Origin of the sequence: Prosthecobacter sp. (assembly GCF_029946185.1) — a bacterium.
Classification (GTDB): domain Bacteria; phylum Verrucomicrobiota; class Verrucomicrobiia; order Verrucomicrobiales; family Verrucomicrobiaceae; genus Prosthecobacter.
The window spans coordinates 59,554-103,563 of record NZ_JAQSEA010000294.1; the positions used below are offsets into that span (position 1 = coordinate 59,554).

General features: G+C 58.4%; 34 protein-coding genes, 1 tRNA gene, 1 other RNA gene and 1 pseudogene. 13 read left to right on the forward strand and 24 right to left on the reverse strand.

Annotated features, from left to right (window positions below):
• The 5 genes and pseudogenes from PSV43_RS24060 to PSV43_RS24080 all read left to right on the forward strand — a co-directional run.
• Positions 1-317: pseudogene (locus PSV43_RS24060) on the forward strand (hypothetical protein); the annotation flags it as partial.
• Between the two features lie 1,082 nt (positions 318-1,399).
• Positions 1,400-1,474: transfer RNA gene (locus PSV43_RS24065), tRNA-Glu, on the forward strand.
• A gap of 189 nt (positions 1,475-1,663) precedes the next feature.
• Complete coding sequence (locus PSV43_RS24070) at positions 1,664-2,608, forward strand: GDP-L-fucose synthase (protein ID WP_300203717.1); 945 nt, start codon at positions 1,664-1,666, stop codon at positions 2,606-2,608.
• Between the two features lie 54 nt (positions 2,609-2,662).
• Complete coding sequence (locus PSV43_RS24075; protein ID WP_300203719.1) at positions 2,663-3,946, forward strand: class I SAM-dependent methyltransferase; 1,284 nt, start codon at positions 2,663-2,665, stop codon at positions 3,944-3,946.
• 320 nt (positions 3,947-4,266) lie between these two features.
• Complete coding sequence (locus PSV43_RS24080; RefSeq protein WP_300203721.1) at positions 4,267-6,018, forward strand: ABC transporter ATP-binding protein; 1,752 nt, start codon at positions 4,267-4,269, stop codon at positions 6,016-6,018.
• Between the two features lie 158 nt (positions 6,019-6,176).
• On the opposite strand, the gene PSV43_RS24085 is transcribed toward PSV43_RS24080, so the two are convergent.
• The 4 genes from PSV43_RS24085 to cysS form a co-directional block, all read right to left on the reverse strand.
• Positions 6,177-6,746 carry an elongation factor P gene (locus PSV43_RS24085; RefSeq protein ID WP_300203723.1) on the reverse strand — a complete coding sequence of 190 codons (570 nt, stop codon included), beginning with the start codon at positions 6,744-6,746 and terminating at the stop codon, positions 6,177-6,179.
• A gap of 111 nt (positions 6,747-6,857) precedes the next feature.
• Positions 6,858-8,174, reverse strand: a complete 1,317-nt coding sequence (locus tag PSV43_RS24090) for a DUF1552 domain-containing protein (protein ID WP_300203725.1) — start codon at positions 8,172-8,174, stop codon at positions 6,858-6,860.
• A 57-nt stretch (positions 8,175-8,231) separates the two neighbouring features.
• The gene (locus tag PSV43_RS24095; protein ID WP_300203727.1) at positions 8,232-8,837 is read right to left on the reverse strand and encodes a DUF1080 domain-containing protein; all 606 of its coding nucleotides are present in this window, start codon (positions 8,835-8,837) and stop codon (positions 8,232-8,234) included.
• Between the two features lie 350 nt (positions 8,838-9,187).
• Entirely contained in the window at positions 9,188-10,594 is a 1,407-nt protein-coding gene (cysS, locus tag PSV43_RS24100; protein WP_300203729.1) for a cysteine--tRNA ligase, read from the reverse strand.
• Between the two features lie 377 nt (positions 10,595-10,971).
• Between cysS and ssrA the strand changes: the two genes are divergently transcribed.
• Positions 10,972-11,324: a transfer-messenger RNA gene (gene ssrA / locus PSV43_RS24105) on the forward strand.
• 321 nt (positions 11,325-11,645) lie between these two features.
• Here the strand turns inward: ssrA and PSV43_RS24110 are convergent.
• Both PSV43_RS24110 and PSV43_RS24115 read right to left on the reverse strand, forming a co-directional pair.
• A complete protein-coding gene (locus PSV43_RS24110; protein WP_300203731.1) occupies positions 11,646-12,524 on the reverse strand; it encodes a hypothetical protein in 879 nt (292 codons plus the stop codon).
• Between the two features lie 85 nt (positions 12,525-12,609).
• A complete protein-coding gene (locus tag PSV43_RS24115; protein WP_300203733.1) occupies positions 12,610-13,851 on the reverse strand; it encodes a L,D-transpeptidase in 1,242 nt (413 codons plus the stop codon).
• Between the two features lie 543 nt (positions 13,852-14,394).
• Between PSV43_RS24115 and PSV43_RS24120 the strand changes: the two genes are divergently transcribed.
• Positions 14,395-15,651, forward strand: a complete 1,257-nt coding sequence (locus PSV43_RS24120; RefSeq protein WP_300203735.1) for a tryptophan 7-halogenase — start codon at positions 14,395-14,397, stop codon at positions 15,649-15,651.
• 381 nt (positions 15,652-16,032) lie between these two features.
• Here the strand turns inward: PSV43_RS24120 and PSV43_RS24125 are convergent, their stop codons facing one another.
• The 3 genes from PSV43_RS24125 to PSV43_RS24135 form a co-directional block, all read right to left on the reverse strand.
• The gene (locus tag PSV43_RS24125) at positions 16,033-17,454 is read right to left on the reverse strand and encodes a FecR domain-containing protein (protein WP_300203737.1); all 1,422 of its coding nucleotides are present in this window, start codon (positions 17,452-17,454) and stop codon (positions 16,033-16,035) included.
• Positions 17,451-17,981: a sigma-70 family RNA polymerase sigma factor gene (locus tag PSV43_RS24130; protein WP_300203739.1), complete on the reverse strand. Its 531-nt coding sequence runs from the start codon at positions 17,979-17,981 to the stop codon at positions 17,451-17,453. The genes PSV43_RS24125 and PSV43_RS24130 overlap by 4 nt, the downstream gene beginning before the upstream one ends.
• Before the next feature lie 149 nt (positions 17,982-18,130).
• Entirely contained in the window at positions 18,131-19,075 is a 945-nt protein-coding gene (locus PSV43_RS24135) for a TlpA disulfide reductase family protein (RefSeq protein WP_300203742.1), read from the reverse strand.
• Positions 19,076-19,186: 111 nt separating this feature from the next.
• On the opposite strand from PSV43_RS24135, the gene PSV43_RS24140 reads away from it, so the two are divergent.
• Positions 19,187-20,632, forward strand: coding sequence for a DUF1080 domain-containing protein (locus PSV43_RS24140; RefSeq protein WP_300203744.1), 1,446 nt, complete (start codon positions 19,187-19,189; stop codon positions 20,630-20,632).
• Between the two features lie 213 nt (positions 20,633-20,845).
• Here the strand turns inward: PSV43_RS24140 and PSV43_RS24145 are convergent, their stop codons facing one another.
• The 6 genes from PSV43_RS24145 to PSV43_RS24170 form a co-directional block, all read right to left on the reverse strand.
• Complete coding sequence (locus tag PSV43_RS24145) at positions 20,846-21,544, reverse strand: hypothetical protein (RefSeq protein ID WP_300203746.1); 699 nt, start codon at positions 21,542-21,544, stop codon at positions 20,846-20,848.
• A gap of 198 nt (positions 21,545-21,742) precedes the next feature.
• Positions 21,743-23,692, reverse strand: a complete 1,950-nt coding sequence (locus PSV43_RS24150) for a DNA topoisomerase IV subunit B (protein ID WP_300203748.1) — start codon at positions 23,690-23,692, stop codon at positions 21,743-21,745.
• A gap of 251 nt (positions 23,693-23,943) precedes the next feature.
• Complete coding sequence (locus tag PSV43_RS24155) at positions 23,944-24,831, reverse strand: sugar phosphate isomerase/epimerase family protein (RefSeq protein WP_300203750.1); 888 nt, start codon at positions 24,829-24,831, stop codon at positions 23,944-23,946.
• Positions 24,832-24,893: 62 nt separating this feature from the next.
• Complete coding sequence (locus PSV43_RS24160; RefSeq protein WP_300203752.1) at positions 24,894-26,213, reverse strand: hypothetical protein; 1,320 nt, start codon at positions 26,211-26,213, stop codon at positions 24,894-24,896.
• A 169-nt stretch (positions 26,214-26,382) separates the two neighbouring features.
• A complete protein-coding gene (locus PSV43_RS24165) occupies positions 26,383-28,224 on the reverse strand; it encodes a GreA/GreB family elongation factor (protein ID WP_300203754.1) in 1,842 nt (613 codons plus the stop codon).
• A gap of 138 nt (positions 28,225-28,362) precedes the next feature.
• Complete coding sequence (locus PSV43_RS24170) at positions 28,363-29,604, reverse strand: class I SAM-dependent rRNA methyltransferase (protein WP_300203756.1); 1,242 nt, start codon at positions 29,602-29,604, stop codon at positions 28,363-28,365.
• Between the two features lie 198 nt (positions 29,605-29,802).
• Between PSV43_RS24170 and PSV43_RS24175 the strand changes: the two genes are divergently transcribed.
• Together PSV43_RS24175 and PSV43_RS24180 are read left to right on the forward strand one after the other, a co-directional pair.
• Complete coding sequence (locus tag PSV43_RS24175; RefSeq protein WP_300203758.1) at positions 29,803-31,989, forward strand: AMP-binding protein; 2,187 nt, start codon at positions 29,803-29,805, stop codon at positions 31,987-31,989.
• Positions 31,990-32,024: 35 nt separating this feature from the next.
• Positions 32,025-32,408: a hypothetical protein gene (locus PSV43_RS24180; protein WP_300203760.1), complete on the forward strand. Its 384-nt coding sequence runs from the start codon at positions 32,025-32,027 to the stop codon at positions 32,406-32,408.
• Positions 32,409-32,424: 16 nt separating this feature from the next.
• On the opposite strand, the gene queA is transcribed toward PSV43_RS24180, so the two are convergent.
• Positions 32,425-33,405, reverse strand: coding sequence for a tRNA preQ1(34) S-adenosylmethionine ribosyltransferase-isomerase QueA (queA, locus tag PSV43_RS24185; RefSeq protein ID WP_300203762.1), 981 nt, complete (start codon positions 33,403-33,405; stop codon positions 32,425-32,427).
• A 138-nt stretch (positions 33,406-33,543) separates the two neighbouring features.
• Between queA and PSV43_RS24190 the strand changes: the two genes are divergently transcribed.
• Positions 33,544-34,671, forward strand: a complete 1,128-nt coding sequence (locus PSV43_RS24190) for a Gfo/Idh/MocA family oxidoreductase (protein ID WP_300203764.1) — start codon at positions 33,544-33,546, stop codon at positions 34,669-34,671.
• A gap of 141 nt (positions 34,672-34,812) precedes the next feature.
• Positions 34,813-35,496, forward strand: a complete 684-nt coding sequence (locus PSV43_RS24195) for an SDR family oxidoreductase (RefSeq protein ID WP_300203766.1) — start codon at positions 34,813-34,815, stop codon at positions 35,494-35,496.
• Positions 35,497-35,663: 167 nt separating this feature from the next.
• On the opposite strand, the gene PSV43_RS24200 is transcribed toward PSV43_RS24195, so the two are convergent.
• Positions 35,664-36,401 (reverse strand): RNA pseudouridine synthase, encoded by a 738-nt coding sequence (locus PSV43_RS24200; RefSeq protein WP_300203768.1) that lies wholly within the window; start codon positions 36,399-36,401, stop codon positions 35,664-35,666.
• Complete coding sequence (locus PSV43_RS24205) at positions 36,398-37,129, reverse strand: M15 family metallopeptidase (RefSeq protein ID WP_300203770.1); 732 nt, start codon at positions 37,127-37,129, stop codon at positions 36,398-36,400. Before PSV43_RS24205 ends, PSV43_RS24200 begins: the two co-directional genes overlap by 4 nt.
• A gap of 62 nt (positions 37,130-37,191) precedes the next feature.
• Between PSV43_RS24205 and PSV43_RS24210 the strand changes: the two genes are divergently transcribed.
• Positions 37,192-38,355, forward strand: coding sequence for an A24 family peptidase (locus PSV43_RS24210; protein ID WP_300203772.1), 1,164 nt, complete (start codon positions 37,192-37,194; stop codon positions 38,353-38,355).
• 25 nt (positions 38,356-38,380) lie between these two features.
• Here PSV43_RS24210 and PSV43_RS24215 read toward each other — a convergent pair whose 3' ends face one another.
• The 6 genes from PSV43_RS24215 to rsfS all read right to left on the reverse strand — a co-directional run bounded on the left by PSV43_RS24215 (position 38,381) and on the right by rsfS (position 43,864).
• The gene (locus tag PSV43_RS24215) at positions 38,381-38,722 is read right to left on the reverse strand and encodes a hypothetical protein (protein WP_300203774.1); all 342 of its coding nucleotides are present in this window, start codon (positions 38,720-38,722) and stop codon (positions 38,381-38,383) included.
• 3 nt (positions 38,723-38,725) lie between these two features.
• Positions 38,726-38,902, reverse strand: a complete 177-nt coding sequence (locus tag PSV43_RS24220; RefSeq protein WP_300203776.1) for a hypothetical protein — start codon at positions 38,900-38,902, stop codon at positions 38,726-38,728.
• 71 nt (positions 38,903-38,973) lie between these two features.
• Complete coding sequence (locus PSV43_RS24225) at positions 38,974-40,566, reverse strand: sulfatase (RefSeq protein ID WP_300203778.1); 1,593 nt, start codon at positions 40,564-40,566, stop codon at positions 38,974-38,976.
• A gap of 55 nt (positions 40,567-40,621) precedes the next feature.
• Positions 40,622-42,133: a sugar ABC transporter ATP-binding protein gene (locus PSV43_RS24230; protein WP_300203780.1), complete on the reverse strand. Its 1,512-nt coding sequence runs from the start codon at positions 42,131-42,133 to the stop codon at positions 40,622-40,624.
• Positions 42,130-43,179, reverse strand: coding sequence for a substrate-binding domain-containing protein (locus PSV43_RS24235; protein WP_300203782.1), 1,050 nt, complete (start codon positions 43,177-43,179; stop codon positions 42,130-42,132). Before PSV43_RS24235 ends, PSV43_RS24230 begins: the two co-directional genes overlap by 4 nt.
• A 205-nt stretch (positions 43,180-43,384) precedes the next feature.
• Positions 43,385-43,864: a ribosome silencing factor gene (gene rsfS / locus PSV43_RS24240; RefSeq protein WP_300203784.1), complete on the reverse strand. Its 480-nt coding sequence runs from the start codon at positions 43,862-43,864 to the stop codon at positions 43,385-43,387.
• Positions 43,865-44,010: the final 146 nt, after the last annotated feature.

Sequence of the window (44,010 nt, forward strand, 5' to 3'; positions counted from 1 at the left end):
CAGGCGAAGATGCGGGAGCAACTGCTGCGGGCTGCTGTGGCATGCTACCGAAGGGAGCGCCGTTGGAATTCGCGCCCAAAGAGAAAGGCGACGCAGGGGAAGAGGTGGGAGCAGCTGCTGCGGGCTGCTGTAGCATGCTGCCGAAGGGAGAGCCGTTGGAATTCGCGCCCAAAGAGAAAGGCGACGCAGGGGAAGAGGTGGGAGCAGCTGCTGCTGGCTGCTGTGGCATGCTGCCGAAGGGAGAGCCGTTGGAATTCGCGCCCAAGGAGAAAGGCGACGCGGGTGGCTGCTGTACCGCAGGCGCTGCGGCCGGTTGAGTCATTTGGAACGGGGAGCCGGCGGCTGAGTGAGACGCAGGCGTTGCAGGCTGGGCGAACGAAAAAGGTGATGGCGATTGTGACGCACCATGTCCTTCGCGGGCCTGAGCGATCAACCCCGGAAGCTTCGCCGCTGGTAGTGCAACAAGACGTGGATCCTGAGGTGAAATAGGAACTTGGAAAAGCGCCGGGCAGACACGATACAGCTCAAACAACGGCAATGCAGCCTGACCGCTGCGCAAAGCGTTTTCCAGCAGAGCGGGTGGCAGGGAAAGCGGCTGTTGCGCTGGCAGTGCTCCCATTCGCACGACTTCGGCGGGCAGTTGATTGATTACATCTCCTACTGTAAGGGGCGAATTCGTGGCGGGTGCTCCAGTGACGTTGAACGGCGACATTCCTGTGGATGAATTGATCGGCGGTGCCGCAATCGACTCGTTGCCAGCCGTTTTGAAAAGTGGATTGCCCCCGATTTGAAAGGGGGAAGCACCAGCTGGAAACTGTAAAGGAGTAGACGCTTGCATGGATGAGAGGCTGTTTGTGCCCGAGCCAGCCACCCTCTGAAGAGGAGTTCCCGCCAAGCTTTGATGAGCATCTTTCACCGGTTCGTTAGAACCGGCTCCACGCTGGAACAAACCTCGGAACGAAAAACTCATCGGCGGATAAAGCTGCCCGACTTAGCAAAGTAGCAAGCCTGTGTGAAAAATCTAGTAATTATAAACAAATACCTCGGCATTTGCCTTATTTAACCGAGGTTAAATATTTTGCCACTTAGTTCAAGATTTTTCATCGTTTTTCGACTGGCTGAATATTTTGCACCTGACTTGGGCCCGCAACACTCTTGTTTGCCGAGACTGGCAAGTCGCCTCGGCGGTGAAATGGGTTTTGTGCAGAGAGTTGCTTCTGCAGGTGTTACGCAGCGCCTTCTTCTACAGGTGGTGAAATCTGTATTTTATGGGTGCCGGTGAAGGGGGGGATGGGGCATTTGACGACTTGTGGAAAAATGAATTTCATCATTGATGAATTTTCCCTTGCGCAATCATAGTTTGAAAGCAATATCCCGGCCCGCTCAAACCGAGCAAAACGACCCCTTCGTCTAGCGGTTAGGACACATCCCTTTCACGGATGCGACACGAGTTCGATTCTCGTAGGGGTCGCCACTCTCTTTTAGAGAGTGGTGACCAGAGGTGGAATCCTCTCAAACCAAGTCCAAACCTCACTGAAAGCATCAAGCATGCTGCTACAACGAGATGTGGTAAATATGTCGCAGGCTAATTTTTAACCTGTAACTCACTCTTCGCCGTGAAGCTGTGCTGGACACCGCATCCGCATCCGCTAGGCATGCATGCATGTCTTCATCTGGCGGCAAAATTTTCATCACCGGTCATCAAGGGCTCGTCGGACGCGCACTGCTGCGCCACTACGCAAACAAACCCGAATGGCAGGTCATTACTCGCACCAAGGCAGAGCTCGATCTGCGTGATCAGCAGGCGACCAATGCCTTCTTCGCAGCGGAGAAGCCGGATCAGGTGATCCTGGCTGCGGCGACTGTAGGTGGCATCAAGGCCAGCTACACTCAGCCTGTCGATTTCCTGCTCAATAATCTGCAGATTCAAAACAGCGTGCTGTCTGCAGCACACCAGTATGAGACGAAGAAGCTGCTCTTCCTGGGTAGTACCTGCATTTATCCCAAGGCGGTGGAAATGCCCATCCGTGAAGACAGCCTCATGACCGGGCCGATGGAGGAGACCAATGCTCCGTATGGGATCGCCAAGATCGCGGGGATCAAGCTCTGCCAGGGCTACCGGCATCAGCATGGGCGTGATTTCATCTGCGGCATGCCGGCCAATCTGTACGGTTCCTTTGACAACTTTGATCCGGAACATTCCCATGTGCTGCCTTCGCTGATCCGCCGCTTTCACGAGGCCAAACTGCACAACAAGCATTCCGTCACGCTCTGGGGCAGTGGTAACCCCACGCGCGAGTTCCTATTCGTGGATGATCTGGCTTCCGCCTGCGCCTTCCTGCTCGAAAACTACAGCAGCCCCGACATCATCAACATCGGCACCGGCGCGGAGATCAGCATCCGCGATGCCGCAGAGGCGATCAAAACGATCATCGGCTACGAGGGCGAAATCCTCTGGGACACCACGCAGCCAGATGGGAATCCGCGCCGCCTGCTGGACGTCAGTCGCATGGAAAAACTCGGCTGGAAGGCCAGCACCGACTTCCGTGAAGGCGTTGCCCGAACCTACCAGTGGTTTCTCGACAACCGGGCCACCGCCCGCGTGTGATCTTGCGCATGAAGTCTAGCTGGACACGCCAGCACAACAATGCCAATTGAGCCAATGGCCATCCAAGCTTTCCGCCCCGTCCTCATCACCCGCAACACCTGCCGTATTTGCGGCTCACGCAGCCTCACCCCTGTCGTCAGCCTTGGGGATCAATTCATTGGCGGCGTGCTCGCGAGTGCCGATGGCAGTGCGCTCATCAAGCGCAAAGTCCCTCTCGATCTCGTCCGCTGCGACCCCTCCCAGGATGAAAACGCCTGCGGTCTGGTGCAGATGCGCCACTCGGTGCCACCGAAGGTGCTCTACCACCGCTACTACTACGAGTCCGGCATCAATCAGTCCATGATCGACAACCTCGCGGGCATTACTCAGCTCGTCGAGCAAACCGTCACTCTCAAGGCCAAGGACATCGTGCTCGACATCGGTTGCAACGACGGCACGCTGCTCTCCAGCTATCAGACCCAAGGGCTCCGCCACATCGGCATTGATCCTTCAGACGTGGCCCTGAAAGCCCGTGCCAAAGGCTTTGAAGTCGTGAACGACTTCTTCTCCGCCCGCGCCTTCAAGAGCGTGCACGCCACAGAGAAAGCCCGCGTCGTCACCAGCATCTCCATGTTCTATGACTTGGAAAATCCGCATGCCTTCGTGCAGGACATCGCTGATGTGCTCGCCAACGACGGCATCTGGATTTTGGAGCAGAGCTATCTGCCTGCGATGCTCGACATCAACAGCTTCGACACCATCTGCCATGAGCACTTGGAGTACTACTCTCTCGCAGTGCTTGAGCGCCTCTTCGGTGATCACGGCCTCGAAGTCATCGACGTGCATCTCAACGACGTGAACGGCGGCAGCTTCCGCCTCGTGGTGGCCAATGCCGGTCAGGTCAAGCCTTCCGCTGAAGCACTTGTCCGCGTGCAGGACCTCCGCATCCGCGAATTCGAAATGGCGATCGATTCCGATGCTCCCTACGCCATCTTCCGCGACAACATCGAGCGCATCCGCACGGACCTCACCGCCTTCCTGCAGAAGGCCAAGGCCGAAGGCAAAGTGGTGCACGGCTACGGTGCCTCCACCAAGGGCAGCACCACACTGCAGTTCTGCAATGTTACCAATGACCTCGTGACCGCCATTGCCGACCGCAATCCGATCAAGTGGGGCAGCTACACCATCGGTACACAGATCAAGATCATCTCCGAAGAGGAATCCCGCGCCGCGAAGCCCGACTACTATCTTGTGCTTCCCTGGCACTTCATGCCTGAGTTCCTCAAGCGTGAGACAGAATTCCTGGCCCGTGGCGGCAAGTTCGTCGTCCCGATGCCACAGGTGCATCTGGTGGGCTGATCGTAGCGAAGGTGTTCGCTTAAGGTGCAAGAGCCTCCGAAATACTCGGAGGCTGATTGGATTGCACTCGTGGAGTGTGGGCTAAATCGAGCCACTGCTTTGCGGAACGTAGGTTGGGTGTGTTTGGCGGATGCCGCCTCCTCAAACTCACGGACACCTCTCCGCCAAACCGCCCGACTGCGAGGACGCTCCTACGCCAGAGTGCTTGCGATGCGCTCGAAGACGGGCGGGCTGTCGCCACACCCATCCTACGACCATACGCTGCCATTTCACATTCGGTTTGAATGTCGCGCCTTGCTCGCTCGTCTAGCCACTCACCCATGGACGACAAGCCCGAGCCGATGACCAACAGCAGCGCGCTGCGCCGACTGCTCGCGTTTGCACGCGGCCACTGGCGCATCGCAGCGTGGCAGTTCACCCTGGCTGTCGCAGGGACCTCGCTCATCTTCGTTTTCCCCGGAGTGGTGCGCTGGTTCATGGATGAAATCATCCCGCAGAAGCGCAGCGATCTGATCTGGCGCGCGGGCGGTCTGGCGCTGCTGGCGTTCGCGTTGCGAGAGGGTTTGTTCTACTTCCGTACCCGGGTGAACTGCACCTTTGAGCAGCGCATGATCACCGATCTGCGCAGCCAGTTGCATCGCAAAATCGAGCTTCTCCCTCTACGCTGGTTTGACCATCAGAGCACCGGGGACATTCTCACCAAGCTGGCCGATGACGTGCCTGCTACGCAGCGGGTCATCCTCGAAAGCATCGAGCAGGGGAGCACCGCTGTGCTGCAGATCATCGTCACCGCCATCGTCATGCTGGTGGCAGATGCGAAGCTCGCGCTCATCGTCCTGGCCCCGACGCCGCTCATTGCCGCCGGTGGCTGGATCTACTCACGCTGGGTCTCCCCTCGCGCCACAGCAGCACGTGAGGCCACCAGCGCGCTCAACGCCACCCTGCACGACACCATCACGGGTATCCGCCAAATTAAGAGCTTCACCGCTGAGGAGATGCGGCAGTGGAAATTTCTCGCCGCCAGCCATCGCCTCAAAGAAAAACAGACCAACCTCATGGCGGCCTGGGCTTTCTACTCACCCTCCATGACCTTGCTCGGTAACGGCGGGCTTGTCCTGCTGCTTATGGCCGGTTCCTGGTGGTGTGTGCAAGGCAGCATGACCACTGGTCAGTTGATGGAATTTTTGCTCCTCGTTGGCTTCCTCTACGAACCCATCGCCCGTCTTCACGGCGTCAATCAAACCCTGCTCAACGGCCTCTCCGCAGCCAAGCGCGTCTTCGCCATCCTCGACAACGAAACCGAGGAGGAACTCGATGCCGGCCAGTCGCTTCCAGCCATCCGTGGCGAGATCGCATTCAATGCCGTCACTTTCAGCTACCGTGCCGACAAGCCGGTGCTGCATGACATCTCGCTCAAGGCAGCTCGTCACCAAACCATCGCCATCGTCGGTGCCACCGGTTCCGGCAAGAGCACGCTGTTTCAGCTTCTCACCCGCTTCTACGATCCGCAAAGCGGAAGCATCACACTCGATGGCGTGCCATTGCAGGACCTCAGCAAACGCTTCCTGCGCCAGTCCCTCGCCTATGTCACGCAGGAGGCCTTTCTCTTTGCCGGAACGGTGCGCGATAACCTCCTGCTCGGCCAAGCGTCTGCCACGGATGAAGAGCTCTGGACCGCCTTGCGCGACGCCTGCGCCGAAGACTTCGTGCAGCGCCAGCCCGAAGGCCTCGATGCTGAAGTGGGCGAACGCGGCGTACTTCTGAGCGGTGGCGAGCGCCAGCGCCTTGCTCTTGCCCGTGCTTTTCTCAAAGACGCCCCCATCCTCCTGCTCGATGAAGCCACCTCCGCCGTCGATGTGAAGTCCGAGCACCTCATTCAAACGGCGCTGGCCAAACTCCGCGCCAACCGCACCAGCCTCATCATCGCCCATCGTCTCAGCACCATCGTAGAGGCAGATGTGATCTACGTGCTACATCAGGGCCACATCCTCGCGAGTGGGACGCATGAGGAGCTGTTGCAGACATCCCCATATTATCGCGAGATGGCTGCACTGGCGTTTGATGGGGGATAGACCTCCGGCCTGTCGATGGACTGGGGCTTCCAGCCTTAGATCAGAAACGAAGGCGGGACGCCTCGATCCGGTGACAGGCCGGAGGTCTATCCTCCCAACAAAAACGCCTGACCGTTTTCACGATCAGGCGTTCGTTGATTCAATGATCTCAGCTCAGCTTAGTTCGAGCGGCCAAGATAGGTATTGTCTTCGGTTTTGATGCTAACCTTGTCACCGTTGTTGATGAACAGCGGCACCTGCACGCGCATACCAGATTCGGTGATGGCTTCCTTATAAACGTTGTTCGCGGAGTCACCCTTCACGCCAGCAGGGCTGTCGGTGATCGTCATGACGATGTTGGCTGGCAGTTCGATGCCGGCGACGACGTCATCCGCGAAGACGACGAGGTACTTCTGACCTTCGATGAGGTAGCCACGGGTCTTGGCGTCCAGCTTGTCTTCACCGATGAGCACGTCTTCAAACGTTTCCGGGTGGATGAAGTGGTAGCCGTCGCCGTCTTTGTAGCTGAACTCGTGGTTGTCGCGGACAAGGTTCACGGATTCGAGCGACTCATTGGAAGTCATGCGCAAATTGTACATCTTGCCGATGGTGATGCTGCGGACGGACATCTGCACGAACGAGGCCATGCGCGGTGGCGTCTTGAGTTCGGTGTCGGTAACGACGCAAACGTCGTTGTTGTGGCGGACGGCATGTCCTTTGCGGAGATTGATAACTGGTGTGGCTGGCATAAGAGCGTGTTTCCTTGGCGAGTTTGGCGTGCATTGCAAGCGCCGGTTCGAGGCCCCCCGCGCTTCAGGCGGACGGCGGAGGATTGATTTCGGAGTTTATTGGCAGGCTGTTTAAGACAGATTCAGGGCACCGCCTTCGCAGAGCTCCTTCTTGCCGAAGGTCTGCAGGTCGTGCCCCATGCCCTGTGCCACGGACATCCAGAGGCGGTTGTGAGCGGCTTTGTCGAATTTCAGGCTGCGACCCATTTTGAAACCGCAGCCGCCGCCGATCATGATGTAGGGGATGTTGTCGAGCGTGTGGCTGTTGCCCTTGCCGAGTTCATTGGTCCAAACGAGGAGCGTGTTGTCCAGCATGCTGCCACCTCCGGTGGCTTCGGGCGTTTCACTCAGACGCTTCGCCAGATAGGCAAACTCACCGGCAAACCAAGTGTTGATCTTCATCAGCTTTTCGTAGCTGTCCTTCTTGTCATCCGGATCGTGCGAGAGGGAGTGGTGCCCCTCCTGGATGCCCAGCCAGCGCATCTGTGCCATGCCGACGGAGCGCATGTACTGCAGCGTGCCCACGCGCGCCATGTCATTGGCCAATGAGTTCACCAGCAGGTCGATCTGAATGCGGCTGATCTGCGGGGTGTTGTCGTTCACGAGTTCGATGCTCGGGTCCACCTGCGGTACGGCGTGTGCCAGCTTGCCCTGTTTGTCGGCATCGGCCAAATCCTGCTCCATGCTGCGCACCAGGGTCATGTGCTGGTCCAGCAGCGCCTTATCCCGGGCGCTGAGTTTGGCAGATACACGTTTCAGATCATCGCGCACATCGTCCAAAATGCTGACGAGGCTGTCCTTGTCTTTCATGCGACCATAGACTTTTTTCAGAATCTGATGCGGATCATCAATGGGAGCGACGGGTTGATTGCCACCGGCATAACTCATGCGCGTCCACGGGTCAGCACGCTCTGGCACCGCCACGCCAAACTCCAGAGAGCCAAAGCGGGTCTTGGTCTCCGCGCGGCTTTGCAGGAAGTTCTTCAATTCCTGATCGATGGAGATGTTGCTGGCCCAGCCCGCCGGATTGCCACCGCCACCCATGATGTTTCCCTTGAGCAGTTCATCGCAGGTGAGCAGACAGCTCATGCCACGCATGTGGCTGTCGCCATCGCCCTTCACTTTGTTGGCGATGCCGTGCAGGATGAGCATCTGCTTTTTGAACGGCTCCAGCGGCTTGAGGATTGATTTGAAACTGAAATCCGCGCCTTCCTGATCCGGCCAGAACTCATTCGGCAGCGTGCCGTTCGGCGAGAACATGATGATCAGCCGCTGCTTCCTCTGCGGGGCAGGGGCACCTGTGATGCTCGGCAGCCCGGCAAGAAAGGGCAGGGCACCGGCAGAGATGCCGAGATCACGCAGGAATTGGCGGCGGTGAAGGTGTTTCATGGGGGTATAAAAGCTACGCAGAAGATACGCACATCTTGCGCTCCCGCGTAGGCGAAATCACTTCAGCTCCTTGAGCTGGATATGCCGGTACTCCATCACGCCGCGATCACCCTCAAGGCCGATGGGCCCAGTCGGGGGCATGGGCATCACGGCGGGGAGGACTTCGCCATTGCAGGTGCAGACTGTGACGCCGTCTTTCACGGTGACTTCGATCTGGTTCCACTCCTGCGGCTTGTAGGCTTTCAGGTCGGTGAAGGGACCGGCGACGAGGTAATCGCGGCATTGGAGCTGGGGCTTGCGCACAAAGATGCCGCTGTCGGCATTCACTCCGGCGCGGAATTCGAGCTTGAGCACGAAGTTCGTCGGAAACTCGGCCACCGTGTAGATCTGCCCGGTGAGCTTGTCCATCTCGGTGGGGAAGTTCACGGTGAAGATGCCGTCCTTCACGAAGTACTGGCCTGCATCCTTCGCCTCGGTCTTGCCATCGTGCTTCGCGGTGATGGTGCCCGGGTTCGGATCGTCCTTCTTCGTCTTTTCACGGAAGCACCAGCCGGTGAGGTCCTTGCCATTGAAGAGCGAAGTGAAGCCGCCCTCCGGCTTCCAGTCTTCAGCATGCAGTGAGGTGGCGGCGAGGGCGAGGAGGAGGGCGGCGGTGCGTTTCATGGTTGGGAGGTGGGAAAGCCGGAAATGGGCAGGCAGTTAACGCTGCGTTTTCTGCGGAGCTGACGAAAAAAGCAAAACAAAAGCGTGGGGAGCTCTGGGCGGTTTGGAAGGAGCGGGACCATCTTGGTCCCGGCTTGGGAAGAGCGCTGGGTGAACTCGGAGCGTTGAGGGATCAGGATGATCCCTCTCCTGCCTGAGGCTCTGGGCGGATTGGAAGGAGAGGGACCATCCTGGTCCCTCACGCTCCGCACACACCCTCCATTCCGCGCTAACAAAACGCGGCTTGCTTTTCGCTGACGCCGCCGCTTTCGCCAGCGCATGGAGGGATCAGGATAATCCTTCTCCTCCAGTTACTTTGCCACCACGGTGAAGCCTTCCTTGTTGTCCTTGATCAGCCAGCCTGCGGCTTCGAGCTGCTTTCTCAAAGTGTCGGCGGCGGCCCAATCTTTCGCCTGTTTCGCATCCCAGCGCTGTTGCGCCAGCGCCTGGATGTCGGCGGGCACGTCGGTGGCGGCTTCATCGGCGAGGGCGGGCAGGGTGAGGCCGAGGGCCTTCAGCATGAAATGCAGGCCGTTGCGTGCGGCGGTAGCTTCTTCGACGGAGAGCGTGGTGGGCTTGAGCTTGTTCAGCACGCCGAAGATAGCACCGGTGGCACCGGGGACGTTCAGGTCGTTCAGCAGCGTTTCCCAAGCTTCGGCAAACGGGCCTGCCGCTTTCCCGTCGGGCAGGGAAGGGGAGATGGTCGAAAGCGCCTTGTCAGCCTTCGCGAGCTTTTGCAGCGCCTGACGTGCGGAGTCGAGGCTATGCATGGTGAAATTCAGCGGCGCACGGTAGTGGCCGGAGATCAGCACATAGCGCACCTCCACGGCGCTGTAGCCGCGTTTGGCCAAGTCTTCGAGCGTGTAAAGATTGCCGATGCTCTTGCTCATCTTGCCGCCATCGACCATGAGATGCGCTACGTGCATCCAGTGATGGGCGAAGTGCCCGTGAGTGCTGCAGCAGCTCTGGGCGATCTCGTTTTCGTGATGCGGGAAGATCAGATCCACGCCGCCGCTGTGCAGGTCAAAATCCTCGCCGAGGTATTCGAGAATCATCGCGCTGCATTCCAGATGCCAGCCGGGCCGTCCTTCGCCCCAGGGGCTGGGCCAGAAGTTCTCGCCGTCCTCCGGCTTGCGTGCTTTCCAGAGCGCGAAGTCGGTGAGGGAGTCCTTGGTGTACTCATCGCTGTCTGTCGCGCTGGCCGCCACGCTGGCACCGAGGCGCAGTTCGCGATCTTCCAGGTGGCTGAGCTTGCCGTAGTCTTTGTAGGAAGAGACGCGGAAATAAACGCTGCCATCTGCGGCGGCATACGCATGATCACCGGCGATGAGTTTTTCAATCATCGTCACCTGCTGGGGGATGTGCGCGACAGCAGACGGTTCGATGTGCGGCGGCAGCAGATTCAGCGCGGCGCAGTCGGTGTGAAATTTCTGCGTCCAGCCCTGGGTGAAGTCGAGCAGGCTCTGCCCCGCTTTCTGCGAATCGCGGATCGTTTTGTCATCCACATCCGTGATGTTGCGCACATGCAGCGTTGGCGTGCCGGAAGCTTCGACCACACGGCGCATGACATCCTGCGCCACAAAGGTGCGGAAGTTGCCGATGTGGGCCGGGCCATAGACCGTGGGGCCGCAGCAGTAGAAACGCAGCGTCTTGCCATCGAGAGGCGTGGTTTCGCGGTCGGTGCGGGTCAGGGTGTCGTGGAGCTTCAGGGCGGGCATGGGGGCGGAGAAAATGAATGACGAATGACGAATGTCGAATGCGGAATGACGGGCGGAGGTCAAGGCGTCAAGGGGTGGTCAAGAGGTCAAGACGGTGCGCCGAAGCCAAATCGTCCTCGTTCTCGTTCACGTGCCGCTCTCGAAAGCTCTGCTGCCACGCGGGATCATCCCGCAAACGCCTCAATTGCCGCTCCTCCGGCTTCCGGGGATTGCTTTCGGATCATCCGATCCGCCAGCGGAAGCTTCTTGATCGAGCAGGAGGACGAGGTCGAATTACAAAACCTCCGCACTCCAACACCCCGGCCTCTCTCTACCCGCCTCTTCCGAAGCCCCTTGACCCCGCCCCATCATGGCGTATCTTGGTTCCTCTCCAAAACGGGGGCGTACTGGTTTCGACGGGTAGCCTTAGTTCGGAGCTGCATGCCGAGGATGATTCGTTGGCCTCGTTAAACACCGGATCAAAAAACATAAATGCAAACTCTAACGAGCTAGCACTCGCAGCTTAAGCCCTGCGACATCCTTCAGGCAATGTCTGGTAGCCTGAACGATGCCACTACCAGGCTGGTTTGTTGATCGGGCGACCGGGTCACAAACGAGATACAACAGGACGCTGGGTGAAGAGTAGGCCGTCTCAAGCCGCCTCCCACCGAGACCAAACATGAGACTGAGCATGGAGACGCTACGGATGATGGTTATTCGGACAGGGGTTCAACTCCCCTCGCCTCCACTTCTTTATTAACGGGTTAAATCACTGATAATGAAGGGGTGGAGTGGGTTTTAAGGAATGGTGTCAAAAGGCTGAAAATGGCTCTTTATGGCCTTTGCTGGCTCTGTTTGATGTTTAAAAATGGGTGAATTAAGGTCGCCAAACTGCCGCTGAATAGATCCAATATGGTGGACTAGATCGATGAGGAAGGCAGATCCGTGCCCCAGCGTGCATGAAGGACGGGGCAGTGGGGGCATGCAAGGCCAAGGCGCGGTCGACGGAACAAGCAAAGGCCGAAAAAGCAAGGTGGGCAAAATGGAGAGAAGAACGGGAGAGCAAATCTGATTAATAGTGTTCCCTGCCAAATCCAACTTCGCGAGCTCTGTGGATGATCTCCGCACCAAGCCATGTCGGTTTGAGAACACGGATAGTGCAGTCGTTTCTCATCCAATATACCAGCAAAGTGCCCCAGTATAATGCGGTCGTAACCCATGTGAAAGGCTTCACAAATGCAATACCCGGAGAGGATGCCATGGTTATATTGATTTCAGGAAGCATGATACTCGCTGCGAGACTTGCAGTGAGAAGCGCAATCCCCATTACGAAAAATAAAGGGTATTGTCGGCCAACAACTCCGCTGGCAAGATTTTTCTCCAAGAGCCATTTTTCAGATAAGCGGTCGCGAGGTGCATTTCTGGCTGGTCGGAAACGGTCATCTTCAATCGAAAGTAGTTCCTTTAACTCGACAGATTTCATACCTCGAAGAGTTTCAATGACGAGATCGTCGACGTCTTCATTATTTAAAAGGTCAGCAAGTATGCGTTGCCAGATGGGTGCCGATTCCTCATCGGGGTCCACTTCTCGTGCAGCTTCAGTCCATTTTTCGATGGCTTTTATAGCCTTCACACTGGGTTCCTCGGGTTCTACGGGATGATCTTGGGCCTGCTCTGGCGGGGAGATCTTTTTAGTGCGTTTCCTTGTCTTTCTTTTGGGACGCGTAACCGCCATTTTCTGGGCCTCATCAATATGATGATGTAGGTTTGCTCTCTTTTTTTCTTCGATCCACTCTTTGACTTGGATTCCCAACTCGTTTCCAATCACTTTGGCTGCTGGGTTCAAAAGGAGTCCCATGAATGCTGCTCCGCCTTTCAAGGCGCTTTTACCCACTGCTAGGGCCGCTGTTGTTCCTACTACTACCGCAGCCGTTGTTGGTACATCACTCATTCATCAAACAAGGAGCACCCATAAACGAGGTCAACTGCGAATTCTGAGCGCCATGCCTTCGGTGGCATGAGTCTTGAGCCACACCTCAATGAATCGACACCACCACGCCCGCTCTCACATGCGTGGCCAGGCGGGCGATGTCCCAGTTCGCCAGGCGCACGCAGCCGTGGCTGGCGCTGCGGCCGATGGTGTCGGGATCGCTCGTGCCATGCAGGCCGATGCCGGGCTTGTTCAGCGCAACCCAGATCACTCCCACGGGATCGTTGGGGCCGGGCGCGAGCAGATAAGTTTCATCGCCGCGCTCGCCGGTCTTCAGGAAAGACAGGTCATAGCGAAAGTCAGGCAGGCGGGCGATTCCCTTTACCTTCCACTCGCCCAAGGGGGACACCGTCTGCGCTGAGCCGATGGTCACGGGATAAGCGGCGACGAGTTTTTCGTTCTCAAACAAACGCAGCATGTTGTCCTTCGTGTCCACCTTGATGGCGATTTGGTCAGCCGTCAGCAGGCCTTCCTTGGGAGCCGGTTTCTCTTCGGCAGCCTCGGCTTCCTTCGTGGTCTTGGCGTCCTTGGCCTTATGGGTGACTTTGCCCTTCGCTTCGGTGCTCTTCTTGCCAGCCTCGTCCTTCGGCTTCTGCTGGCCCTTTTCTTTCTTGTGGGCCGCCGCCGTGGCTGCTTCCTTCGCGGCGATTAGATCCAGCAGCGGCAGCGTTTTCACGCCGCCTATTTCAAAAGGTTCCACATTCGGCACCTTCAGCGTGTCCCCGGCTTTGAGGGTGTCCAGCTTGCCCGGGTTCAGCTGCTTGAGGTAATCGACGTCCACGTGGAATTTCTCGCCCACCGCCTCCGTCAAGTTCGCATACGGCAGCCATTTCAGCTTGGCCATTTCCGGTACTTCCTTCGGCAGCTTGCCGGTGGCTTTGACGTCGGCCTCCGTCACCACATAGTCGATGAAGACGTCCTTTACGCTGGTCAGGTCCATGTCGGAGATATCCGGCAGGGGCATGGTTTTCTCGGGCTGGCCTTCCACCTTCACAGGAGCGGGTGCAGCAGGCAGGGGAGGGAGGCTGTGAGCCTCCCGATACAAGCCCAACGCCTTCTCTGAAAAACCGCCGAAACGTCCGTCGATCTTCCCCGGCCCGAAGTTTGCGCGGTCGAGAAACACCTGCAGCCGCGTCGCTGCCTCATGATCGGCGGGCATGGAGGGGGGGGCTTTTTCGCCTTCAGCGGTGGCAGCGGGTTGGTCCGCAGCCTTCGCCGCTTTTTTGTCAGCAGCCGCAGAGGATAGAGAAAGCCCGCAAAGCAGGCTGAAGGTGAAGAGAAGGGGCAAGCGAAGCACTGGGGGATTCATACCCTGACTTCGCCCGTGCCGCGACAAACGGCTGTGCGCGATTCCGCAAGCGTATGCGAGGACGGCCTTGGCGGCGTGGATTTCGTGTCCTTTTTTTTCAAAACCACCGAGCCGCGATGCCCCTATATGGAGTGCGGTCACAGGGCTGCGAATATGAACCGCTGCGTGCGGCGCGTTCCGCCAAGCCGCAATCCGCCGGCAAACCCACACGGCAGCGGTCCTCGCCAAGGTCAGCATCGTCAGCCTGAGGTTGCTCCCGCGCTCTTCAGAGCGCCGCCTTGGGCGGAAAGGGGGATGATCGTGCCTGACCCAGGGCTTTGCTGCGCTGCGCCTTGGGCTGAATCCTGCGGGCCTGCGGCTCACGGCTGGCACCTTGTCGGAGGGCATGCCTCCGCAGGAGGTTGGCCGGATGGCACGGCGCCAGCGTGATTCGAGGCCACGCAGCCTGTGAAAATATCTGCGTTATTGACGCGGCCATTCCTTGCGCCTGCTCGTTAATCCAGCCATGCATCCCGCTAACACATGAGCCAACAAACTTGGGATGTCATTGTCATCGGCGGCGGGCCTGCGGGCGCGACTGCTGCGGCCACTTTGCGGCAGGCTGGGCGCTCCGTGCTGGTGCTGGAAAAGGCCAAATTTCCACGCTTTCACATCGGTGAGTCGCTGCTGCCTTACAATCGCGAGATATTTGATGAACTGGGAGTCTGGTCCAAGATTCAGGCTGCGGGATTCATGGTGAAGCGCGGCGCGCAGTTCTGGATGGGCGATGGCTCGATGCACACGCGGATGGATTTTTCGCAGGGCTCGTTCACCGAGTTTTCGGAGTCGCTGCAGGTGGAGCGCGCGAAGTTTGACGACATCCTGCTGCGCCATGCGGAGGAGTTGGGCGCGGACGTGCGGGAGGAGGCGCTGGTGACGGAGTACCTCGTGCAAAAGGAGCGTGTCACGGTTAAGTTTCGCGTGAAGGGCGGGGAGGTGCAGGAGGCGCATGCGGCCTTCCTGATGGATGCGAGCGGCCTGGGCAATTTCACCGCGAACAAGGAAAACCTGCGGGACTACTACCCGGGGCATAAAAAGATTTCCATCTTCGGCCATTACAGCGGGGTGCAGATGACGACGGGGAATGAGAAGGGCGATATCCTGATCATTCGCCGTGAAAATTCATGGTTCTGGATGATCCCTCTGGCAGACGACAAGGTGAGCGTGGGGCTGGTGCTGGATCAGGCGCAGTTCAAGGCGCTGAAGATGGAGCCGCAGCAGGTGTTTGACGAAGCGGTGCTCAAAACGCGGGCGGTGAGGGAACGCATGATTAACGCCAAGGCGATTTCACAGGGGCATGTGCTCACCGATTTTTCCTACACGAATCGCAAGCTGGTGTCTGAACGGTTGGTGCGTGTGGGGGATGCGGCTGGGTTCATCGATCCGGTTTTCTCCAGTGGTGTGATGCTGGCGATGATCACCGGCCGGCAGGGTGCCAAGGTGGTGCATGCCGCTATCGCCGCTGGCAAGGCGTGGACCTTTGCCATGAAGCGCTATGAGTGGGCGACGCGCCGGAAGGTGGGCCGCTTCTGGCAGTTCATTGAGAGGTTTTACACCAAGCACTTTGCGCAGATTTTCTTCCAGCCGACCAACAAGTTCCGCCTGCTCTGCGCAATCAACTGCGCGCTGGCAGGCCGCACCCGAATGACGTTTGGCGCGAAGTGGCGGCTGCGGCTTTTCTTCACGCTGGTGTGGATCCAGAAGTACCACCCGATTGCGAAGCCGATACGGATTCGGTGAGGGGGGAGTGCCTTTGCGCACGGGCGTTTTGAGTTGGCGCTGGGTGGCCGGAACCGGCTGAAGCCGGGACTGCAGTACGTGCCTTGGGTGGCCGGGACGGGAGCGCGGCAGGGATGTAATTTTATACCACGATCAGTTTAAAAAGGTCTTAAATTCCTCATTGCTGGGAACCTCCGAATTGGGTGCCCTATAGGAATGGGGATTTCATTTCAAAGCGGCGCAAGAAGACAGGATTCACATGATGACAGAATAAGGCAGGATTCCCCAAGCAGAGAATTTTGTGAATTCTGTCATCCTGTGAATCCTGTCCCAATCGGCGTCACTCGTCCGAAGCCACCTCTATGAGAGCTGTACAGACGTCTTTTTAACGATCGATGTTATTTAGCGCAGCTTCACGCGCAGCATCGGGGCGGAGCGGGTGCCGTTCTCCTTGGTGGCAAAGGCGTGCACGAGGCCGCTGTCTTGGGTCTCGTTGGTCTCGCGGCAGATCATGAGCGTGGCGATCTGATTGGTGTCGGCATTGAGGAAATCGGCGAGGTCTTTGCCGCGCAGCTTGCGGGTGCCGCGGTTGATGCCCTGGGCGATCTCGAACTTGCCGAGCAGCTTCACCTTGCTGGCGGCGGGGAGGTGGCGCTCGGCCTGCTCAGGATCATGCGCGGGGGCGTGCTGCCAGCTCAGGCCGGTTTCCTCCCACGCGTCTTCGACTTCATCGAGCACGCCATACACGGCGAAGGTGCTGTCCGGGACGAAGCTGGCAAAGCCGAGCTCGCTGGGCTCGATGGTGAGGACGAGTTCGGCGTCTTCGATGGGGCGGCCGCTGAACTTGCTCAGGTCAAAGGCAATGTAGCCTTTGCGGTTGAGGTCGGGTTTGATGTCCCGGCTGCGCTTGACGCGGAAAAAGGGGTGCGTGCCGAAGTCGTTTGGCTTCTTTTCGGAGGACTGGATGTAGCTGTCCTTGCCACGGCCAAAGGCGGTGGTGACGGCCTGCCAGCCGTCGCCGGTGTCCAGCACGATGGAGGGCTGCCAGAGGCTGGGTTCTGCGTCGTCGCCGCCGGGCGGGTGCATCTGGCTGCGGGACCAGCCGTGGTCCACGCGCTGGCCTTTTTCGAGCATCTTGGTGGAGGCGCCGGATTTATCGTCCACCTCCACGAGGCCTTCGAGCACCTGCACCATGTACTTGCCATCTTCACCGGCGCTGAGCCCGAACTTGGTGCCCCAGTCGATGACTTTGGCGTCCTTGGTGTCGATGCTGAATCCTTTCGCCTGGGGCGGGACTTCGGCGACGAGGGTGCCACGGCGGAGCTTGCAGTTCATGCCGTCGATGACTTCCACGGTGGCGGGGGCTTCGAGCACGAGTTCCGCGCCGCTGTCAAAGCGCAGTACGGCGAGGCCTTCGATGAGATCCAGCATGCCGGGCTTCAGGCGTGCGCCTTCCACCGTGGGCAGGCTGCTGCCGGCCCACTGGCACTGCTGCGCACGGATGAGGGTGGCCACGGTGCCGTCGCGGGTGCTTTGCAGCCAGACGAGGCCAAAGGTCACGCAGGCGGCTGCCGCTGCGGTGAGGGCATGACGCCACCAGACGGGCTTGGAGGCGGCGGCAGGGGCTGCTGAGGCGGCCTGGGTGTGCCAGCAGTCGTCAAAGCTCAGCTCGGCACGTTGATGCAGGGCCTTGGCAAAGAAGGCGCGGGCGTCGGCGGAGGCCTTGAGTTCGGCCTCCAGCGCGGCCACTTCTGCGGCGCTAAGTTTTTCATCGGCGTAGCGTTCGGAGAGTTCGAGCAGTCGAAATTGATCCGCTGGTTTCATGATTCGGCTCCTTCCAGTTGCAGTTCTTTTTCCACGCAGGTCATGAGGTTCATGCGGATGCGGCTCAGGGCGCGATACACCGCGCCCACGGTGCTGAGGATGCGCTCGGCCACGCCATCGATCTCCAGGTCTTCGTAGTAGCGCAGGGTCACCAGCTGACGGTGTGCGGCGGGCAGCTTGGCCACACAGGCACGCAGGGCATCGCCTCGGCGGTCGCCGCTGTCGCTGAGCTTGGAGACTTCATCGTGCAGGAGTTCCAGCATCTCGTCGCTGAGGGGCGCGGCCTCGCGCTTTTTCTGGCGGCGATGCGTGAGCACCTGATGAAAGGCTGTCTTGCGCGCCCAAGCCAGGAAGTTGGTGCCGCTTTCAAACTGATCAAAGCAGCGCCATAGGATCATCTTCGTCTGCTGCAGGATGTCATCCGCGTCATGCGGTGCCGGGACCAGGCTGTAAACGTACACGCCCAGCGCGCGATCATGCCGCGTGAGCAGTTCGAGAAATTCCTGGGTGCGGTCGGGGGAGGACATGGCGCTAGTAGTACCTTAAGGCTGCGGGGGCGGGGATTTGGACAGAGAATTTGGGGAGAGGGCTGTCAAGAGGTCAAGGAATGGTCAAGGAACGCTCAGGTGTCGAGCCTTGACCCTGTTGACTGCTTCTTGACCTCCGCCCAATCTCCTCAATGTCCCGGCGCTTCAATCGTCGGATCCACCTTCTTCAGCGCGACCCACAATGCCGGGTCTTCCGGGTGCCCATTGAAGAGCACCTTGCCTTCAGGCGAGAGCAGGACCATGCGTGGAATGGTGGCGATTTCGAGCGCCTTGGTGTACGGGCGTTCCGCTGGCTCCACGAGCCATGGCAGGGTGGCATTCTGCTCCTGGCGGATGCGTTCGGCCGTGGCCTCTGCCGTGGCCTCGGCGCTGCCGTCGTCCTTGTTCATCGCGGCAACGACGATGCCGTGCGAAGGGAGCATCTTGGCCTTCTCTTTGAGCGCAGGCATGAGGGCCATGCAGGGGCCGCACCAGGAGGCCCAGAAGTCCAGCAGCAGAGCCTTCCCGCTGCCGAGCTGGTCGCTCAGCGTGGTGGCCTCTCCCATTGAGGTGGTCAGCGGAATTTTCAAATCAATGACGAGTGCTGCCATCTTCGCTTCGAGATGAAACTTCTCGATGGCCTGGATGAAGACCTGGGCCTGTTGTGGATTGAGCCAGATGGCTTCGAGGATGTTTTGTTTAAAACCAGCGGCATCCTGCGCCTCACCTGCCTTCAACGCTTTGATGTAGGCAATGAAGGCTTTCACCGCTGCGACATTGGGCAGTGCGGCGGCGCTGGCCGGATCAAAACTGTTGGCGAGGATTTCCACTTCTGGCAGGATTTTGAGGAGGAATGGCGTGCTTTGATGCCGCAGGCCCCAGACGAGCTTGGCTTCGATGATCTGCTGGCGCGGCACCCCTATCTTGTTGGCCTCTTTGGCGAGGCTCTGCAGATCTTCCTCGGTCGTGTCTTGAGCAAAAAGCCGCTGCATCAGTGCCTGAACACCTGCCTTGGCCTCGTCAGTCGCAGGGGCTTGGGCATGCAGAGAGAACTGGCCGCAGCAGAGGAGGAAAGCACAGATAAAAGGTTTCATGGCGGGAGAACGGTCCCGATTTTTGTGACCAATGTCGAGCAGAAAGTGACCTTCCTTAGGCTGAATGAAAGATGCCTTCCATGGGGTGCGACTCCTGTGCCTAATATTCTCATGAAACAAACACTGACACTGACTCTCATCCTCGCAGCGGCCACGCTCTGCAGCGCTGCGGACAACACCCCGCCCGAAGGCTTTACGCCACTCTTCAATGGCAAGGACCTCTCCGGCTGGTACGGCTGGGGCACCCAGGACCCGACCGACTTGGCCAAAATGACGCCGGAAGAACAGGCCGTTTATAAGAAGAAGTCCCTCGATGGCGGCCTCGTGGATGCCAAAGGCAATGAGAAGGGCGACAACGTCAATGCGCATTGGAGTGTTCAAAACGGTGAACTTGTCAATGACGGCAAAGGTTTGTACCTCACCACCGACAAGGACTACGGCGACTTCGAGCTGATGGTCGATTACAAGATGCTCCCCCTTGGCGACAGCGGCATCTACCTGCGCGGCATTCCCCAGGTGCAGATCTGGGACTTCACGGAGAAGGACGAAAAAGCCGTGGCGCTGGGCAAGCCCTTCGGTTCCGGTGGTCTTTGGAACAATAAGAATCCAGAGGGTAAGAATCCCCTGAAGCTCATGGACAAGCCCCTGGGCGAATGGAACACCTTCCTCATCCGCATGATCGGCGAGCGCGTGACAGTGACCTTCAACGGTGAAGTCGTCGTGAAGAACGAGGTGCTGGAAAATTTCTTTGCCAACCGCAAAGCCGGCTACCTCGCCTATGGCAAAAAGGACGCCAAGGCCAAGGATGCACCTGCTGAGAAAATGCCCAACGGCTGGTTCCCAGATCCGGCTTTTGCCAAAGGCCCGATCCAGCTCCAAACCCACGGCAGCGAAATCCGCTGGAAGAATGTGTACATCCGCGAGATCCCTGCTGAAGAAGCCAACAAGGAACTCGAAGGCAACTGGGCCGAAGACGGCTTCAAGGAATACGTCAACGGCAAGGACCTCAGCGACTGGCAGGGTGCGGTGGACAGCTACGAAGTCGTGGACGGTGCCATCACCTGCAAGCCCGGCAAAGGCGGCGATCTGCTGACCAAGGACGAATTTGAAAACGGCACCATCCGCGTCGAGTTCAAGCTCCCCCCCGCTGGCAACAACGGCATCGCCCTGCGCACCCCGCTGGGTGGTCACTCCGCCTCCGACGGTCTTGAGCTTCAGGTCATCGACAGCGACGGCTACAACGCCAAGCAAGCTGCTGCCGGCAAGAAAGGCCTTGAGCCCTATCAGTACCACGGTTCCCTCTATCACACCGCAGCTGCCAAACACGGCTACCTCCGCCCCGTGGGCGAGTGGAACGTCGAAGAGATCCAGATCGATGGCCAGAAAATCAAAGTCATCCTCAACGGCACCAAGATCCTCGACGTGGACATCGACAAACTCGACCGCAGCCAGATCGCCCATCCGCCAAAGGGACTGGACCACACGAAGGGCTTCATCGGCTTCGCCGGGCATAGCGATCCCGTGGTGTTCCGCAGCTTCAAGGTGAAGCAGAAGTAAGGGCTGCGCTGATTGTTTGATTCCATCACCCGTCAGGCCGCAAGGTCTGGCGGGTTTTTTTCTTTGAGTAGTGCGGGCAATCCTGCCCGCTAACGACGTGCTCTACACGGGCAGGATTGCCCGTGCTACTTCGGCGTGTCACACACCTCCGGCGGGAGCGGGATCATCCTGATCCCTTCTGGAAAAGGGTGCGGGATGCTTCCAGCCTGTTTTCTACTTTTTACCCTGCAATAATCTGCGGCACCAACTGAACAGTCCAGGCTTGGCCGCCTTAAGTTGCGCCTCGATCTTATGGACCAGCTCCTTCGCTTCTTCGTATGGCAGAACATCAGCCGAACCCACCACGTAAAGTCCGCCTTCCAGCAGTGAAGCACTTGTGACAACAGGGGCCAAGGCAGCCACGGCTGCTTCGGGTGTGATTTTGTATTTTTTAAGGAGCACCCAGTCGGCCATGAAAAAGATAGGATAAAGTTCGCACCCAGAGGCACGTGGGCCGCCCACTTTGATCATTCCTTCACTGCTGATCACTGGATCCTCAAACCTTTGATCACCCATCGTAAGCATGTAGGGATTCATGCCTCTGATTAAAGCAGGGATAAAATCCTCGATGATATCTTTGTAAAACTCGCTGTCTGCTTTGAACTTAAGGAATGCGGAGTCGCCACCGTGCGGTGCTCCGGCATCAGGCCTGTACACATAGCTGAAGTAACCTTTCATGCCAGAGGGGAGGAATTTAGCGGGATCGCAGATCGCGAGGCTGTCCCCCCCTTTGATTTTAGGAGCTACGGGAATGATTCTTCCCCGGCACATTTTTGAGTGAGAACTCAAGTGCTGAAAGATGCGATCATGCACATGGGCAATGGCCTCGTCGGGTTCTACAAGAGCATAGGCATCAAGGCAGTATTTCACCATGGGTTGGAAAATGTCAGGCGCTAGTGAGCCTGCAACTCCCGATAATGCTCCGGGCGGTTCCAAAAAAAGGCAACCTAAGTTCCACAACACGGCACCGAGGTCTGTGAGCTCGTTTCCCGGCTTCAGCGCCTGACGGTGAACATAGAACTGGGAAAAATGCGCTACGCGAGTTTGGTTGGTTCAGTAGGATCGCTACTCTCACGCCGCCACCGCCAGCGCCTCAGGCTTCGCCGTGTCCTTGAACTCCAGCTCTTCTTCCACCCGCAGATTTTCCACGATGTAGGTCTGGCGCTCGGGGGTGTTCTTGCCCATGTAAAACGAGAGCATCTCCTTCACGCTGCGGTGCTCGGAGGGGATGGCCTTGCCTTCGGCATCCACTTCGTGCTCACGGATTTTGACGGGCTCCAGACGGATGTTCGGTCCGATGAAATGCTTGAACTCATCCGGGCTGATTTCACCGAGGCCTTTGAAGCGGGTGATCTCGGCGGTCTTGCCGCAGCGGTGGATTGCGCGCTGGCGCTCTTCGTCGCTATAACAGTAGTAGGTCTCCTTCTTGTTGCGCACGCGGAAGAGCGGCGTCTGCAAAATGTACAGGTGGCCTTTGCGCACGAGCTCGGGGAAGAACTGCAGGAAGTATGTGATCATCAGCAGGCGGATGTGCATGCCGTCCACATCGGCATCGGTGGCGAGCACGACGCGGTTGAATCGAAGTTCTTCGAGGTCCTCTTCAATCTGCAAGGCGTTGGCGAGGAGATAAAACTCCTCGTTTTCATACACGATCTTGCGGCTGAGGCCGAAGCAGTTGAGCGGCTTGCCGCGCAGGCTGAAGACGGCCTGCGTTTCCACATCGCGGCTCTTGGTGATGCTGCCTGAGGCGCTGTCACCTTCGGTGATGAAGAGGGTGCTGTCCTCGCGGCGCTTGTCCTTGGTGTCGAAGTGCACACGGCAGTCGCGCAGCTTCTTGTTGTGGACCTTGGCCTTACGGGCGTTTTCACGGGCGGCCTTCTGGATGCCGCTGATTTCTTTGCGCTCCTTCTCGTTGGAGTTGATCTTGTCCTGCAACGACTTGGCGATGTCCGCGTGCTTGTGCAGAAAGTTGTCGAGCTGCGCGGTGATGACACTAGTGATGTGCCCGCGCAGATTGCGCCCGGCCGGCTCCATGTGCGTGGAGCCGAGCTTTGTCTTGGTCTGCGACTCGAAGATGGGCTCCTGCACCTTGACGCTGACGGCGGCGATGAGGCTGCCGCGCACGTCGGCGGGATCGAACTGCTTTTTGTAAAACTCGCGGCACTCCTGTACGATGGCCTCGCGGAAGGCAGCGAGGTGTGTGCCGCCCTGCGTGGTGTGCTGGCCGTTGACGAAGCTGTAGTACTCTTCGCCGTAGCCGCTGCCGTGCGTGAAGGCGACTTCCACGTCCTTGCCGACAAGGTGGATGATGGGGTACTGCGGTTCTTCAGAGAGCTTGGCGCGGATGAGGTCCATCAGGCCGTCCTTGGACTTGAACTTCTCTTCGCCGGACGAAGTGCGCAGCAGCATCGTAAGGCCAGGATTGAGCCAGGCGTAGAAGCGCAGCATCTCGCGCACAAAGTCGATGCGGTAATGGGTGTCTTCCGCGAAGCTCTCGGCATCGGCACGGAAGGCGATGCGGGTGCCGTTCGGCTCGGTGCAGGGCGTGGGCTTGCCCATGTCATAAACGACGATGCCCTGGCTGAACTCGATGGAGCGCGTCTGATTTTCGCGGATGGCCTGGATCTCGAAGAACTCGGACAGGGCGTTCACCGCCTTGATGCCGACACCGTTCAGACCGACGGAGCGCTTGAAGACTTCGCTGTCGTATTTCGCTCCGGTGTTGATCTGCGCGGCGCACTCCAGAAGTTTGCCCAGCGGGATGCCACGACCGAAGTCGCGCACGTTGACGGTTTGATCATCGGCGATGTTGATCTCGATGGAATTCCCGTAGCCCATGACGTGCTCGTCGATGCAGTTGTCCAGCACCTCCTTGAGCAGCACGTAGATACCATCCTCAGGCAGGGCGCCGTCTCCCAGCTTGCCAATGTACATCCCCGGGCGCAGGCGGATGTGCTCGCGCCAGTCGAGGGATTTGATGGAGTCTTCAGTGTAACCGTGTGCAGGGGCGGGGGTGGCCATGAGAGGAAAAGGACGAATGACGAAATCTGAATGACGAATGAGGGCACCGAGCCAAGCGGCTCGGCGACTCAAGGTCGATTGTAACCCTTTGAAATGGCAGAGAGGGGAGGGGGAGTCAAGGGCATGTGCCGATGACGCCGACAGCGATACGATCTGCAGCAGGTTAAAGCTGAGGTGAAATGGGGAGGTGAAGGTTCAATCCTTGTCAAACGGGTCAATAGTCAAGCCTTGCCCCCGCTTGACGACTCCGCTCAGTCTTTGATTGCCTTGCGCGCCTCGGTCACGAGGTTCATGAACAGCTCCCGTTGCTCGGCAAGTGCGGCGACGCGGTCTCCCGCAGGCAGCTTGTGCGCTTCCAGGAGCACATGGCCTTCATAGTCGGCTTCCACTAGCAGTTTGACCAGTTGGTCGAGCGGGTAGTCGCTCTGATTGACCCCGCGAAAGTGGGACGTGTGCCCCAGGCGGTCTTTGACGAGGGCAAAGTTGGCCGCGAGACCTGCGCCGGTGAGATCGGCGTCATTGGAGTTCCAGCAGACGCGTACGTTGTCACGGTCGGCTGCGTCCATGATGGTTTTGATGTGCGGCAGTTCACAGGTTTCCTTGCCATGGACTTCGAGCCGGATTTCCTGGCCAAAACCGAGCGCATAGTCCCCCAACTCCGCCAGCGACTTGCCGATCTGTGCGAGGGTTTTCTCCACAGGCACATCCTTGGGCAGTGCGTTGGGCTTCACTTTGACGCCGCTGGCGCCGAGATCATGAGCGAGCTTGATGTACTTCTTGGCTCCATCAATGTTCTTCTTCAGTTCGTCTTCCTTGGGAGAGTGAAATTCAAAATTGGTGCCCATGCCCAGGAGGGCCACCGAGGAGTCTTCAAACTGCTTCCGCACTGCTGCTCGTTCCTCGGGGGTGAGATCAGTGCTGACCTTGTGAGCGTGGTCGATTCGCAGTTCAACTCCGCGGACCTTGGCCGTCTCGCAGTTTTTGATCAGCGTGGGCAGATCCCAGTCTGCCGCCCACATGTAGGTGACGAGTCCGAACTGGATGTTCTCCCCTTTGTAGGTGAGCTTTGAATCAGCGGCGAAGGCTGCGGCGGCACTGGTGCCGAGGACGGTATGGAGAAAGTGGCGGCGGGAGGACATGGTGGTGGGTGTAAACGCCTGCCAGCCTTGCCTCATTGCACCAGCCTGTCAAAACCAACAGCCTAGGGCGAATCTTCCGCTGCTTTTTTCTCAGCGGCGATGTCCTTGCGGCGAAATCCCTGCACCCGCCCGTCGCCCTTGTAGAGGTAGATTTTTCTGACATCTTCCAACCTCATGATCACCCAGGGGGACAGGATGTTTCGTCCGTTCTTGGTATAGACAATGTTGTCCGCCAGGTGCACGCAAGAGTGAAAGGCGTCGCCGGTGGTGTTGTCGAGAAAGAAGAGGATGTCGGCGAACTGGTAAGGGGGCTCCACAGGGGTGAACTGTTCCAGCACTTGACTGGTCGCCAGTCGGGCATCCAGCAGATACTCATGTGGCTCGTAGTTGAAAAAATTGAGCGAAGTCCAGTGGCAGTCCGGCATGACGCCGTGCTTTGCCATGTCGAGGCCAGGATAGGTGTAGAGCAGCTTGCGCGCGAGAGCGGGCAGAATGTGCGAAATGCCAAGATCATCGACACCGTCGAGTTCAATGACCGAACGAACCAAGGGTTCCAAGTCCTTGCGGCGGATGCCTGTGCCAAAACTCCAGTATTTGATGACTTCGTCGGCGTTGGAGTTTTTGTCCAGCATGAGACGGATCATCAGCGTGCGCGTCCGGGTGCAGGCCTTGAAGATGGTCCGGGCTTCGGAATCCGACTGAGCATAATTCAACAAGACTGGAATGTCGCTGAAAGCAATGGCTTCACCGCGTGTGTAGCTGAGCTGTTTGATTTTACTGATAATTTCAGGCCGCAGCTTGCTGCCCTTGTACCATTCTTCAACCGTGGTACCAATGATGAGAACCGGATCAGCTTGATATTCATTCTCAGGGTACTTCGCCAGTTCTGAGTAAATCACCGCCCGCGTCTCCGGAGTAATGCCTTCCAACTCAGCCAAGGGCGGGAGCAAATGCACAAACGCACCTTCTTTGACCAGATGTTTTGGGTCGAGGATGGTTGTGACCAAAGACTCTGACAGACCTGCTTTGGCAAAAAAAGCGGGCAAACTGAAAAGTGAAGACGCAGGGAAGGTCCAGCGTGAAATCGGACTGGGTAGCGGGAACTCTTCAATCAGGCTGGCGGGGGCCTCCAAATAAACATAGGCACACTTCATCTGCCCCCAAGGCCCAGGATTGGTGTCGAAAACGGACGAGTTGGATTCCGTGACTGCAGTTGGCTGGGGCTGAGCGAGCCCTGAGCCGCTGAGGATGAGGCTGAGATTTTCAGCACGGTTAATTTGGGCATCAGCGCCAGCAGGGAGCAACACGCCAAAAACGATTACAGCCAGCAATGGAAAGCTCACTTTGCGAGCAATGAAAATGTTTTCTCGAAGGCTAGGCATGGGTTTGAGGCGTGCATGAAAGCATGTGCTGATTGCACATGGTGTGGGTAATCCCATGGTTGGGGGGATTCTAAATATAAACGTGCAGTAGAACTGGAAAGATTCACGCTGAATCAGCAGGCAAAAAAATCTCCGCCGACAGCGGAGATTTTTATCGAGAGGCCGTTGGTTACGGTTTGAAAGCTTGAATCGCGGTGATTTTCACCTTGCGGGTGACGTTCAGATTGTCGGTGGGCAGTTCCAGTTCCTCACCGACTCCCTTGCCGATCAAAGCTTTGGCGGATTCAGAGAGGTAGCTGATGATGTTCTTGTCCAGGTCACCATCCCAAGCTCCCAAAATCGTGAAGGTTTCCTTTTCTCCTGAAGGAATGTCCTCGACGGCCACTGCCGTGCCGATGCCGACTTTATCCGTGGGCACGTTCGCGAAGTCAGTGCCACGGGCATTGCGCAGTTCGCGTTCGAGTTTGCCCTGCATGCGCAGGAGGACGGACTGCTGATCGCGGGCGGCCTTGTAACCACCGTTTTCGCGCAAGTCACCTTCATCACGAGCGATCTGGATCTCCTTTTTGTTGTCCGGGATCTTGACGTTGACGAGGTCTTCCAGTTCCAGCTTCTTCTTCTCCAAGCTTTCCCAGGAGACGATGAGGGAGTCATCTTTGTGGGAGCCGGCGTTTTCGTCCATCATGGCTTCCATTTCAGGGCGCACCTTGATGATGCGGGCCATGAGGGAACGGCGGGTCAGTTCATCAAAAAGGGAGCCATTGATCAGGCGCTTGGCCAGCAGGCGCACATCTTCGTCTTCGGCTTCGGCCACCATTTCGCCCAGCAGGGTCTTGTCATCCGAGAGCAGGTCTTGGAGACGGCCGGTGCGTTTAGGGCCACCTTCCATGTGGTCACTTTCAATGACGCCGAGGATGGCATGACCGAGATCGATGTCGAAAACGGATTCCGCCAGGCCTTTGCGCTCGCGGGCCATCCAGATCAGCAGATCAGCGGAGAGCATGCGGTTGCGCAGGGATTTCTTCAAAGCTTCAGCCAGCACATCGAGTTCGTCGTTGGCATCCAGCACCGTGGCGATTTCAGCGACGGCGCGGCCACCCGTTTTGGTAAGATGGTGCAGGATTTCAGGAACCCAGCCGCGATTCGGGAAGGCTTCCGGGAACGCACGGTAGATGCGGCCCAGCAAGCTGGCGGAAAGGCCCTTGATCGAATCCGCGAGCACTTCCTTCGTCTCGGTGATCAGATCGGAAATTTTCATGGAGCCCATCGGCGCAGCGGCGCTGAGGCTTTCGAGAAGTTCGTCCCGGGCGAGCAGGAGTTGCAGGCACTCCTTGAGGTTGAGCTTCACGCTTTTGCGGGCGGAGTCGGAGATGTCTTGGAAGACGGGGATCAACTCGGTCTTCGGCTCGCCGAAGAGGTCAATGTCCTTCTGGATGCTGGCCAGGGTGGCGAGCTTGGTCTTCAAGTCGCGGGCAGCGAGGAAGGACTTCACCATCTGGGTGCCAGCGTTTTCCGCCTGATCACGCAGCACCAGCTTTTCAGAGCGCTTGGCAGGGACGACGACGTGGCGGTGCGTTTTGAGCGCACGCTTGGCGCCTTCCCACCACTTTTTGTAGTCGGCGTCGGAAACGATGCGGCCTTTGAGCAGTTTTTCGAGATCGTCCAAGTGCAGCGTATTGCCGCTGCTCTTCAGGGCGAGCTCCACCAGCGCCGGGGCATCCTTCGTCGCCATTTCCTTGAGCGAGTCGAGATCTCCCAGACGACGGGCGAGAATATGATCAGGTGAAATGATTTCCAACGAACTGATAGCAAAGGTGAGCTTCAGCGGATGCGCGGGCTTGCCTTCGAAATCGATCAGCAGGCGGTCACCCAGCAGGTCCCATTCGGCGATTTTGCCGACGCCCCAGCTTTTGTGGAGACAAAAAGTTTCGGGTTCAAGTTTGGAAAGTTTTTCGCCGTCAGCAGCAGGGAGCTTACCTGCGGCCACAATGTTTTGCACCTCTGGATTCATGGGACGCTAAGAGTAAGCAGTCAGAATAAGGTAGCAAAGGAAACCTGTAACGGATTCGAGGGTGGGGTGGGGGCAGACAATCAGACAGACGGGCATGCTCCCCATCTGATTGTCTCATTGTCTGACAGACTTCCCTCGTCACCAAGCAATGCACCACAGCACCTTCAAATACCGGCTCTCAGGGCAGTTTGACATCACCGGGTGGTCAGCACCGGCTCCGGTGCGGTCGATGATCTGCAGGCGGCGTTTGTTGCGGTGCGCAGCACGCATGACAATTTCCTCAAACTCAGCGACATCCAGCAGGCCGGAGCAGGAGCAGGTGACGAACAGGCCGCCGCGCTTCAGCAGGCCAAGGGCCACGGCGTTCATGTCGTAGTATTTGTTGCGGCCGAGCTGGCCTTCCTCGGGGTCGCGGGAGAAAACGAGTTTCGGCGGATCAAGCACTACGGCTTCCCAGAGCGCGCCGTTTTGCTGCATCTGGCGGCCCCAGGTGAAGGTGTCGGCATGCACCCAGTCGATGCGGACCTGATTCAAGTCTGCGTTCTTTTTCGCCTGAGCGATGGCTTTTTCATCGAGATCGACGGCCGTGACATCCTCGCAGCCGCCGTGGATGCGTGCGCTGAGCGCAAAGCCCCCCGTGTAGCTGCACAGGTCCAGCACACGCCGCCCACGGGCCAGGTGGCCGAATTTTAGGCGGTTGTCACGCTGATCGCAGAAGAAGCCGGTCTTGTGCCCGTCTTCGAATCCGACCTGATAGCGCACACCATTCTCACGGATGCGCACTCCGCGTGGGGCGTCCGCTTCCGCTTCCGGTACCTCAGAATAGCGCATGCCTTCGATGCGGGCGATGTCGGGATCGACATCGATAAGGTGCTGCTTGGTGCCCAGTGCGGCGTGCAGTTTCGGCAGCCAGCGGCTCAGTCGGCGCCAGACGCCCAGCGTGGTGACTTCGATGGAAAGCACATCGGCATAGCGATCGACCGTCAAGCCGCTGAGGCCATCCCCGTCTGAAGAGATCACACGCCAGGCATCGGTGGTGTCATTGAGCTTGAGTGTCTTCAGCCGCAGATCCAGCGCGGCATCCACCCGGGCATCCAGGGCTTCTTCCGTGAGCACGTCTTCGCCATGCTGGAGCACCCGCAACGGTACCTTGGCATTCGGATTGAAGAAGCCGCTGCCAAAAAGCTGCCCTTCTTTGTCATAAACGTTCACCAGATCTCCCGCGCCAGCGTCCGGGGACACGGCGCGAAGCATGTTCGGATACACTGCAGGGTGAAACGAAAAGTACTTCATCTGCGCCCAAGGTCTCAACCAGTCGGCACTCCCTGGAGGGGGCGGAGCGGGAGAATCACGGCGGGGATAGCGCGGGGGAGGGGGCATGGCGGAAAGGTGAAGTTTACAGTGTTTGACGGTGGCTGAAGGCCCGCTGCGCGAGCGTTGACAGTGGTTTGGCTCTTTCTTTCCACCGTCAACCATCGTCAACAACTGTAAACTACTGTCAACTTCCCTCTGCTTTCCCGCTGGCATGCGCGTTGCTCCCCGCTTAGTTACCCTACATCTGCATTCTGCTCATTTACCATGGCCTCTGAAAAGCCCGTCACCCTCAAAGACCTCACAATCCTCGGCAAAGAGAATCTTCCCTCAGGGGGGGGGTACATGATCCTGCCCAGCCAGTTGGGTTATTTTGATCTTTTGCGACTGGAACTCCTCCTAGAAGGCCGGGAGGTGATCTATGTGGTGAAAAAGAGCGCGGCCCTGCACCCATTGCTGCGGGCGCATCTGGAGCGCGAAAGCGTTCATGCCATGGAGTTCACGCCGGGTGAAACGGAGATTTCAGCCTACCGCAGCGCCATCGCGGATGCTGCTAAAAGCGGAGCCGTCATCATCTACCTGCCTGCCGAGGCTGCGACGATGGTCTCGCCCATGACCACCGTGCCCGGCACGAAGCTCGAATTTTTGCTCAAAGCCGAAATTCCGGTGCTGCCGCTGCATGTGCACCGCCGTCAGGACACCGCACTGCCGATTGAGCGGCGCTACAGCGATGCCGAGGTGATCTTCAATTTCGGCAAATTGCTCCAAGGTTCCGAGACCAATCTCCCCAATTATCAGGAGTGCCTGCTGCTGCTCTCAGAGCAGAGCATCAACGAATGTGCGGCACTTGATCTCAGTCTCGGCTACGCCCTGATTCTGGGCTTTAAAAAGCATGGCACTCGCAACAGCGTAGTGGATGGCAAGGACGAGAAGGTCCTGCGCTTCGACAAAGTTTTTGCCACCGCTCTGGCCCTGTCAGAGGTCATTAAGCGGGAGACCAAAAAGGCACGCGTCGGCATCATCCTGCCGCCCGGTTTGGGTGGTCTCATCTGCAATGTGGCCGTCGTCATGGCCGGGAAAATTCCGGTGAATCTCAACTTCACCGCCGGACGCTCCGCCATTGAAAGCGCCATCCGCCGTGGCGAAATCGACCGCTTCCTCACCGCTGACATCTTTGTGCGCAAGATGCAGAGTTTCCCATGGCCGCCGAGCAAGCAGCTCATTCTCATCGAGCGCATTCTGCCAAAAATGAAGGTTACCATCGCCAAATGGCTGGTGCTCAGCAAGGTGCTTCCCGCCGCCATTTTGGCCGCGATGCTTGGCATCTCTAAAAAAGGCGGGCGCAAGGAAGCACTGCTGCTCTTCACCAGCGGAAGCTCCGGCGAGCCCAAAGGCGTCGCGCTCACACATCGTAATCTGGTCGCCAACGTCCTGCAGTTTGGCAGCCGTCTCGGCATGCAGAGCAACGACAGCATTCTTGGCTGTCTGCCGCTCTTCCACAGTTTCGGTTGCACTGTCACGCTGTGGTTTCCCATCATCTACGGGTTGCACCTCGTCACCTACCCATCACCGCTGGAGGTGAAGAAGCTCGCGCAGCTCATCGAGAAGTATCGCATCACGCTCATGATCTCCACGCCGACCTTCCTGCGCAGCTACCTGCGCGGCGTGAATCGTGAGTCGCTGGCCTCCATCAAGTACTGTGTCACCGGTGCGGAAAAACTCCCCAGCAGTGTGGCGGACGCGTTTGAAACCCGTTTTGGCAAAACCGTGCTCGAAGGCTACGGCCTCACCGAAACCTCCCCGGCTTCGAACTTGAACCTGCCCAACCCAGAATCACTCGGCGACGAGAGCAGCGGCTACGCCTGGCTGCCCAGCCATCGGCAGGGCTCCGTCGGTCACGTCGTGCCGGGCATGGCGGTCCGCATCACCAATCCTGAGACTGACGCGCCCCTCTCGCTGCATCAGAGCGGCATGATCTGGTTTAAGGGAGCTAACGTCTTTGAAGGCTATCTCAACGATCCGAAGCGCAGCGCCGAGGTGCTGAAGGACGGCTGGTTCCGCACCGGGGACATCGGTCGCGTCGATCTCGACGGCTTCCTCTACATCGAAGGCCGCCTCAGCCGCTTCTCCAAGATCGCCGGTGAGATGGTACCGCACGAAACCGTCGAAGAAGCCCTGGTAAAAGCCATGGGCCTCGAAAACGAAACCGTGCGCAAGATTGCCGTCGTCGGCGTCCCCGATATCGACAAAGGTGAGGCCCTCATCCTCCTCACCAGCATGCCCGGCGGTCCCGAGCATCAGGAGATCCTCGACCTCCGCTACCGCCTCCTCGATAAAGGCATGCCACCACTCTGGATTCCGAAAAAGATGATCCGCGTCAGCGACATCCCCGTCCTCGCCTCCGGCAAACTCGATGTGCAGAACTGCGAGAAGATCGCGAAATCGGGGGCTTGAACAGCGCCTGCGAACGCGCAGTTTGATAGAAGGTCATGTCGAAACCGCTGATCACCTACTCCATTGAACCGGACGATGAGTTCATCATCGAGACGTGGTCGGGGCAAATCACCGGTGACGATCTGGCCGCCCATTGGAAGGTGTATCTGGCGGACCCCGCAGTGATGCAGATTCGCCGTACACTCGTTGACATGCGCGATGCTGAGATCCTGTTTTACGGACCCGAGCTTAGCGACCTCATCCAAACCATCGTGGCGCCTAGGCTGGGAGCGTTGGATTGGAAAACCGCCATCATCGTGCGTGATGCCGTCCAGTTTGGAGTCAGCCGTCAGTATCAAACTTTTGCCAAGTGGTACAGCATGGATTCCATCTTTGATAACTTCGCTGCCGCCAAGGCATGGCTCCTCGCTCAGAAGTGACGTGGGCACCCTTAATTCACACAATCAGCATGCAGTCTCCATAGCTGAAAAAGCGATACCGCTCGCGAATCGCTTCCTCGTACGCCTGCATCACCAGCTCTTTGCCTGCAAAGGCGCTTACCAGCATGATGAGCGTGGACTTAGGCAGGTGGAAATTCGTCAGCAGTCCGCCCGCCACTTTAAACTCAAAGCCCGGGTGGATGAAAATATCCGTGCTGCCGTGGGCGGGGATGACTTTTCCGTGATCGCGCGCCACCGTCTCCAAGGTGCGCAGCGCCGTGGTGCCGACTGGGATGACACGCTTGGCGGATTGCACCGCCTGTGCCGTGGCCGCCGGGACCTCATACATCTCGGAGTGCATCTTGTGATCGGCGATGTTCTCCACCTTCACCGGCTGAAACGTGCCGACTCCAACATGCAGCGTCACAAACGTGCGGGGCAGGGGACTCAGCACCTCCGGCGTGAAATGCAGCCCCGCCGTCGGCGCTGCAATAGAACCTTCGCTGCGCGCAAAAACCGTCTGGTAGCGCTCGCGGTCCGCAGGCTGATCATCACGGCCCATGTAGTGCGGTAGCGCCAGATGCCCGTGCTTCGATTCATCCACGACGCGGTCGAACTCGATGATGCGATCGCCATTGTCCTCCAAGATATCCACCACAGTCCCCGTGGCTTCGCCAATCGACACGGTATGACCGAGGCGGAATTTCTTGCCCGGCTTCACCATGCAGCGCCAGCGCGTGGGTGTCTGCGGTTCCAGGCGCAGCACTTCGTAGCCTTGATTCGTGAAGTAGCGGGCCGGAACTACGCGCGTGTCATTCAGCACCAGCATGTCCCCGGCTTCACGAGAGATGAACTCACCGATCTCCCGAAACATCCTGTGCTCAATCCTCCCCGCATCCCGGTGCAGCACCATCATCCGCGACGCTGAGCGTTCCGTCAGCGGTTCACTGGCGATGAGTTCGGGCGGCAGGTGGTAGTCGAAGTCGGAAGTCAGCATGGATTGCTGGTTCACTAACTTGAAACTTCAAACCTGAAACCTGAAACTTCATCTTCCCCGTCCGATTCCCCCCAAACTTTGTCCTTCCCATGTCGCACCGTTCCCGCCTATAAGAGCCGCGTCATCCTTCCAATCATCATGTCAGACAAAAAGCTCAACATCGCCGTCGTTGGCCTCGGTTTCGGGGCGGAATTCATCCCCATCTGGCAGCGCCATCCGCTGACCACCTGCTACGCGATCTGCCAGCGCGATGAAAAGAAGCTCAAGACCATCGGCGATGCCTTCGGCGTGGACGTGCGTTACACGGATTTCAAGACGATGCTCAAGGACCCGAACATCGACGCCGTCCACATCAACTCACCCATTCCCGACCACGGCTGGATGAGCATTGAAGCCCTCAAGGCGGGCAAGCATGTCGCCTGCACCGTGCCGATGGCCACCAGCATCGAAGACTGCAAAAAGATCTGCGACCTCGTCAAGAAGACCGGCCTCAAGTACATGATGATGGAGACCGTCGTCTATGCCCGCGAGTATCTCTTCATGAAGGAGCAGCTCGATCAGGGCAAGCTGGGCAAGCTGCAATTCGTGCAGGCCTCCCACCAGCAGGACATGGACGGCTGGCCGAACTACTGGCCCGGCCTGCCGCCGATGTGGTACGCCACGCACTGCGTCGGTCCCGTAGCAGGAATGATCGGCAAGCCTGCCGAATACGTGAGCTGCTTCGGCTCTGGCACCGTGCGCAAAGAACTGCAAAAGTGCTACGGCTCGCCCTTCGCCGTCGAGACCGCTCACATCAAATTCAAAGGCACTGATGTCAGCGCCCGCATCATTCGCAGCTTGTTTGACACCGCCCGGCAGTATCGTGAAAGCATCGACGTTTATGGCGACAAAGCCTCCATCGAATGGCCGCTCATCGAGCATGAGCCGCTCATCATGCACCGCGCCAAACTGCCCGAGCACAAGATCCCGAAACTGATCAAGACCCCCGATTTCGCCAAACGCTTGCCGAAGCCAATCCAGCGCTTCACCACCAAGGGCGTCTACGATCTCGGCAAGAAAACACATCTCAGCTTCACCCAAGGCAGCGGCCACGGCGGCAGCCACCCGCATCTCGCCAACGAGTTTGCCAATGCCCTCGCCGAAAAGCGCCAGCCCTTCCCGAACGCCGCCCAATCCGCCAACTGGACCTGCGTAGGCCTCTGCGCCCACCAGTCAGCCCTCGCCGGCGGCAAGATCGTGAAGCTGCCAGCATTCACGCTGGGTTGAGAAAGTAGTCCAGAGCTTCAGCTCGTTCTGGGAAGCCCCGCGCCACCCAGAGCGAGCGCACCACTGCGAAGGGATTTTCACCCTTAAAATCTGGCATTCAGGTGTATTGCCTGCGGTTCAATTCTTGACCCATTGCCCCTCATGTCCTCACCGCCCGCAAATTCACCCCCCACCGCCCTCATCACCGGCGGCCAAGGCGATTTGGCGCAGGCCATGCGCGCCGAGCTTCAGCAAGCTGGCTTCGTCGTCCTCACTCCGGGACGCGATACCCTCGATGTCACAAACCCCGATTCCGTGCGCGCCTTCTTCACCGCATTGCCGCAGCTCGATCTCCTCATCAACAACGCCGGCGTCTGCCAGGACATCTCCGTCGCCAAAATGACCGAAGAGCAATTCGATCACGTCCTCGATGTGAATCTGAAAGGCACCTTCCTCGTCTCACAGGCCGCGCTGAAGCTGATGTCAAAACAGCGCCACGGCCACCTCGTCAACATAGGCTCCTACTCAGCGCTGAGCGGGCCCGCTGGCCAGGCGAATTACGCCGCCTCCAAGGCAGGCTTGATCGGCCTCACGCAAAGCATCGCCAAAGAATACGGCATACGCAATGTCCGCGCCAACTGCGTGCTGCCCGGCTTCCTTGAAACCAAGATGACCCGCCAACTGCTGGAAGATGCCGCATGGCGCGAAACCCTGCTCACCCAGCACACCCTCGGCCGCCTCAACACAGCGCAAGACGTCGCACGCTTCATCACCTTCCTGCACAGCATGGAGAACATCAGCGGCCAAGTCTTCCAACTCGACAGCCGCGTGCGCCGCTGGGCATAAGTACGATGGGCACTCTTGCCCGTCGATCAGCGCTCCGCCACAACATGCGGCTTACATGCCAGCCAGCGACATCGCTACGGCGGAGCGATGCTCTTGGTCGCCGAGTTCATGAGTGAACGGTTTCTGTCAGCGGTGCCGCTTACCGACGGGCAGGAGTGCACATCGTACTACAAACCAAACTCCACCGGCACCGGCGCGTCCCACCCCGCCGGAAAGCCTTCCAGATTCAACTCCAGCCGCGATGAATGGAGCGCCTGCCGTGGCAAAATCAGCCTCTTCTCCAACGACTCCGTCCATCCCGTCTCGATGAACTCCAGGTAGCAGCGATCATCACGACCATAGAGTTTGTCCCCCACGATGGGCAGCCCGAGGTGATTCAGATGCACGCGGATCTGATGCATGCGCCCGGTTTTTGGCTTGGCCTCAATCAGCGCGAACTTTTCACCCTCACGCTCAAATCGATTCAGCGTACGAAACCCCGTGCGGCACTCGGCTCCCTGCGGATGCACCATCTGTTTCACCCAGATGTCAAAGGCCTGCACGTCGCGCGCATTCAGGATCGGCGCATCCAGCGTCTGCTCCTCCCACTCCGGCCAGCCATGCACGAGGGCAGTGTAAGTCTTGTGAATCTTACGCTCCTGCATCGCCATGCCGAAGAGACGCGCCAGTTCGTGATTCTTGGCAATGAGCACCACGCCGCTCGTTTCACGGTCAAGCCGGTTGATGATGGAGACCTGTCCGCCGTTGGCGATCTCATACGAAAGCAGGTCGCACACGCGATGCCAGAGCGTGGGCGGCCCCTTCGGATCACTCGGATGAATCAGCAGCGGCGCGGGTTTGTTGACGACGATGTAGCCTTCCGCCTCGTCGATGACGGTGAAAGTGGCGTTATTGCGAATGCTCACGGCGCTGACATCCCGGGTAGGGCAATCTGCCAGCCATAGACGATGGGCTGAGGATGGTTGAGGTAGTCGGCGTCATCGAAGTGCCACCACTCGGATTCCAACTGCGTGAAGCCAGCCTGCTTCATGGCAGTCTGGAGCACCACCAGGTTTTGCCTCACCACCGGATCTGCGCCACGATAGTTTCGGCTCGCATTGGCAAAGTCCTGGTCAAAGCCAGTGGGCATGCGCTGCTCGTTGCCATGTGCGTCCACCAGGGTGAGATCGACGGCGATTCCTCCGCAGTGACGACTCCACCCCGCATTCGGCGAAAGAAACATGCCGGTGCTGCCACCGTGCTTGTGCAGGGCCTCCTGCGCCTCCGGCGGGCGGTACGCATCCCAGATGCGCAGGCCGTAACCCTGCGCGCGCAGGATCGCCTGCGCCCGTTTCAGTTTTTTCGCCGTCTCAGTCCGTAGCAGGCAGGGCATCTGGGAGGGGTAGAGGGGCTCGCCCGTGACGTTCGTGGAAGTTGCGTAGCGCAAATCAATGTCGATGCCGGGAATCACCCGGCGCACATCCGCAAGGCCGCGTTTTTGCGCGAGTTCGACGGATCGGGTGGGCTGCAGTTCACTGGCACCCAGCATGGCCGTTCCGTGCGTGGTGGTTCCCGGCCCCTGATGGGTACAGGAACTCATGAGGGCAACAGCGAGTGGGATGATGCGCAGGCTGCGCCAGGAATCTGAAGTCATGCTTAGTTTTTGCTTCCGTACTCACGCACGGCAGGCCAAGTTTGCAAACTCAGCCAACATCCATGCGCTTTCAAATTCTTAACACCCTGCTCCACCTGCTGGCCTTCTACATGGGCGCGGGGATCGGCTCTTTCCTCAATGTGGTCATCTACCGCATGCCGCTGGACATATCAGTAAACAATCCCAAGCGCAGTTTCTGCCCGTCCTGCAAATACAAGATCCCGATATGGCAGAACATTCCGCTGCTGAGCTGGCTGCTCCTGCGGGGTAAATGCGCCAACTGCGGTGGCAGGATTTCCATCCGCTACTTTCTGGTGGAGTTGCTCACGGGCGTGATGTTCTACATGGTCTTTCTGAAGATCAGCGGAGAGTATGCTGAGGGCGTCAATCCCTGGTTCATGATCCACGCCTGGGGGCCGCATGTGCTCTGCCTGTGGGTGTTCATGAGTCTGCTGATCTCGGGCACCTTCATAGACATCGACCACTTCATCCTGCCGCATCGCATCACCATTGGCGGAGCGGTAGTGGGCGTCCTTGCTTCTTGGTGGGTGCCCGCACTGATGGCGGAAACCACCCATACTCGCGGATTGCTGATCTCGCTGGCCAGCGCCGCTCTGGGCCTTGGCGGCCTGTGGATGGTCGTGGAGCTGGGCAAGCTGGCCTTTGGCCGCAAGAAGTTCGTTTTTGCCAAGGAAGAAAACTGGGAGGTGACGCAACCCGATGAAAACGAGCCGCCGGTCGTGACCTTCGGCGAGCACAAGTATGACTGGGCTGACCTCTTCATGCGTGCGACGGACCGCATGGTGGTCTCCTGCAGCAGTTTGCAGGTCAATGCCCGATCCTTCGGTGCCGTGACCGCAGAGTTGTGGATGGAAAAGCTCAAGGTGCGTGAAGGAACGAGCCTGGAAGAATTTCCGCTGGATGGGGTGACGACGCTGAAGGCCAGAACCACCCAGGTCGTGATCCCACGCGAAGCCATGGGCTTTGGTGATGTGCTCTTCCTGATGATGATCGGTGCCTTCACCGGCTGGCAGTCCGTGCTCTTCACCATCCTCGCCGCCTCGGTGATAGGCACCTTGTTTGGGATGCTCCACCGCCTCACTGGCAAAGCCGAATGGGGAGCCAAAATTCCCTTCGGGCCTTACCTCGCGATGGGAGCCGCGCTCTGGGTCTTCTATGGCCCACAATTCGTCGAATGGTATGTGAGTAAAACAATGTGGCGGTGAGCGGGTCATCCTCATTGTAGCCATCTCAAAGAGTGGGTCCGAACAGTCCCCAGTGCGGACCCACTATCACCTGCACCTCCATGCCGAACTGAAAAACTCTTCTCACGTGCGTACGCGCTTTAAAATCGACGATGCGAAGCTCGTCCACAGGGCCATCGTGCCAGTAAGGCACAAGAAATGGTCGGGAAGCCTTCACTTTGAGATAGCGCCCAGCGGCGTCAGTGATCAGGTAATCTGCGTCCTCGTTCCAACAACTGCGTTGGATTTCTGCCAACAGCCGTAGAACCAACCTGCGTTCTGCGGCCTTCATGCCTAGCACTGTGTGCAATACATCCTCATCCTGCACGATTTTGGGCAGGGCGGGCATGACTCACATGCCTTCACGTTCCGGCGCATGATGCAGACGTTCCGATTGCTCCAAGGACACCTTTTGAACTGAGTCCATACGCTGCATGCGCTCGCTCAGCTTCATGCGATATGCAGCATCCTTGGCATTCGAGAGATGCTCAAGGTATGCAGCCGCAAGAAAGCGATCTTCGTCTGACATGGCGTCGATTTGCTGTTTGACCTGCATCGTTGTTGCATTGTTCGACTCCTGCAAGCCGGACGACAGGGGAGCTACTTCGCCTTCTGTGCCCCGGCTTTCTTCTTGCCACCCCCTTTTCCTTTGCCCTTCGGCTGCACCGGCGGATTGACCTCGCCTTCGAAGGCCTTGTTCCCAAAGGCAAAGCGCGGTGGCGGCATCGTTTCCTTCACTTCGTCCTGCAGGCGCAGAATTTCAGCCTTCAGTTCCTTCACGGTGTCGGCATAGGCTGGGTCGTTGTAGAAGCTCTTCACTTCGAGCGGGTCTTTCTCGCGGTCCATCAGCTCCCAGTCATCCACATCCGGCTTGTAGTAATGGATCAGCTTGTACCGGTCCGTGATCACACCGTAGTGCGGGCGCACGCGATGCGGCACCGGATATTCGTAGTAGTGGTAGTAGAGTGATTTGCGCCAGTCGTCCGGCGTCTCGCCTTTGAACAGTGGCACCATGCTGCGGCCATGCACATCCGCCAGATTCGGCGCGCCCGCCAGATCGAGGAAGGTGCTGGCGAAGTCGATCAGGCTCACAATCTTGTTGTTCACCGTGCCGGGCTTGATCACCCCGGGCCAGCGCACCATGAACGGCGTGCGCAGCGATTCCTCAAAGATCCAGCGTTTATCGAACCAGCCGTGCTCGCCCAGATAAAAGCCCTGGTCGCTGCTGAGCATGACAACGGTGTTCTCCGTGAGGCCTTCCTTGTCGAGGTAATCGAGTACACGGCCTACATTGTCGTCCACCGCTTTCACGCAGGCGAGGTAGTCGTGCATGTAGCGTTGGTAGCGCCATTTCACGAGGTCGCGTCCCGCCGGGGCTGCCTCGCGGTACTTGGCGTTGCGTGGCTCATAGTAGGCGTCCCAGTCTTTCTTTTGCTCCGGGGTCAGATTGGCCGGGGCGACGAGTTTGACATCCTTTTCTGTCATCGTGCGATCTATGCCCATGTCGTGATCACTCACCGCCTTGCTGCGGCCAGAATAGCTGTCGAACAGAGTCTCAGGTTCCTCATACACACGGTCCTTGTCAAAGTTGAGATAGCGCACGGGCGACTCCCATTCGCGATGCGGCGCCTTGTGCTGGCTCATCATCATGAAGGGCTTGGTTTTGTCGCGATTCTTGAGCCATTCGAGGGTGAGATCTCCGATGATGTCAGTGACGTAGCCTTCGTATTTCACTGGCTTGCCATTGTCGATCATCGGCGGGTTGTAGTAGGCACCCTGGCCGGGCAGCACGTTCCAGTAGTCGTAACCCACGGGGTCGGTCATGAGGTGCCATTTACCGATCATCGCCATCTGGTAGCCGCTTTTCTGCATCACCTTCGGGAACGTCGGCTGGCTGCTGTCGAACTTGCTGTTGCTGTTGTTGTAGAAGCCGTTGGCATGCGAGTACTTGCCGGTCTGGATCACCGCACGGCTTGGCCCGCAGATCGAATTCGTCACCAGGCAGCGGTCGAAACGCATGCCTTCCTTGGCGATGCGATCCATGTTTGGTGTTTCGAGCAGCTTGCGGCTGTCGCCGTAGCAACTGATCGCCTGGTAGGCTAGGTCATCGCAGAAGATGAAGACGATGTTGGGCGGCGGCGCAGCGCTGGCGGCAGTCGCGAGGACGAGGGTGGCAAGGAGAGAACGAATCATGGTGGGTGGTAAGGCTGTATGTCGAACGCAGAAACGGTTGTCGCATTTCAAAAAATCAGCCCGCATGCCCCATCGCGGCGGCCATGAGTTTTTCCTGCGTGGCCTCGGCACGGCTGAAGGCACCGCCGACGCGGCCGGCATTGAGCATGAGAATGCGGTCGCTCATGCCAATGAGTTCCGGCAGTTCGCTGGAGACGAGGGTCACCGCTTTGCCTGCGGCGGTGAGTTGGTTGATAATTTCGTAGATTTCCAGCTTGGCACCCACGTCGATGCCTCGAGTAGGCTCATCCAGCAGGATGACCGTAGGTTCCGTGAGCAGCGCTTTGCCCAGCACCACCTTCTGCTGATTCCCTCCTGAGAGCTTGCCCACGACCGCTTCGAGCCCGGTCGCTTTGACGCGGAGCGAGTCAAACATGCTCTGATTGCGCCGGATCTCCGCGTTGCGCTGGATGAATCCACCCCGCGTGACGCTGGCCAATGATGACAGCGAAAGATTGAATCCGATCTCCTGCTCCAAATGCAGGCCGTAGCGGCGGCGATCTTCGGAGGCCAGCACCAGCCCGCGCTGGATGATCGTTTCCGGCGTGAGGCCACCGAGCGGCTGACCATGCAATTGCATGCTGCCAGAAACATGACGCCCCCATGCCCCGAACAAGTGCATCAGCAATTCCGTGCGCCCTGCCCCCATCAGTCCCCCAATGCCGAGCACCTCACCAGCACGCAATTCAAAGCTGATGTCATGCAGCCGTGGGCTGCCAGTTTCTGCATCGGCGACACTCAGGGAATCAACGCGCAAAATCACCTCTCCCGGCTGTGACGTCCGGCGTGGAAACAGATCGCCAATTTCGCGCCCCACCATCTGACGGATGACTTCGGTCTTGCTCGTGTCAGTGGCGTTGCTTGTGCAAACCGTCGAGCCATCCCGCAGCACCGTGATGCGGTCTGCGATGCCGAAGACTTCATCAAGCTTGTGTGAAATGTAGATGCTCGCGATGCCGCGCTGCCGGAGATCACGCAGAATGTCGAGCAGGATCAAAACCTCGTGTTCGGCCAGCGCCGCAGTCGGTTCATCAAGAATCAAAATCTTCGAGTTCTTGGCGAGCGCCTTGATGATCTCCACGAGCTGTTTCTGCCCCACCCCCAGCGTGCGAACAGGTGCAGCAGGATCGAGATCCACTTTGAACCGGTTCAGCAGCGCCTGCGCTTCTCGATACATGCGCGGCCAGTCAATGAACACCCCCCAGCGGTGTGGCTCACGCCCCAGGAAAATGTTTTCCGCCACCGTCATTTCTTCGACGAGAGCCAGTTCCTGGTAGATCACTGCCAGCCCTGCCCGCTCTGCATCTTTGATCGTGGCAAAGCGTGCTTCTTCACCGGTTACGTCAAAACGTCCCTCATAACTGCCATGCGGATGGATGCCGGACAGCAGCTTGATCAGCGTACTCTTGCCTGCTCCGTTTTCTCCGCACAGCGCATGAATCTCGCCCTCCCGTAGATCAAAGGAGACATCTTTGAGCGCAGTGACACCAGGGAAGCGTTTGGTGATGTTTTGAGCACGAAGGATCATGGCTGGGTGGATTGGAACACATCGCTCTCCTTGCGGAAGCCATCCTTCACAACGGTGCCACGCAGGTTTTCCTTCGTGACCGTGACGATGTCGAGCAGGATGGAAGGCACGTCAGTCTTGCCATTGGCAACCGCATCCCGTGCGATGATCGGCTTCCCCTGTGCAAGCTTCAGCGCGAGTTCTGCCGCCTGCGTCGCGATGCTCTTGATCGGCTTGTACACCGTCATGGCCTGCGTGCCCTGGGCGATGCGCTGGCAGGCTGCGAGATCCGCATCCTGCCCCGTCACGATGATCTTGCCCGCGAGTCCTTCCTCCGTCAGCGCCTGGATCGCGCCGCCCGCCGTGCCATCATTGCTCGCGAGGATGGCGTCGAAGTTCGGCCCGTTTTTGGTGATCGCGGCGTTGGTGATCTTCTTCGCGCTCTCGGGCTTCCAGTCCTCCGCCCAGTCTTCAAAGATCACCTCGACTTTGCCTGCTGCGATCAGCGGTTGCAGTATGTTGTCCTGCCCCTGCTTGAAGAGCTTGGCGTTGTTGTCGGTCTTCGCCCCGTAGATGCGAATGAGGCGCAGCTTGCCGCCTGCGGGGATTCTATCTACAAGGAACTTCGCCTGTAACTCGCCCACCTTCACATTGTCAAAAGTCAGGTAGAGATCGAGATCACAGTCTGTGATGAGACGATCATACGACAGCACCGGAATGCCGGCCTGATGCGCGAGGTTCACCGCCTTGGCCATCGCCGCGCCGTCGTGTGGAATGATGACGAGCGCATCGACTTTCTGCGTGATGAGGCTCTCGACATTCTGCAACTGGACCGCGTCGTTGCTGTTCGCAGACTGCACCAGCACATCAGCCCCTGCCGCCTGCACTTGGGCGGTGAACAGGTCTCGATCCACCTGCCATCGTTCTTCTTTGAGCGTGTCCATGGACAGGCCAATCAGCGGGCGCTGCCGGGCTGCGGCGACGCCTGCTCCACCACGAGCGATCACAAGGCCGGTGACGACGCTGAGGGCACAGGAAACGAGAATGAGCAGGATGCGGGAGGGCATGCCTGCTTGTTTAGCGAATTTGGCCCCGTAGTGCAAGCCTCCGGCTTGCCCTTCCGAAGTACGATGGGCACTCCTGCCCGTCGGCGAGCGTGTCGCCAGAACTCGTGATTTTCAAACAGACCCACAATGCCGCCATAACAAAGGCATGGGGTTTACCACGCGTTCGCTTGGGGTAAATCGTGAGTCAGTGTTATTAGCGGTAACGCTAATCGACGGACTTTTTCTTCGCCGCTTTCTTGGCTGGAGCCTTCTTTGCAGCAGTTTTTTTCACGGCTGCTTTCTTGGCAGGTGCCTTCTTCACCGCTTTGGGCTTCGGCTCGGGAGGCGGCACAGGCACTTCGAGGTTCGGCTCCATCTCCGGGGCGTCTCCCCACAGCTCTTCAAGAGCGTAGAACTCGCGCTTCTCCGGCGTGAGGATGTGAACCATGACACTGCCATAGACGAGGATGATCCACTGGCTCTCAAAATTGCCGTCTTTCACGTCAGGCGGAGTGTTGTGCTCCTCCTTCATACGTTCGACAATCTCGTCGCGCACGGCACGCAGTTGGGGCGTGGACATGGCCGTGACGAGCACGAAGTAGTCGGAGATGGGCGAGAGTCCGCGCAGGTCCAGAATGCGGATGTTCTCCGCTTTTTTGTCATCGGCGTAAAGGGCGCAGGCGCGGGCGATTTCGAGGTCTTCCATGGTTGTATTGTAACTGACAGGCAGTCATAAGCACGGATTCGCGGCTTTTGACAGAACTTTTACACTCCCGTCATGCAGCGTTGACGCAAGCTGCCCCCCATGCGCCACTCTCCCGGCACCATGAAACTCCACCTCTGCCTCTTCCT

Excerpts from the sequence above, each read along its gene's own strand:
- PSV43_RS24070 (WP_300203717.1), top strand. The coding sequence starts at position 1,664 with ATGTCTTCATCTGGCGGCAAAATTTTCATCACCGGTCATCAAGGGCTC.
- PSV43_RS24075 (WP_300203719.1), top strand. The coding sequence starts at position 2,663 with ATGGCCATCCAAGCTTTCCGCCCCGTCCTCATCACCCGCAACACCTGC.
- PSV43_RS24080 (WP_300203721.1), top strand. The coding sequence starts at position 4,267 with ATGGACGACAAGCCCGAGCCGATGACCAACAGCAGCGCGCTGCGCCGA.
- PSV43_RS24085 (WP_300203723.1), bottom strand. The coding sequence starts at position 6,746 with ATGCCAGCCACACCAGTTATCAATCTCCGCAAAGGACATGCCGTCCGC.
- PSV43_RS24090 (WP_300203725.1), bottom strand. The coding sequence starts at position 8,174 with ATGAAACACCTTCACCGCCGCCAATTCCTGCGTGATCTCGGCATCTCT.
- PSV43_RS24095 (WP_300203727.1), bottom strand. The coding sequence starts at position 8,837 with ATGAAACGCACCGCCGCCCTCCTCCTCGCCCTCGCCGCCACCTCACTG.
- cysS (WP_300203729.1), bottom strand. The coding sequence starts at position 10,594 with ATGCCCGCCCTGAAGCTCCACGACACCCTGACCCGCACCGACCGCGAA.
- PSV43_RS24110 (WP_300203731.1), bottom strand. The coding sequence starts at position 12,524 with ATGAGTGATGTACCAACAACGGCTGCGGTAGTAGTAGGAACAACAGCG.
- PSV43_RS24120 (WP_300203735.1), top strand. The coding sequence starts at position 14,395 with ATGAGCCAACAAACTTGGGATGTCATTGTCATCGGCGGCGGGCCTGCG.
- PSV43_RS24125 (WP_300203737.1), bottom strand. The coding sequence starts at position 17,454 with ATGAAACCAGCGGATCAATTTCGACTGCTCGAACTCTCCGAACGCTAC.
- PSV43_RS24130 (WP_300203739.1), bottom strand. The coding sequence starts at position 17,981 with ATGTCCTCCCCCGACCGCACCCAGGAATTTCTCGAACTGCTCACGCGG.
- PSV43_RS24135 (WP_300203742.1), bottom strand. The coding sequence starts at position 19,075 with ATGAAACCTTTTATCTGTGCTTTCCTCCTCTGCTGCGGCCAGTTCTCT.
- PSV43_RS24140 (WP_300203744.1), top strand. The coding sequence starts at position 19,187 with ATGAAACAAACACTGACACTGACTCTCATCCTCGCAGCGGCCACGCTC.
- PSV43_RS24145 (WP_300203746.1), bottom strand. The coding sequence starts at position 21,544 with ATGGTGAAATACTGCCTTGATGCCTATGCTCTTGTAGAACCCGACGAG.
- PSV43_RS24150 (WP_300203748.1), bottom strand. The coding sequence starts at position 23,692 with ATGGCCACCCCCGCCCCTGCACACGGTTACACTGAAGACTCCATCAAA.
- PSV43_RS24155 (WP_300203750.1), bottom strand. The coding sequence starts at position 24,831 with ATGTCCTCCCGCCGCCACTTTCTCCATACCGTCCTCGGCACCAGTGCC.
- PSV43_RS24160 (WP_300203752.1), bottom strand. The coding sequence starts at position 26,213 with ATGCCTAGCCTTCGAGAAAACATTTTCATTGCTCGCAAAGTGAGCTTT.
- PSV43_RS24165 (WP_300203754.1), bottom strand. The coding sequence starts at position 28,224 with ATGAATCCAGAGGTGCAAAACATTGTGGCCGCAGGTAAGCTCCCTGCT.
- PSV43_RS24170 (WP_300203756.1), bottom strand. The coding sequence starts at position 29,604 with ATGCCCCCTCCCCCGCGCTATCCCCGCCGTGATTCTCCCGCTCCGCCC.
- PSV43_RS24175 (WP_300203758.1), top strand. The coding sequence starts at position 29,803 with ATGGCCTCTGAAAAGCCCGTCACCCTCAAAGACCTCACAATCCTCGGC.
- PSV43_RS24180 (WP_300203760.1), top strand. The coding sequence starts at position 32,025 with ATGTCGAAACCGCTGATCACCTACTCCATTGAACCGGACGATGAGTTC.
- queA (WP_300203762.1), bottom strand. The coding sequence starts at position 33,405 with ATGCTGACTTCCGACTTCGACTACCACCTGCCGCCCGAACTCATCGCC.
- PSV43_RS24190 (WP_300203764.1), top strand. The coding sequence starts at position 33,544 with ATGTCAGACAAAAAGCTCAACATCGCCGTCGTTGGCCTCGGTTTCGGG.
- PSV43_RS24195 (WP_300203766.1), top strand. The coding sequence starts at position 34,813 with ATGTCCTCACCGCCCGCAAATTCACCCCCCACCGCCCTCATCACCGGC.
- PSV43_RS24205 (WP_300203770.1), bottom strand. The coding sequence starts at position 37,129 with ATGACTTCAGATTCCTGGCGCAGCCTGCGCATCATCCCACTCGCTGTT.
- PSV43_RS24210 (WP_300203772.1), top strand. The coding sequence starts at position 37,192 with ATGCGCTTTCAAATTCTTAACACCCTGCTCCACCTGCTGGCCTTCTAC.
- PSV43_RS24215 (WP_300203774.1), bottom strand. The coding sequence starts at position 38,722 with ATGCCCGCCCTGCCCAAAATCGTGCAGGATGAGGATGTATTGCACACA.
- PSV43_RS24220 (WP_300203776.1), bottom strand. The coding sequence starts at position 38,902 with ATGTCAGACGAAGATCGCTTTCTTGCGGCTGCATACCTTGAGCATCTC.
- PSV43_RS24225 (WP_300203778.1), bottom strand. The coding sequence starts at position 40,566 with ATGATTCGTTCTCTCCTTGCCACCCTCGTCCTCGCGACTGCCGCCAGC.
- PSV43_RS24230 (WP_300203780.1), bottom strand. The coding sequence starts at position 42,133 with ATGATCCTTCGTGCTCAAAACATCACCAAACGCTTCCCTGGTGTCACT.
- PSV43_RS24235 (WP_300203782.1), bottom strand. The coding sequence starts at position 43,179 with ATGCCCTCCCGCATCCTGCTCATTCTCGTTTCCTGTGCCCTCAGCGTC.
- rsfS (WP_300203784.1), bottom strand. The coding sequence starts at position 43,864 with ATGGAAGACCTCGAAATCGCCCGCGCCTGCGCCCTTTACGCCGATGAC.